General features: G+C 51.6%; 52 protein-coding genes and 1 pseudogene (2 of these 53 cut by a window edge). 26 read left to right on the top strand and 27 right to left on the bottom strand.

From position 1 onward, the window contains the following. From argH to argC, 3 genes are all read right to left on the bottom strand, one after another. Positions 1 to 428 carry the 5' portion of an argininosuccinate lyase gene (gene argH, locus OGX67_RS01085; RefSeq protein ID WP_257651917.1) on the bottom strand. Its footprint begins 946 nt before the window's first position, so only the first 428 of its 1,374 coding nucleotides appear in the window; its start codon is at positions 426 to 428; the stop codon falls past the left edge of the window. 108 nt (positions 429 to 536) lie between these two features. Further along, complete coding sequence (argB, locus tag OGX67_RS01080; protein WP_213758330.1) at positions 537 to 1,310, bottom strand: acetylglutamate kinase; 774 nt, start codon at positions 1,308 to 1,310, stop codon at positions 537 to 539. Between the two features lie 10 nt (positions 1,311 to 1,320). Continuing rightward, on the bottom strand, positions 1,321 to 2,325 hold the full coding sequence (gene argC / locus OGX67_RS01075; RefSeq protein WP_008323185.1) for an N-acetyl-gamma-glutamyl-phosphate reductase: 1,005 nt from the start codon (positions 2,323 to 2,325) through the stop codon (positions 1,321 to 1,323). A gap of 155 nt (positions 2,326 to 2,480) precedes the next feature. Here argC and argE point away from each other — a divergent pair, with 155 nt between their 5' ends. From argE to gldA, 6 genes are all read left to right on the top strand, one after another. Next, positions 2,481 to 3,632, top strand: coding sequence for an acetylornithine deacetylase (gene argE / locus OGX67_RS01070; protein WP_003028848.1), 1,152 nt, complete (start codon positions 2,481 to 2,483; stop codon positions 3,630 to 3,632). A gap of 269 nt (positions 3,633 to 3,901) precedes the next feature. Continuing rightward, entirely contained in the window at positions 3,902 to 6,553 is a 2,652-nt protein-coding gene (gene ppc / locus OGX67_RS01065) for a phosphoenolpyruvate carboxylase (protein ID WP_032938423.1), read from the top strand. A gap of 212 nt (positions 6,554 to 6,765) precedes the next feature. Further along, on the top strand, positions 6,766 to 8,499 hold the full coding sequence (locus OGX67_RS01060) for a phosphoethanolamine transferase CptA (protein WP_257651918.1): 1,734 nt from the start codon (positions 6,766 to 6,768) through the stop codon (positions 8,497 to 8,499). A 151-nt stretch (positions 8,500 to 8,650) separates the two neighbouring features. Beyond that, complete coding sequence (locus OGX67_RS01055; protein ID WP_257651919.1) at positions 8,651 to 9,499, top strand: AraC family transcriptional regulator; 849 nt, start codon at positions 8,651 to 8,653, stop codon at positions 9,497 to 9,499. 247 nt (positions 9,500 to 9,746) lie between these two features. Next, complete coding sequence (gene fsa / locus OGX67_RS01050) at positions 9,747 to 10,409, top strand: fructose-6-phosphate aldolase (RefSeq protein WP_016151282.1); 663 nt, start codon at positions 9,747 to 9,749, stop codon at positions 10,407 to 10,409. 12 nt (positions 10,410 to 10,421) lie between these two features. After that, positions 10,422 to 11,525 (top strand): bifunctional L-1,2-propanediol dehydrogenase/glycerol dehydrogenase, encoded by a 1,104-nt coding sequence (gene gldA, locus OGX67_RS01045; protein ID WP_016151281.1) that lies wholly within the window; start codon positions 10,422 to 10,424, stop codon positions 11,523 to 11,525. Positions 11,526 to 11,611: 86 nt separating this feature from the next. On the opposite strand, the gene katG is transcribed toward gldA, so the two are convergent. The 3 genes from katG to OGX67_RS01030 form a co-directional block, all read right to left on the bottom strand. Then, a complete protein-coding gene (gene katG, locus OGX67_RS01040) occupies positions 11,612 to 13,792 on the bottom strand; it encodes a catalase/peroxidase HPI (protein ID WP_003028832.1) in 2,181 nt (726 codons plus the stop codon). Between the two features lie 166 nt (positions 13,793 to 13,958). Next, complete coding sequence (metF, locus tag OGX67_RS01035) at positions 13,959 to 14,846, bottom strand: methylenetetrahydrofolate reductase (RefSeq protein ID WP_003028830.1); 888 nt, start codon at positions 14,844 to 14,846, stop codon at positions 13,959 to 13,961. A gap of 157 nt (positions 14,847 to 15,003) precedes the next feature. After that, on the bottom strand, positions 15,004 to 15,912 hold the full coding sequence (locus OGX67_RS01030) for a LysR family transcriptional regulator (protein ID WP_257651920.1): 909 nt from the start codon (positions 15,910 to 15,912) through the stop codon (positions 15,004 to 15,006). An 89-nt stretch (positions 15,913 to 16,001) separates the two neighbouring features. Here OGX67_RS01030 and OGX67_RS01025 point away from each other — a divergent pair, with 89 nt between their 5' ends. After that, positions 16,002 to 16,379 (top strand): carboxymuconolactone decarboxylase family protein, encoded by a 378-nt coding sequence (locus OGX67_RS01025; protein ID WP_003028825.1) that lies wholly within the window; start codon positions 16,002 to 16,004, stop codon positions 16,377 to 16,379. Between the two features lie 38 nt (positions 16,380 to 16,417). On the opposite strand, the gene OGX67_RS01020 is transcribed toward OGX67_RS01025, so the two are convergent. Next, complete coding sequence (locus OGX67_RS01020; protein WP_286525661.1) at positions 16,418 to 17,974, bottom strand: bifunctional metallophosphatase/5'-nucleotidase; 1,557 nt, start codon at positions 17,972 to 17,974, stop codon at positions 16,418 to 16,420. Positions 17,975 to 18,107: 133 nt separating this feature from the next. Here OGX67_RS01020 and OGX67_RS01015 point away from each other — a divergent pair, with 133 nt between their 5' ends. Then, a complete protein-coding gene (locus OGX67_RS01015; protein ID WP_257651921.1) occupies positions 18,108 to 19,271 on the top strand; it encodes a cytoplasmic protein in 1,164 nt (387 codons plus the stop codon). Between the two features lie 35 nt (positions 19,272 to 19,306). Here the strand turns inward: OGX67_RS01015 and metL are convergent, their stop codons facing one another. Together metL and metB are read right to left on the bottom strand one after the other, a co-directional pair. Then, positions 19,307 to 21,739 (bottom strand): bifunctional aspartate kinase/homoserine dehydrogenase II, encoded by a 2,433-nt coding sequence (gene metL / locus OGX67_RS01010; protein ID WP_257651922.1) that lies wholly within the window; start codon positions 21,737 to 21,739, stop codon positions 19,307 to 19,309. Positions 21,740 to 21,741: 2 nt separating this feature from the next. After that, positions 21,742 to 22,902, bottom strand: a complete 1,161-nt coding sequence (metB, locus tag OGX67_RS01005) for a cystathionine gamma-synthase (RefSeq protein WP_003028818.1) — start codon at positions 22,900 to 22,902, stop codon at positions 21,742 to 21,744. Between the two features lie 264 nt (positions 22,903 to 23,166). On the opposite strand from metB, the gene metJ reads away from it, so the two are divergent. Further along, positions 23,167 to 23,484 carry a met regulon transcriptional regulator MetJ gene (gene metJ, locus OGX67_RS01000; RefSeq protein WP_003825168.1) on the top strand — a complete coding sequence of 106 codons (318 nt, stop codon included), beginning with the start codon at positions 23,167 to 23,169 and terminating at the stop codon, positions 23,482 to 23,484. Between the two features lie 52 nt (positions 23,485 to 23,536). Here metJ and OGX67_RS00995 read toward each other — a convergent pair whose 3' ends face one another. The 3 genes from OGX67_RS00995 to rpmE form a co-directional block, all read right to left on the bottom strand. Further along, a complete protein-coding gene (locus tag OGX67_RS00995; protein WP_286525656.1) occupies positions 23,537 to 24,961 on the bottom strand; it encodes an MFS transporter in 1,425 nt (474 codons plus the stop codon). Between the two features lie 78 nt (positions 24,962 to 25,039). Further along, complete coding sequence (locus OGX67_RS00990; RefSeq protein ID WP_003028811.1) at positions 25,040 to 25,720, bottom strand: oligogalacturonate-specific porin KdgM family protein; 681 nt, start codon at positions 25,718 to 25,720, stop codon at positions 25,040 to 25,042. 337 nt (positions 25,721 to 26,057) lie between these two features. Further along, positions 26,058 to 26,270: a 50S ribosomal protein L31 gene (gene rpmE, locus OGX67_RS00985; protein WP_003028810.1), complete on the bottom strand. Its 213-nt coding sequence runs from the start codon at positions 26,268 to 26,270 to the stop codon at positions 26,058 to 26,060. A 204-nt stretch (positions 26,271 to 26,474) separates the two neighbouring features. Here rpmE and priA point away from each other — a divergent pair, with 204 nt between their 5' ends. The 7 genes from priA to rraA all read left to right on the top strand — a co-directional run bounded on the left by priA (position 26,475) and on the right by rraA (position 34,467). Further along, positions 26,475 to 28,673, top strand: coding sequence for a primosomal protein N' (gene priA, locus OGX67_RS00980; protein ID WP_003840515.1), 2,199 nt, complete (start codon positions 26,475 to 26,477; stop codon positions 28,671 to 28,673). A 156-nt stretch (positions 28,674 to 28,829) separates the two neighbouring features. Further along, entirely contained in the window at positions 28,830 to 29,855 is a 1,026-nt protein-coding gene (cytR, locus tag OGX67_RS00975) for a DNA-binding transcriptional regulator CytR (RefSeq protein ID WP_003028807.1), read from the top strand. Positions 29,856 to 29,948: 93 nt separating this feature from the next. Next, the gene (ftsN, locus tag OGX67_RS00970) at positions 29,949 to 30,929 is read left to right on the top strand and encodes a cell division protein FtsN (protein ID WP_003840513.1); all 981 of its coding nucleotides are present in this window, start codon (positions 29,949 to 29,951) and stop codon (positions 30,927 to 30,929) included. A gap of 91 nt (positions 30,930 to 31,020) precedes the next feature. After that, positions 31,021 to 31,551, top strand: coding sequence for an ATP-dependent protease subunit HslV (gene hslV, locus OGX67_RS00965; RefSeq protein WP_003028805.1), 531 nt, complete (start codon positions 31,021 to 31,023; stop codon positions 31,549 to 31,551). Between the two features lie 9 nt (positions 31,552 to 31,560). Continuing rightward, a complete protein-coding gene (hslU, locus tag OGX67_RS00960; RefSeq protein WP_003028803.1) occupies positions 31,561 to 32,892 on the top strand; it encodes an ATP-dependent protease ATPase subunit HslU in 1,332 nt (443 codons plus the stop codon). Between the two features lie 67 nt (positions 32,893 to 32,959). Beyond that, on the top strand, positions 32,960 to 33,889 hold the full coding sequence (gene menA, locus OGX67_RS00955) for a 1,4-dihydroxy-2-naphthoate polyprenyltransferase (protein WP_003028801.1): 930 nt from the start codon (positions 32,960 to 32,962) through the stop codon (positions 33,887 to 33,889). Positions 33,890 to 33,981: 92 nt separating this feature from the next. Further along, entirely contained in the window at positions 33,982 to 34,467 is a 486-nt protein-coding gene (rraA, locus tag OGX67_RS00950; protein WP_003028798.1) for a ribonuclease E activity regulator RraA, read from the top strand. A 36-nt stretch (positions 34,468 to 34,503) separates the two neighbouring features. Here rraA and OGX67_RS00945 read toward each other — a convergent pair whose 3' ends face one another. From OGX67_RS00945 to zapB, 3 genes are all read right to left on the bottom strand, one after another. Beyond that, complete coding sequence (locus OGX67_RS00945) at positions 34,504 to 34,893, bottom strand: hypothetical protein (RefSeq protein WP_048220112.1); 390 nt, start codon at positions 34,891 to 34,893, stop codon at positions 34,504 to 34,506. Next, positions 34,890 to 35,558: a hypothetical protein gene (locus OGX67_RS00940; RefSeq protein WP_257651923.1), complete on the bottom strand. Its 669-nt coding sequence runs from the start codon at positions 35,556 to 35,558 to the stop codon at positions 34,890 to 34,892. Before OGX67_RS00940 ends, OGX67_RS00945 begins: the two co-directional genes overlap by 4 nt. Before the next feature lie 92 nt (positions 35,559 to 35,650). Then, complete coding sequence (gene zapB, locus OGX67_RS00935) at positions 35,651 to 35,896, bottom strand: septal ring assembly protein ZapB (RefSeq protein WP_019077914.1); 246 nt, start codon at positions 35,894 to 35,896, stop codon at positions 35,651 to 35,653. 428 nt (positions 35,897 to 36,324) lie between these two features. On the opposite strand from zapB, the gene OGX67_RS00930 reads away from it, so the two are divergent. The 4 genes from OGX67_RS00930 to fpr all read left to right on the top strand — a co-directional run bounded on the left by OGX67_RS00930 (position 36,325) and on the right by fpr (position 40,688). Further along, the gene (locus tag OGX67_RS00930) at positions 36,325 to 37,170 is read left to right on the top strand and encodes an MIP/aquaporin family protein (protein WP_003028793.1); all 846 of its coding nucleotides are present in this window, start codon (positions 36,325 to 36,327) and stop codon (positions 37,168 to 37,170) included. Positions 37,171 to 37,191: 21 nt separating this feature from the next. Beyond that, positions 37,192 to 38,700 (top strand): glycerol kinase GlpK, encoded by a 1,509-nt coding sequence (gene glpK / locus OGX67_RS00925; RefSeq protein WP_003028792.1) that lies wholly within the window; start codon positions 37,192 to 37,194, stop codon positions 38,698 to 38,700. Between the two features lie 135 nt (positions 38,701 to 38,835). Continuing rightward, positions 38,836 to 39,846, top strand: coding sequence for a class II fructose-bisphosphatase (gene glpX, locus OGX67_RS00920; protein ID WP_003840506.1), 1,011 nt, complete (start codon positions 38,836 to 38,838; stop codon positions 39,844 to 39,846). Between the two features lie 95 nt (positions 39,847 to 39,941). Further along, entirely contained in the window at positions 39,942 to 40,688 is a 747-nt protein-coding gene (fpr, locus tag OGX67_RS00915; RefSeq protein ID WP_003840504.1) for a ferredoxin--NADP(+) reductase, read from the top strand. 63 nt (positions 40,689 to 40,751) lie between these two features. On the opposite strand, the gene OGX67_RS00910 is transcribed toward fpr, so the two are convergent. Next, positions 40,752 to 41,180, bottom strand: a complete 429-nt coding sequence (locus OGX67_RS00910) for a DUF805 domain-containing protein (protein ID WP_048220107.1) — start codon at positions 41,178 to 41,180, stop codon at positions 40,752 to 40,754. 100 nt (positions 41,181 to 41,280) lie between these two features. On the opposite strand from OGX67_RS00910, the gene OGX67_RS00905 reads away from it, so the two are divergent. Beyond that, the gene (locus tag OGX67_RS00905) at positions 41,281 to 41,877 is read left to right on the top strand and encodes a YiiQ family protein (protein WP_003028785.1); all 597 of its coding nucleotides are present in this window, start codon (positions 41,281 to 41,283) and stop codon (positions 41,875 to 41,877) included. 111 nt (positions 41,878 to 41,988) lie between these two features. Continuing rightward, positions 41,989 to 42,756, top strand: a complete 768-nt coding sequence (tpiA, locus tag OGX67_RS00900) for a triose-phosphate isomerase (protein WP_071696225.1) — start codon at positions 41,989 to 41,991, stop codon at positions 42,754 to 42,756. A gap of 39 nt (positions 42,757 to 42,795) precedes the next feature. Here tpiA and OGX67_RS00895 read toward each other — a convergent pair whose 3' ends face one another. The 6 genes from OGX67_RS00895 to fieF all read right to left on the bottom strand — a co-directional run bounded on the left by OGX67_RS00895 (position 42,796) and on the right by fieF (position 49,855). Beyond that, positions 42,796 to 44,268, bottom strand: a complete 1,473-nt coding sequence (locus OGX67_RS00895; protein WP_016151273.1) for a DASS family sodium-coupled anion symporter — start codon at positions 44,266 to 44,268, stop codon at positions 42,796 to 42,798. Between the two features lie 113 nt (positions 44,269 to 44,381). Beyond that, complete coding sequence (locus OGX67_RS00890) at positions 44,382 to 45,686, bottom strand: SLC13 family permease (protein WP_003847864.1); 1,305 nt, start codon at positions 45,684 to 45,686, stop codon at positions 44,382 to 44,384. A gap of 73 nt (positions 45,687 to 45,759) precedes the next feature. Then, positions 45,760 to 46,509 (bottom strand): CDP-diacylglycerol diphosphatase, encoded by a 750-nt coding sequence (locus OGX67_RS00885; RefSeq protein ID WP_003028780.1) that lies wholly within the window; start codon positions 46,507 to 46,509, stop codon positions 45,760 to 45,762. A 104-nt stretch (positions 46,510 to 46,613) separates the two neighbouring features. Further along, positions 46,614 to 47,603, bottom strand: coding sequence for a sulfate/thiosulfate ABC transporter substrate-binding protein Sbp (gene sbp / locus OGX67_RS00880; protein WP_003028779.1), 990 nt, complete (start codon positions 47,601 to 47,603; stop codon positions 46,614 to 46,616). A 203-nt stretch (positions 47,604 to 47,806) separates the two neighbouring features. Continuing rightward, positions 47,807 to 48,769 (bottom strand): 6-phosphofructokinase, encoded by a 963-nt coding sequence (gene pfkA / locus OGX67_RS00875; RefSeq protein WP_003028778.1) that lies wholly within the window; start codon positions 48,767 to 48,769, stop codon positions 47,807 to 47,809. Positions 48,770 to 48,952: 183 nt separating this feature from the next. Next, positions 48,953 to 49,855 (bottom strand): CDF family cation-efflux transporter FieF, encoded by a 903-nt coding sequence (gene fieF, locus OGX67_RS00870; protein ID WP_003028775.1) that lies wholly within the window; start codon positions 49,853 to 49,855, stop codon positions 48,953 to 48,955. 327 nt (positions 49,856 to 50,182) lie between these two features. Here fieF and OGX67_RS26920 point away from each other — a divergent pair. After that, positions 50,183 to 50,746, top strand: a pseudogene (locus tag OGX67_RS26920) (type IV secretion protein Rhs). Continuing rightward, positions 50,743 to 51,102 (top strand): putative T6SS immunity periplasmic lipoprotein, encoded by a 360-nt coding sequence (locus tag OGX67_RS00860; RefSeq protein WP_032950704.1) that lies wholly within the window; start codon positions 50,743 to 50,745, stop codon positions 51,100 to 51,102. The pseudogene OGX67_RS26920 and the gene OGX67_RS00860 overlap by 4 nt, the downstream one beginning before the upstream one ends. A gap of 206 nt (positions 51,103 to 51,308) precedes the next feature. Here the strand turns inward: OGX67_RS00860 and cpxP are convergent, their stop codons facing one another. After that, positions 51,309 to 51,809 (bottom strand): cell-envelope stress modulator CpxP, encoded by a 501-nt coding sequence (gene cpxP / locus OGX67_RS00855; protein ID WP_003028767.1) that lies wholly within the window; start codon positions 51,807 to 51,809, stop codon positions 51,309 to 51,311. A gap of 150 nt (positions 51,810 to 51,959) precedes the next feature. Here cpxP and cpxR point away from each other — a divergent pair, with 150 nt between their 5' ends. Continuing rightward, entirely contained in the window at positions 51,960 to 52,658 is a 699-nt protein-coding gene (cpxR, locus tag OGX67_RS00850) for an envelope stress response regulator transcription factor CpxR (protein ID WP_003028763.1), read from the top strand. Beyond that, positions 52,655 to 54,028, top strand: a complete 1,374-nt coding sequence (gene cpxA, locus OGX67_RS00845; RefSeq protein WP_003028758.1) for an envelope stress sensor histidine kinase CpxA — start codon at positions 52,655 to 52,657, stop codon at positions 54,026 to 54,028. The genes cpxR and cpxA overlap by 4 nt, the downstream gene beginning before the upstream one ends. Before the next feature lie 43 nt (positions 54,029 to 54,071). Here the strand turns inward: cpxA and OGX67_RS00840 are convergent, their stop codons facing one another. The 4 genes from OGX67_RS00840 to yiiM all read right to left on the bottom strand — a co-directional run. Further along, the gene (locus OGX67_RS00840) at positions 54,072 to 55,322 is read right to left on the bottom strand and encodes an MFS transporter (protein WP_103856765.1); all 1,251 of its coding nucleotides are present in this window, start codon (positions 55,320 to 55,322) and stop codon (positions 54,072 to 54,074) included. A gap of 117 nt (positions 55,323 to 55,439) precedes the next feature. Further along, a complete protein-coding gene (locus OGX67_RS00835) occupies positions 55,440 to 56,396 on the bottom strand; it encodes a sugar phosphate isomerase/epimerase family protein (RefSeq protein WP_048220098.1) in 957 nt (318 codons plus the stop codon). 8 nt (positions 56,397 to 56,404) lie between these two features. Then, positions 56,405 to 57,109: a GntR family transcriptional regulator gene (locus tag OGX67_RS00830; RefSeq protein ID WP_057063175.1), complete on the bottom strand. Its 705-nt coding sequence runs from the start codon at positions 57,107 to 57,109 to the stop codon at positions 56,405 to 56,407. A 228-nt stretch (positions 57,110 to 57,337) separates the two neighbouring features. Next, on the bottom strand, positions 57,338 to 57,671 hold the 3' portion of the coding sequence (gene yiiM, locus OGX67_RS00825; RefSeq protein ID WP_046671344.1) for a 6-hydroxyaminopurine reductase. Its footprint extends 341 nt past the window's final position; the window shows 334 of its 675 coding nt (coding positions 342–675); the start codon falls outside the window, past its right edge; the stop codon is at positions 57,338 to 57,340.

The following is a 57,671-nucleotide window of genomic DNA, read 5'->3' as shown; positions in this document are numbered from 1 at the left end:
GCCGTCACCACCAGCGCAGTTTGCAACTGACGATTGGCCGATAGTAATTCGATAACCGTGTCTTTGCACCACAGCTTGAGATCGGTCGCGACCTGGTCGTTACGGCTACGTCCGGTATGCAGTTTTTTACCAAGCTGGCCGACTTTATCAATCAGCTTACCTTCCACCCAACTGTGAATATCTTCGGCATCGCTTTGCAGAATCTGCTGAGGATTCGCGCGAACCTCTTCCAGCAGATTATTCAGCGCTTCTTCCAACCGCAGCTGTTCATCAGCAGTCAGTACACCGACCGTTACCAACGCTTTGGACCAGGCCACAGAGCCAACAATATCCTGTTCTGCCAGGCGGTAGTCAAAACGCAACGAGTCGTTGAACTGTTTGAACCGCTGATCTGCTGCCTGTGTAAAACGCCCACCCCAAAGTGCCATAACGAATTTCCTTAATATGATATTTTTGCCCGGTGGCGCTGCGCTTACCGGGCCTACAAAACCCACGTAGGCCGGATAAGGCGAAGCCGCCATCCGGCACATTAGTAGTTAAGCCAGAATACGCGTACCAATTGGCGTGCCGTTAAACAGCGCCGGGAGTTGCTCTGCATGACGCCAAGAGGCGATATCCACCGGACGACCCAGCGTACGCGCGGCATCCAGCGCCGCATTCACCTTCACGATCATGCCATCGGTAATAATGCCCTGTTCAATCAGCTGTTCCGCTTTCGCTGCTGTCATTTCGGCAATACGCTGGCCTTTGCCATCCAGAATACCGCTCACATCAGAGAGCAGGATCAGATCCGCACCCAGCGTTGCCGCCAGCGCCGTTGCCGCCTGATCGGCATTCACGTTCATCAGCAGCCCATCATCAGTGACGCCAATAGAGCTCACTACCGGCAGAAAGCCGCTTTCCAGCAGCGTGTTAATCAGCTTAGGCGAACCCGGCTGCGCCAGTCCAACATGACCCAGTTCTTTATCGAGCGGCGTCACTTTTACGCTGTCGCCATCGCCAAGATACAGACCCACAGACGCGATGTGATGCTTTTTCGCCCAGGCCAGCAAGGTTTTATTCGCCGTTCCTGCCAGAGCACCGGTAATAATGTCAATTTGATCGGCAGGCGTGACGCGCAGACCATTTTTCTTTTTCACCGGCAGATTCAGCTGCTTCATCAGCTCGTCAACCACACAGCCGCCACCGTGCACAATGACCAGCGAACGCTGGTGCGACTCACGATAATTCACCAGTGCGGTAAACAAGCGCTCCAGCGCCTCTTCACTATCCAGTAAAACGCCGCCCAGCTTGATAATTAATGGATTCATTGTTGCCCCCTTAAATAAGAGACTGCGTTTGGGCAAAGCCAAAACGAATATTTGCGCACTGCATCGCCTGTGCCGCCGCGCCTTTCAATAAGTTGTCTTCCGTCGCCACGACGATCAGGTGTTCACCCTGTACGGCAAACCCGATATCGCAGAACGGTAATCCAACCACATTCTTCAGCGCCGGAACCCCTTTGTCATACAGACGCACCAGCGGTTTATCGCCATACGCCTGTTGCAGCGTCTGAGCCACCTGTGCATGGGTTACGCCCGCCTTAAGGCGGCAAGTGATAGTTTCCAGAATTCCACGCGGGAAGTTACCCAGATGCGGGGTGAAAATCACTTCTGTCCCCAGATGAGTGGCGATTTCCGGCTGATGACGATGGGTAAACACGCCATACGGCTGCAGGCTCACCTCACAAAAGCTGTTGGAGATAGCCGCTTTACGCCCCGCACCGCTCACGCCGCTGGTCGCATTAATTACCGGCCACTGGCTGAGATCCAGCAGCCCGGCATCAATCAACGGTTTCAGCGAAAGCTGCGCCGCCGTCGGGTAACAACCTGGCACAGCAATCAGATTCGCTTCTTTCAGTTTATCCGCGTTCCACTCCGCCAGCCCATAAACGGCCTGCTCCAGCAGCTCAGGATGCTGATGCGTAAAGCCATAATATTTTTCATAGAACGCGCCGTCGTTTACGCGAAACGCGCCCGAAAGGTCAAACACCACGCAACCGGCCTGCAAAAACTGCGGAGCCAGGTCATGACTCACCTCATGAGCCGTTGCGAGGAACACAACATCCACCCCTGCGCTAAACTCGCTGATATCTGACATTGGCTGCAACGGTAAATCGACAATGCCTTTCAACTGCGGATGCAAATCGGAGATTAATTTTCCTGCATCATTGCTTTGCGCTGAGACGGTCAAAGCGGTTATGGTCATATCAGGATGGCGATTTACATAGGTCACAAGCTCTGCGCCGGCATAGCCACTGGCGCCCACAATCAGCGTATTCAACATCGGGGCAGCTCACCTTCTTAGATTCTGTTGCCAGGTATAAGCCTTTATCACCTCACCTTACACTTGGTGGGTTTTATTACGCTCAACGTTAATGTATTTTTATTCACAAATACTGCATGAATATTGATACTATCATGACCCGAGGTGTGTCAACAATGAAAAACAATTTACCGCCATTTATCGAGATTTACCGCGCTCTGATTGCCACGCCATCGATCAGTGCCACCGAAGAAGCGCTCGATCAAAGCAATGCAGGTTTAATCACTCTGCTGGCGGGCTGGTTTAAAGATTTAGGCTTCAATGTGGAGGTCCAACCGGTTCCCGATACGCGAAATAAATTCAATATGCTGGCGAGCATTGGACAGGGCGCTGGCGGCCTGTTGTTGGCGGGCCATACAGATACCGTACCCTTTGACGACGGACGCTGGACGCGCGATCCGTTCACTCTAACCGAGCATGACAATAAGCTGTATGGTTTGGGTACGGCGGATATGAAAGGCTTCTTCGCCTTTATCCTCGACGCGTTGCGTGATGTCGACGTCACGAAACTGAAAAAACCCCTGTACATTCTGGCCACTGCTGACGAAGAGACCAGCATGGCGGGAGCTCGCTACTTCTCTGAAACTACCGCTCTGCGCCCGGACTGCGCGATCATTGGCGAACCCACATCCCTGCAACCGGTGCGCGCGCACAAAGGCCATATCTCTAATGCGATACGCATTCTGGGACAGTCGGGTCATTCAAGCGATCCAGCGCGTGGCGTTAATGCGATTGAACTGATGCATGATGCCATCGGCCATATCATGCATCTGCGCGATGACCTGAAAGCGCGCTATCACCATGATGCCTTTACCGTCCCGTATCCAACGTTAAATTTGGGCCACATCCACGGCGGTGACGCCGCCAACCGAATCTGCGCCTGCTGCGAATTGCATATGGATATTCGCCCGCTACCGGGTATGACGCTAAACGATCTCAATGGGTTACTTAACGAAGCGCTGGCCCCTGTCAGCGAACGTTGGCCGGGTCGCCTGACCGTATCGGAACTGCATCCGCCAATTCCAGGCTATGAGTGCCCACCTGACCATCAACTGGTAGAGGTGGTTGAGAAACTGCTGGGCGCACAGACTGAAGTGGTGAACTATTGCACCGAAGCGCCGTTTATCCAGACGCTTTGCCCAACGCTGGTATTGGGTCCAGGCTCCATTAATCAGGCGCATCAGCCGGATGAGTATCTGGAAACGCGCTTTATTAAGCCAACCCGCGAATTAATCACCCAGGTTGTGCACCATTTCTGCTGGCATTAACTGCTTGTCACCCCGCTAATCCCTTAGTGGTAAGCGGGGCGATTTTTTAACATTTCCATAAGCAACGCTTATTTGATTGGATGTGAATTAAATAACGTAAATTCACGGCATTTATTCGTTTGCTGAACCGATTTCGCAGCAATTGACGTCACGTGTTTTACGTGGCTTTATAAAAGACGGCTAAAAAGTTAAGTCCGCAAGATTTTGCGTGATAGTCAGGCGCGAAAGATACAGGACATATTCAAAATAGATGGGGTGTCTGGGTTAATATGAACGAACAATATTCCGCGTTGCGTAGTAATGTCAGTATGCTCGGCAAAGTGCTGGGAGAGACCATCAAGGATGCGTTGGGAGAGAACATTCTTGATCGCGTAGAAACTATTCGAAAGCTGTCCAAATCATCTCGCGCTGGCAATGAAATTAATCGCCAGGAATTGCTCACCACACTGCAAAATCTGTCTAACGACGAGCTGCTGCCGGTTGCCCGCGCATTTAGCCAGTTCCTGAACCTGGCCAACACCGCCGAGCAGCACCACAGCATTTCGCCAAAAGGCGAAGCCGCCAGCAACCCGGAAGTGATTGCTCGCACTCTGCGTAAACTGAAAGAGCAGCCCAACCTCAATGACGCCACCATCAAGAAAGCCGTAGAATCACTCTCTCTGGAGCTGGTACTCACCGCCCACCCGACCGAGATCACTCGTCGTACGCTGATCCATAAAATGGGTGAAGTGAACGCCTGCCTCAAGCAGCTTGATAACAAAGACCTCGTCGATTATGAACGCAACCAACTGATGCGCCGTCTGCGTCAGCTCATTGCTCAGTCCTGGCATACGGATGAAATCCGCAAACTGCGCCCAAGCCCGGTTGATGAAGCCAAATGGGGATTCGCGGTTGTTGAAAACAGCCTGTGGGAAGGTGTGCCGAACTACCTGCGCGAGCTGAATGAACAACTGGAAGAGCATCTTGGATATAAGCTGCCGGTTGATTTTGTCCCGGTTCGATTTACCTCCTGGATGGGTGGCGACCGTGACGGCAACCCGAACGTAACGGCGGATATCACCCGTCACGTGCTATTGCTCAGCCGCTGGAAAGCGACAGACCTGTTCCTGAAAGACATCCAGTTTCTGATTTCTGAGCTGTCGATGGTGGATGCCACGCCGGAACTGATGGCGCTGGTAGGTGAAGAAGGCGCAGCTGAACCATACCGCTATCTGATGAAAACCCTGCGTTCTCGTCTGATGGCGACCCAGGCCTGGCTTGAAGCCCGTCTGAAAGGCGAGAAATTGCCGAAACCTGCGGGACTTCTCACCCAAAACGAACAGCTCTGGGACCCGCTTTACGCGTGCTACCAGTCTCTACAGGCCTGTGGTATGGGCATCATCGCCAATGGCGAATTGCTCGACACCCTGCGCCGCGTGAAGTGTTTCGGCGTGCCGCTGGTGCGTATTGATATTCGTCAGGAAAGCACACGCCATACTGAAGCCTTGGGCGAACTGACTCGTTATCTGGGCATTGGCGACTACGAAAACTGGTCGGAAGCGGATAAACAGGCTTTCCTGATCCGCGAACTGAATTCCAAGCGTCCGCTCCTGCCGCGTAACTGGGAGCCGAGCAATGACACCCGTGAAGTGCTCGACACCTGTCGGGTCATTGCCGAAGCCCCGTATGGCTCCATTGCCGCCTATGTTATCTCGATGGCGAAAACGCCGTCGGATGTGCTGGCCGTACATCTGCTGCTGAAAGAAGCCGGAATTGGTTTTGCTATGCCGGTCGCTCCGCTATTTGAAACGCTAGACGACCTCAACAATGCCGATGACGTCATGTCCCAGCTTCTGAATATCGACTGGTACCGCGGCTTTATCCAGGGCAAACAGATGGTCATGATTGGCTACTCTGATTCCGCAAAAGACGCGGGCGTGATGGCAGCGTCCTGGGCGCAATACCAGGCTCAGGACGCGCTGATCAAAACCTGCGAAAAAGCCGGTATCGAACTGACGCTGTTCCACGGTCGCGGTGGATCCATTGGTCGCGGCGGCGCGCCTGCGCATGCGGCGCTGCTCTCTCAACCGCCAGGCAGCCTGAAAGGCGGTCTGCGCGTGACAGAACAAGGGGAGATGATCCGCTTTAAGTACGGCCTGCCGGAAGTGACCATCAGCAGCCTGTCGCTGTATACCGGAGCAATTCTGGAGGCCAACCTGTTACCACCGCCAGAACCGAAGGATAACTGGCGTCATATCATGGATGAGCTTTCCGATATTTCCTGCGAGCTATACCGTGGATATGTGCGTGAAAACAAAGACTTCGTCCCTTATTTCCGCTCAGCTACACCGGAGCAGGAACTGGGTAAATTGCCGCTCGGTTCACGTCCGGCAAAACGCCGTCCGACCGGCGGCGTTGAGTCTCTGCGTGCTATACCGTGGATCTTTGCCTGGACGCAGAACCGTCTGATGCTCCCGGCCTGGCTTGGTGCTGGTACCGCGCTGCAAAAAGTGGTTGAAGATGGTAAGCAAAGCGAACTCGAAGCGATGTGCCGCGACTGGCCATTCTTCTCCACACGCCTTGGCATGCTGGAAATGGTTTTCGCGAAAGCAGACCTGTGGCTGGCAGAGTATTACGATCAGCGCCTGGTCAAAAAAGAGCTGTGGCCGCTGGGTGAAGAGCTACGCCAACGCCTGGCAGCAGATATCGATGTCGTACTGGCGATTGCCAACGACTCACATTTGATGGCCGACCTGCCGTGGATTGCCGAGTCCATTCAGTTAAGGAATGTTTATACTGACCCGCTGAACGTCTTACAGGCAGAGTTGTTACACCGCTCACGCCAGGCCGAAGAGCAAGGCCATGAACCGGATCCACGCGTTGAACAAGCGCTGATGGTGACTATCGCTGGTGTTGCAGCCGGTATGCGCAATACGGGCTAACCCCCCCTCCAGCTGTCGCCTTCGTGCTACTGTACGAAGGCGACAGTAAAAACCGCTGTTACAACCACTTCATTTTCAATATATTCCTGCCTGAACATATTCACTACGTGAATATTACAACAGCAAAACACGATCCTGAGATCGTGATGCTTCAGTTCCTCTTAATGTTTAGTCGCTACTCTTGGCGCTACGATTAAAGACAGGCTCACATTATGCAATCCTTACAACTCCAGTCTAAACCCGCCTTTAGCTGGAAAGCCCTGGGTTGGGCGCTCCTCTATTTTTGGTTTTTTTCCTCATTACTGCAGGCCGTTATCTATTTTAGCGGCTATAGCGGATCTACCGGCCTACGCGACTCCCTGCTGTTCAGCTCGCTGTGGTTGATCCCGGTATTTTTATTTCCAAACCGTATCCGCATTATTGCTGCCGTCATTGGCGTAATTCTATGGGCGGCCTCGCTGGCAGCTCTGAGCTATTACGTCATTTACGGGCAAGAGTTCTCGCAAAGCGTTCTGTACGTAATGTTTGAAACCAATGCGAACGAAGCCAGCGAGTACCTGAGTCAATACTTCAGCCTGAAGATCGTCTTAATTGCGCTGGCATATACAGCAATGGCAATTCTGCTATGGACACGTTTGCGTCCGGTACATATTCCATCACCCTGGCGCTATCTGGTGTCGTTTGCACTGTTATACGGATTGATTCTGCATCCGATGACAGTGAACACATTTATCAAACATAAGCCGTTTGAAAAAACGTTGGATGGCCTTGCTTCACGTATGGAGCCCGCCGCGCCGTGGCAATTCATCTCCGGGTATTATCAATATCGTCAGCAGTTGACCTCGCTCAATAGCCTGCTGAATGAGAACAATGCCCTGCCGCCGCTGGCCAACTTTAAAGACAGTTCAGGTGACGCACCGCGTACGCTGGTACTGGTGATTGGTGAGTCAACGCAACGTGGCCGCATGAGCCTGTATGGCTACCCGCGTGAAACGACGCCAGAACTGGATGCGCTGCATAAATTCGATCCCAACTTCACCGTATTCAATAATGTCGTGACTTCCCGTCCGTACACCATTGAAATCCTGCAGCAGGCGCTGACCTTCGCTAACGAGAAGAACCCGGATCTGTATCTGACTCAGCCGTCCCTGATGAACATGATGAAACAGGCGGGTTATAAAACCTTCTGGATCACTAATCAGCAGACGATGACCGCCCGCAACACCATGCTGACGGTGTTCTCTAAGCAGACGGATAAACAGTTCTATATGAACCAGCAGCGTACGCAAAGTGCGCGCGAATATGACAGCAACGTGCTGGCGCCATTTAAAGAAGTCCTGGCCGACCCGGCACCGAAAAAGTTCATCATCGTGCATCTGCTGGGTACGCATATTAAGTACAAATTCCGCTATCCGGATGGCCAGGGTAAGTTCGATAATAATATCGACCATGTTCCCGCAGGCCTGAGTAACGATGAGCTGGAAGCCTACAACGATTACGACAGCGCGAATGTTTATAACGATCATATTATTGCCAGCCTGATCAAAGACTATAAAGCGACCGATCCGAACGGCTTCCTGCTGTACTTCTCCGATCATGGCGAAGAGGTTTACGATACGCCACCGCACAAAACGCAGGGTCGTAATGAAGACAATCCAACGCGTCATATGTACACGGTGCCGTTCCTGTTGTGGACTTCGGAAAAATGGCAGGCCGCGCACCCGCGCGACTTCTCACAGGATGTGAATCGTAAATACAGCAGCTCAGAGCTTATCCATACATGGTCTGACTTAGCGGGCTTCACCTACGATGGCTTCGATCCAACTCGCGCCATTACCAGTCCGCAGTTCAAAGAGACAACCCGCTGGATTGGCAATCCGTACAAGAAAAATGCCCTGATAGATTACGATTCCCTGCCTTACGGCGATCAAATCGGTAATCAATAACCGTCTGCCGGATGCGCTACGCTTATCCGGCCTACAGCTCGCAAAGACTTGTAGGCCGGATATGGCATTAGCCGCCATCCGGCAATAATCACTTGAGGGCGATTGTTTTCAACGTTACTGTTTCCCTGTCTGCTGCCTGCAAGGGATTAACATGTATCACGACGTTAGCCATCTTCTCTCCCGCCTGATTAACAGCCCCACGCCGCTGCGACAGATTTATTTCGCCAGCACCAATAGCGCAACGCCGGAACGGGCGTATCAGGTCGATTTTCCCCGGCTGGAAATTGTGCTGGAAGGTGAATTTGCGGATTCTGGCATCGATAAGGTGCTTACCCCCGGCGATGTCTTGTTTGTTCCGGCTGGCGGCTGGAATATTCCGCAGTGGGTCACACCGGTCACGACACTCAGCATTCTGTTCGGCAAACAGCAACTGGGTTTCAGCGTTGTCCAATGGGACGGCAAGCAATATCAAAACCTTACCCACCAGCACGTCGCTCGGCGCGGACCGCGTATCGGCTCTTTTCTGCTGCAAACGCTCCATGAGATGCAAATGCAGCCGCAGGAGCAGCAAACGGCCAGGCTAATTGTTGCGAGCTTGCTGAGCCACTGTCGCGATCTGCTCGGCAGCCAGATCCAAACCGCATCACGTAGTCAGGCGCTTTTCGACGCCATTCGCGGCTATATTGACGAACGCTACGCTTCACCACTCACCCGTGAATCCGTCGCACAGGCGTTTTACATTTCACCTAATTACCTCTCCCACCTGTTTCAAAAAACGGGCGCTATCGGTTTTAACGAATACCTGAACCACACGCGACTGGAACACGCAAAAACGCTGTTAAAGGGTTACGAGCTGAAGATCAAAGACGTGGCGCACACCTGTGGGTTTATTGACAGCAACTACTTCTGCCGCCTGTTTCGCAAGAATACTGAACGTTCGCCGTCAGAGTATCGTCGGCAGTATCACAGCCAGTTGACGGAGAAAAAAACTGACCAGTAATAATCGCATACTGGGACAGAAAACGGAGACAAAGGTAACATTTACTGGATTTTTGTATTATCAAAAAACATATACCAGCACATATCACTTACATGTGAAGTATCTCTCACTTTTATAGACATATTACATTTATCCAGCTTTTGACAGATTTGTCAGATAGCACTGCGTGACGAAACACTCTTATCCTGTGCATAGCAAAGCAACCCGGCAACGGGCAGCTAACGGAAAACGTAGAGGGTGTTTTTGTATGGAACTTTATCTTGATACCGCCAACGTCGCGGAAGTCGAACGTCTGGCCCGCATCTTCCCTATCGCTGGCGTCACCACCAACCCAAGCATTGTGGCAGCAAGCAAAGAATCCATCTGGGATGTGCTGCCACGCCTGCAGAACGCCATTGGCAAAGAGGGCATTCTGTTTGCCCAGACCATGAGCCGGGATGCGCAGGGCATGGTGGAAGAAGCTAAACGCCTGAGCAATGCGGTGCCCGGTCTGGTAGTGAAAATCCCGGTGACATCCGAAGGTCTGGCCGCGATCAAGATGCTGAAAAAAGAGGGTATCACCACGCTGGGAACCGCCGTTTACAGTGCTTCTCAGGGGCTACTGGCTGCGCTGGCAGGAGCGAAATATATCGCGCCTTACGTTAACCGTATCGACGCGCAGGGCGGCGACGGGATTCGCACAGTACAGGAACTGCAAACATTGCTGGAACTGCATGCACCGAACAGCATGGTACTGGCGGCCAGCTTTAAAACTCCACGTCAGGCGCTGGATTGCTTGCTGGCAGGATGTGAAGCAATCACCCTACCATTAGACGTAGCGCAACAAATGCTCAATACCCCTGCGGTAGAGTCAGCAATAGAGAAGTTTGAGCAGGACTGGAACAACGCATTTGGTCACATCAACCTGTGAGGGAAATAAAGTATGGATCGCATTATTCAATCACCTGGTAAGTACATCCAGGGTGCTGATGTTATTACCCGTCTTGGCAGCTACCTCAAACCACTGGCAGAGCGCTGGCTGGTCGTTGGAGACAAGTTTGTCTTAGGCTTTGCCCAGGGTGCACTGGAAAAAAGCTTCCAGGATGCCGGACTGGCGCTGGAGATTGCACCGTTTGGCGGCGAATGTTCACAAAACGAAATCGACCGTCTGCGCGTCGTAGCGGAAAAAGCGCAGTGTGCGGCAGTACTTGGTATTGGTGGCGGTAAAACGCTGGATACCGCCAAAGCGCTGGCGCACTTTATGGGCGTGCCTGTCGCCATTGCGCCAACCATCGCCTCTACAGATGCGCCGTGCAGCGCGCTGTCCGTCATTTACACCGATGCCGGTGAATTCGATCGCTATCTGCTGCTGCCCAATAACCCGGACAGGGTCATTGTTGATACCAAAATTGTCGCGGGCGCACCGGCGCGTCTGTTAGCTGCGGGTATTGGCGATGCGCTGGCGACCTGGTTCGAAGCGCGTGCCTGTTCACGCAGCGGCGCAACCACCATGGCGGGCGGTCAGTGTACTCAGGCGGCGCTGGCGCTGGCAGAGCTGTGCTTTAATACGCTGATCGAAGAAGGTGAAAAAGCGATGCTGGCTGCAGAGCAGCACGTGGTTACACCAGCACTGGAGCGCATTATTGAAGCCAACACCTATCTGAGTGGCGTCGGTTTTGAAAGCGGTGGTCTGGCAGCGGCTCACGCCATTCATAACGGTCTGACCGCAATCCCGGATGCACATCATTATTACCACGGCGAGAAAGTGGCTTTCGGTACGCTGACGCAGTTGGTGCTGGAAAACGCGCCGGTCGATGAAATTGAAACCGTTGCCGCGCTGTGCCATTCCGTTGGCTTGCCGATTACCCTGGCACAACTGGATATCAAACAGGATATTCAGGCGAAAATGCGCATTGTGGCTGAGGCAGCCTGTGCCGAAGGCGAAACCATCCACAACATGCCTGGCGGCGCAACGCCGGACCAGGTGTATGCCGCCCTGCTTGTGGCTGACCAGTACGGTCAACGTTACCTGCAAGAGTGGGAATAACCTGCAAATAGAAAATCCCCGCAAATGCGGGGATTTTTTTATTCCTACCATGCCGGACCCGCGCAAGCGGCATCCGGCATTGTCTGTTACAGCAGATCGAAACGATCCAGGTTCATCACTTTCACCCATGCGGCCACGAAATCTCTCACGAACTTCTCGTGGGCATCGCTGCAGGCATAAACTTCAGCCACTGCGCGCAGTACAGAGTTAGAACCAAATACCAGATCGGCGCGGGTTGCGGTGTATTTTACTTCGCCGCTCAGACGGTCACGACCTTCAAACAGCTCTTGTGACTCATCAACCGCCTTCCACTCATGGCGCATATCCAGCAGATTGACGAAGAAGTCAGTGCTGAGTACGCCTGGACGATCGGTAAAGACACCGTGCTGGCTACCATCAAAGTTGGTGCCCAGTACGCGCATACCGCCCACCAGCACTGTCATTTCCGGTGCGGTTAGCGTCAGCTGCTGTGCTTTATCGATCAGCAGCGACTCGGTGGTCGATACGTCAGGACGGGCGCGGTAGTTACGGAAGCCATCGGCGATTGGCTCAAGCAGTTCAAACATCTCAATATCCGTTTGATCCTGGCGCGCATCCACGCGGCCCGGCGCAAAAGGTACCTTAATGCTGACACCCGCAGCACTTGCCGCCTGCTCGATACCGACAACACCTGCCAGCACGATAATATCGGCCAACGAGGCGGTATGAGCAGACTTATAAATCCCTTCCAGCACAGGCAGAACGCGTGCTGCGGTGGCATTCACATCCCAGCCGCGCTGTGGATCCAGCGCCAGACGCGCACCGTTAGCGCCGCCACGTTTATCCCCACCGCGGAAAGTCGATGCCGACGCCCATGCTACCGATACCAGTTCGCCCACGGACAGCCCGGAAGCGGCGATGGTCGCCTTCAGCTTCAGGATATCTTCTTCGCTTGGGTTGAAGAACGCATGCGGCAGCGGGTCTTGCCAAATCAAATCTTCTTTTGGCACTTCCGGTCCGATGTAACGCGCTTTTGGCCCCATATCACGGTGCGTCAGTTTAAACCACGCACGAGCAAACGCTTCGTTGAACGCCTGCGGATCGTTCAGGAAACGGCGGGAGATTTTCTCGAACTCAGGATCGAAACGCAGCGTCAGGTCGGTAACCAGCATCGTCGGCTTACGTTTTTTCGATGGATCAAACGGATCAGGAATAATTTCTGGCGCGTCAACCGCTTCAAACTGAATAGCGCCTGCCGGACTGCGGGTTTGTACCCACTCGTATTTGAACAGGTTCTCGAAGAAATAGTTGCTCCATTGGGTTGGCGTCTGCGTCCAGACCACTTCCAGACCGGATGTAATGGCATCCGCGCCCGCGCCGCTGCCGTAGCTGCTCGCCCAGCCCAGGCCTTGTGCTTCAATCGGTGCGGATTCAGGATCGGCGCCTACGTGCGAAGCCGGTGCAGCGCCGTGGGTTTTGCCCAACGTATGACCACCGCCAATCAGCGCCACGGTTTCTTCGTCGTTCATACCCATATTACCGAAGGTCGCGCGAATAGCCGCTGCCGCTGAAAGCGGTTCGCCGCTATGGTCCGGCCCTTCCGGGTTCACATAGATAAGGCCCATCTCGGTTGCGCCCAACGGCGCTTTGGCCAGTTCTTCCGGGTGACGGTGAGTCAGCCAGGCTTTTTCATCACCCCAGTTTACGTCGAGATCCGGTTCCCAAACATCTTCACGACCAGCACCAAAGCCGAAGGTGCGGAAGCCTGAGTTTTCCAGCGCCACGTTACCCGCGAGGATAAACAGGTCGGCCCAGGAAATTTTCTGGCCATATTTCTGCTTGATTGGCCACAGCAGACGACGCGCTTTATCCAGGCTGACGTTATCCGGCCAGGAGTTCAGTGGTGCAAAACGCTGCTGTCCGCGACCCGCGCCACCGCGTCCATCGATGGAGCGATAGGTCCCTGCACCGTGCCATGCCATGCGGATAAACAATCCAGCATAGGTTCCCCAGTCAGCGGGCCACCACGGTTGAGATTCGGACAGAAGGGCTCTGAGATCCCCTTTCAGGGCAGAGTAGTCGAGTTTGCTAAACTCTTTGCGGTAGTCGAAGTCCTCACCCAGCGGGTTAGAACGGTTGGAATGTTGGTTTAAAAGATCAACGCGCAGTTGATTTGGCCACCAGTCGCGGTTGTTCGTTCCTGCTCCCGCGCTCTGGTCGTGACCGCCCTGATGAAAAGGACACTTACCGGCAGTTGATGTGTTCTGGCTATCGTCGGACATGCTCATCTATATGCTCCCTTTACAGTGTTCTGACTACGATATACACCACCAGTGATAAGATATAGTCGAAATAACCCACAGATTCGATAGCTAATTCCTTTTATATTTTACGTTACAGAGATGTAGATCAAAATGATCAACAAAAAGCCCTCCGTAGAGGGCTGGGATCTGTTTAGTTCGGTCTTACACCCAGTGTGTGACAAATAGCGTAGCTCATCTCGGCACGATTAAGGGTATAGAAGTGAAAATCTTTCACCCCTTCGCGGCTGAGAATCTTCACCATGTCCATGGCGATATTAGCGCCCACCAGCTTGCGGGTTTCCGCGTCATCATCCAGACCATCAAACATGGTCGACATCCACGCCGGAATGCGGACGTTGGTCATGTCGGCAAATTTTTTCGCCTGCTTAAAGTTGGAGACTGGCAGGATACCCGGAATAATTTCCACATCGATACCCGCAGACACGCAGCGATCGCGAAAACGCAGATAGCTTTCTACATCGAAGAAGAACTGGGTAATCGCACGGTTCGCACCGGCATCAACCTTACGCTTCAGGTTCAGCAGATCGGCCTGAGCGCTCTTCGCTTCCGGGTGCACTTCCGGGTAAGCCGCAACGGAGATATCAAAGTCTGCAACGTCTTTCAGTAGCGTCACCAGGTCAGAAGCATACATATCCGGTTTACCGCTTCCCGGCGGCAGGTCACCGCGCAGGGCAACAATATGACGAATACCGTTGTTCCAGTAGTCCTGAGCAATAGTCCGCAGCTCATCGCGGGTTGCATCAATACAGGTCAGGTGCGGAGCCGCTTCAAGGCCAGTGCGATCCTTAATGCCTTTAATAATGCTGTGCGTACGGTCGCGCTCACCAGAGTTTGCACCGTAAGTGACTGAAACAAACTTCGGCTTCAGGCTGCTCAGGCGATCGATGGAGTTCCACAGGGTTTGCTCCATTTCACTGGTGCGCGGCGGGAAAAACTCAAATGAAACGTTAATCTGACCGGCAACTTCTGCCAGGCTCTGATTCAGGGCTTCCCGCTGGTTGGCGTGAAAAAAGCTCATACCTTACCTCATCAATCTTTTGTCGTTATATGTTGTGTTGTGAACTGCTATACGTTTAGACGTCTAGATGTAAAAATGACGGAAAAGCATGCTGGCGTCAACACAAAAATCATCGCTAAAGGTGAGGAATACTCAGCCAACGTGAAAAAAATTCACATCAGTCTGAATTGATGAGGGATTGCGCCATGACCGTCTGCAGCCATGCTAATTTTTTTACGTTTTCAGGCAGCATCAGCAACCCCGTGCTAATACGCAATTCGGTATCGGTAAGCGGCAGGAATATCACCCCCCGACGTTGGATAGCGGAAAAGGAGGCCGGAAGTAGGCTCAGACCTTCACTCTGCGCAATCCGCGCCAACAACACGTCATGTTCCAGCGGTTCTTCAATACAGGCAGGAGAGTAACCAGCATGACTAAAAATATGTCGGGTGTAATCAAAAAAGGCGGGGTTACGTTCACGTTTGAACCAGAACAGTGGTCGGTGGCTCAGCGACATTAACGAGAGCGAAGGCAGCGCCGCCTCTGGCCAGAGCGCGGGTAAGGCGACGATCAACGATTCTTGCCAGCCGAGCGGCGTGACGCTAAGCCCCGAAGTCTCAAGCGGTAACGCCACCAGCGCGGCATCCAGCTTTCCACGACGCACCAGACGCGCGAGTTCAGGCGAACCATGACGGACAATATGTCGCTTCTGCACATGCGTAGTCAGCTGTGACTCAAGCGCCGCAAAAACGCCCTGTTCAAACGCCGTGCTTAACCCTAAGCGCAGAGATGGCTCCCTGATTTGCGTTAATTGACTCAACGCAGCGTAGGTTTTGTCCTGGAGATCAAGCAGCGGGCGCACCATTTCAAGTACGTGCTGGCCGTCCTCCGTCAGCGTTAATCCACGGGTATGACGGACAAACAGCGTGACCCCCAGGCGCTCTTCAAGCTGGCGAATGTGGCGGCTCAACGGTGGCTGCGACATAAACAAGCGCTGCGCAGCCCGGCTCATATTGTTCTCTTCCGCTACTACGGAAAAGTAGCGCAGTAGACGAATATCCAGAGAGTGTAATGGCGATGTTGTCATACCGAAAAGGTATCACGGAAACGGTATTATCCAAATCATTCTACGCCCCCTATTCTCTCGCCATACGCCACACTTACGAGGGAAAAATCATGGAATCAGAACGTTTTATTACCGGCCAGAAAATGCTGCAACAGGTAGATGGTAAAGGGGGAGAGGCCGTCGTTGAGAGCCTGAAGGATATCGCGCCGGATTTTGCCCGCTACCTGCTGGAATTTCCGTTTGGCGACATCTATGCACGTCCAGGTCTGGACCTGCGCAGCCGAGAAATTGCCACTGTCGCCGCTTTAACGGCAATGGGCAATGCCGCCCCGCAGTTGAAAGTGCATATTGGCGCGGCATTACACGTTGGTTTAACGCAGGATGAGATCGTTGAAGTGATTATGCAGATGGCCGTATATGCCGGCTTCCCTGCCGCACTCAATGGTTTGTTCGCCGCGAAAGAGGTGTTTGCCTCTCACAGAGGCTAAAACAACAGGCCAGCGGATTGTCTGCTGGCCTGAGCTCACTATGGTTTCACATCTGCCACACGCATGCCTTTAAGCTGCTCATCCGTCAGCGTATTTCCCGCCTTGAAATAGTCAACGACAGCATTAGAGACATAGTAACCTCCGGAGGTATTTCGCGCTTTTCCTTCGGTAAATGCCGTAAAACCATCACCGCCGTCTGCCAGGAAGCTATTGGTGGCAATGTGATAAACCGTGGCATCCTCAATCGGTTTACCGTTTAACGTTAGTACGGTGACGCGCTGACCGACTGGTTTACTGCTGTCATACTTCATCTCCAGTCCTTTGGACACCTGCAATACACCGTTGCTTAAACCCGCGCCGTGCTCCATCAGGCTACGCAACTGTTTACCGGTGAGATCCATTGTTGCCAGCTCGTTGGGGAACGGGAAGGTGCTAATGACTGCACCCATCGTGATAGCACCTGCTGGGATTTCATTACGGATACCGCCCGAATTAGTGAGCGCTAATTGAGTATCTTTACCTGCCGCCACCAGCAACGCATCCGCCGCCAGATTGCCCAACGAAGAAGATTCACCGTAAGCACGCGTCAGCTCAACCGGAGAGTTTGCAACCGTCTGTTGTACCACCTTATCAAGCTTTTTATTCCAGCCATCAATGACCTGTTTCGTCTGCGGGTCTGGCTGCCACTCATCAGCATAAATGGTCTTCAGCTCGAAGTTCTTCACGGTAAATTGATGCGGTTTCTGCTGATAATCCAGCACCAGTTTACCCACATCAATACCGCCGCTGTCGGTAGAAAGAATCAGAGTGTTACCGACTTTAATCGGCTCCGGCGTGCCCACATGCGCATGGCCGGTAATCAGGATATCCAGCCCCTTTACCTGACCTGCGGTCTGGATGTCTTTATCCAATGCACGGCGCACATCTGTACTTCCCTGGCTAGACTGACGCGCTGGCGTACCTTCATGGATCAGCGCCACAGTGAGATCGGCTTTACCTTTAAGCTCATCGATATAGCGTTGCAACCACTTCACTTCATCCCGCGCTTCAATACCGACACGTGTCGCAGCAGAAACCGTATCATCAAAAGCAAACACGCCGTGCAGGCCAATCACACCAATCTTCACGCCATCTTTTTCAATAATGGTGTAAGGCTTATCCCAGAACATTTTGCTGCTGTTCTGATAAAAGATATTACCCTGCACGATGGGGAATTTCGCCTGACTCAGTTGTAGTAGCGTGTTATCCCAACCGTGATCGAATTCATGATTACCCATGGTTACAGCATCAAAATTCATGGTGTTCATGATATCGATAATCGCCTTACCCTTGGTCAGGCTGCTGATATACGGCCCGGTAAAATAATCACCGGCATCAAAAAACCAGGTGGCGCTATTTTTCGTTTTTTCCTGCTTCACCATCGTCGTGATATTAGCCCAACCACCAATATCACGCGTGCCATTAGCAATCCATGGGACTTTATAAGGTTCAACGTGGGCGTGAAGATCGTTGGTATAGATAATCGTGACATCTTTGGCACTCGCCCAAAGCGGCAACGATACCAGAACACCAACAGCAAGCATTTTTAACTTCATAATCAATCCCTTTCAGTCATATAAAGAATCGCTACGTTACGTTCTGAAAGGTTTTTTTATGTGAGAAAACTCACATCCACTGGTGATAGTCGCGAGTCAAAATCAACGACCATTAAAAATCGTTGGTAATACGATGACGTCACTGTTCACCATCAATTGCTGTAAGTCCTTCGGCTGTAAAAATCTGGGGCTGGCGAGCTCACCAGATTACAGCTGGCCCGAGTATCGGTTGGGTTATGCTGCGCTGCATTGCCGGGCATGCGGCAGCTATCCCCCGCTGTTTAATGAGGAACAGTTTGGTGGGTGGTTGTCAGCATATTTAACGGATTTTGCCGCCCAAAGCGGTCATTTTTGCCCACGATGTTATCAGCGGGAAACCATCCTCTATGGGCATAATCCTCAGGGCAGCCAACGCGTTCAGTGCCGGAGCTGCAAACATGTCTGGACACCAAAGCAGCAGCCGCTCACCACCATTGTTCCACCAGAACAAATAGCGACGGTTCCCTTAATCGTCCCTTTTCAGGGAGCCTGCACCGACCAGAAACTTTATGTATTACTCAGTTTTGACGCTATTCGCGGCAATATTTTGCATATTTCCAGTAATTTCACGCCCCATCTCGTAGGGGATACATTACGATACCGCTGGCGTAACAACGTTGAACCCGCGGTCATTCATGACAATATCGTTGAACGAGTAAGACAGAGGGAAACCCTGTTTTTACGCCGCAGCCAGTTTGATGAAATCCAGTACGGCAGTGCCATGCTCAAACGAAATGCCAATGGCGCAGTTTTACGCCCGGTCATTACCGCGCACGGACATTTCCGCATACTGAGCCATCTCTGGCCTGAGGTAAAAACGCACATTATTGCCCACGAATGTTTTCTGCGCGGCGCAGCGATTACCGCATGGGCGCAGCAATATCGCGATCATCACGCTTCGCTTTGGTTTATTGATGAAGAGATCAATAGCGATAAGTGCACACTGCCCTGGCGATTGCTGGGTAAAACCTGGCAGGGGTGGTGGCAAAACCAGTGGCAAATTTGGCAACAAGGCGACACACGCAAAATGGTGTGTCTGTTAACGGAGGGTCAGGTTGAAAAAGGGGCGTCAATCACACTGGCGGCAGGCCACCATTTTCTCGTCTGGTTACAGCAGCAGGCGGAGTTTCGGGATAGCGCCCGTTACTCGGCTCATTCGGTGTTTCAGACGATAAGGACGCTGGCAGATAAATACAACGCCTTGAATTTGCCCGGTGGCGCTACCGCTTACCGGGCCTACGGTTCATGCCATATGTAGGCCGGATAAGCGTAAGCGCCATCCGGCAACACAAACTACAGCAACTGCGCCAAACGGTTGATGTCAGACTGAATCGCCCCTGCGGTAACGTCACGGCCCGCGCCCGGTCCACGGATCACCAGCGGGTTATCGCGATACCAGCGGCTCTCTATGGCGAATACGTTATCGCACGGCAACAGCGCCGCCAGCGGGTGTTCAGGGCGAACCGCTTCAACACCAACGCGAGCTTTGCCGTTAGCATCAAAACGCGCCACATAGCGCAGCACCAGCCCCATTTCACGCGCCGCTTCCAGACGCTGCACCATCTGCTCGTTCAGTTCATCGCCATTCTCAAAGAAATGGTCAATAGAGCCTTCTTCACAATGCGCAGGCACCAGCGATTCCACGCGAACCTGGTCCGGTTCGATGTCGTAACCCGCTTCACGCGCCAGAATCACCAGCTTACGCATCACATCTTTGCCGGAAAGATCTACGCGCGGATCGGGTTCAGTCAGACCCTGTTGCCATGCCTGATCCACCAGATCGGTGAATGGGACCGTGCCATCAAATTGTAGGAACAACCACGACAACGTGCCGGAGAAGATCCCGCTGATCGACAAAATAGTATCCCCGCTATCAATCAGATCGCGCACGGTATGGTTGATCGGCAAGCCTGCGCCTACGGTGGCGTTATACAGCCAGTGGCGACCCGTTTTTTCGAAAGCGTCATGAATCTGGCGGTAATTATTACTGCTGCTCGCCCCGGCCAGTTTGTTGGCGCTGATGACGTGAAAACCATGGCTGGCAAAATCCAGATACTGATCCGCCAGTTGCTCGCTCGCGGTCACATCCAGCACCACTAAATCATCATACGGGTGAGCACGCATCCACAAGAATAGAGACTCTTCATCCTGCTCTACCGCCTCGTCATCAAAGAAAGCTAACGCGCGGCTGGCATCCAGCCCTTCGTAATTCAGCAGGCTACGACGGCTATCAACCACACCCGCCAGCACAAACTCTAATCCGGTACGCGCCGAGAGCGTGCTCTGCTCGCGAGCGAACAACTCCAGCCAGCGCGACCCAATGTTGCCTTTGCCGAACAACACCAGACCAATGCGTTTTTCAGCACGGAAGATTGACTGATGCAGACCCTGAATCAGGCTCTCCGTTGGCCCAGTACGCAGTACCGCGACCAGGCTGATACCCTCTTCCGACTGCCAGGTGAATTCAACCGGCTGACCTTTCAACTGTTGCCAGAAACGGTGGCAGTGCAGCGGATTACGGGTGACGCCCGCCCCGACCATCGCCACCAGCGCCAGCCCCTGGCGCAGACGCAGCTCGCCTGGCAGGCCAGCTTCATCCAGAATTTTCAGCGCGCTGTCAGCGACTTCGGAGGTGTAGCAAAATTGCAATAGCTGGCGGTCAGGATGCACGCCCACTGCCAGCGGACGCACCTGGCTACGTTTTAAAACCTGGTCAATCTCTTTATAAGCCAGCTTAAAATCCTGGCCAGTCGGAACCAGAAACTCAATCAGGAAGACGTCATCATGACTGGTCACAATACGCGCCCCGGTACCGGAGGCCAGTACTCGCTCAATACGCGTTGAACCCTGCTCTGGGGTATAGCTACAACGCAACTGGAGATCGATATCGCTACCGGAAACCGGCTGTAAGGTACGGGCATGGAGAACCGGTGCCGCCAGACGCGCCAGCTCGCTGGCTTCATCCAGACGCAGCAGCGGCAGCAAACAGGCGTCTTTTACTTTACGCGGATCCGCGCTGTAAACCCCAGCGACATCGCTCCAGATGGTTACTCGGGAAACGCCCGCCAGCGCACCAACCTGCGTCGCCGAGTAGTCAGAACCGTTACGCCCCAGTAGCACTGTTTCACCGGCATTGCTGCGGCTAATAAAGCCGGTAACCACCAGGCGTTTACCCGGATGCTGCGCCAACAGTTGCTGCAGTAATGGGTAAGAAAGACCTTCATCGACCTGCGGCTGGGCACCGCGTTCAGCACGTAAAAAATCGCGCGCATCCAGCCAGGCCGACTCCAGCCCCTGTTGATTAAGGACGGCAGACATCAAACGCGCGGACCATACCTCGCCATGCCCAACAACCTCAGCATAGACGGCATCGTTCACGCCGCTGTCGAGTAACCCAGCCAGGCGTTCCAGATCGTGAATAAACGCGCCAATCAGCCCATCCGCCACCTCGGGAGGTAACAAACCGCTGATAAGCTCACTTTGATAGCGACGTAACGCCTGTTGAACCTGATGCGCAGAAAGGCGATCGGTCTGGCTTAATTTCAGCCAGCTAATCAACTGGTTAGTGGTACTGCCTGCGGCTGAAACAACCATCATGTCATCAGGCTGCGAGTAATCCGCCATAATGCCTGCGACACGCAGATAACATTTCACGTCTGCCAGACTACTACCACCAAATTTGTGCAGTTGACGACCCTTCGCCCCTGCCTGCGCAATCACACTCATGTTTACCCCTTGTTTGCAGCCCGGAAGCCATTTTCCAGGTCGGCAATTAAATCTTCGCCATCTTCAATACCGGTGGAGATACGCAGCAGCGTTTCGGAAATTCCGGCAGCAGCACGCGCTTCTGGTGCCATGCCCGCGTGTGTCATGGTTGCGGCGTGGGAGATCAGACTTTCAACGCCCCCTAACGATTCCGCCAGCGTAAACAATGACAACCCGCCGAGGAAACGGCGCAGCGTTTGCTCATCGCCATCCAGTTCAAAACTTAACATCGCGCCAAAGCCTTTTTGCTGACGCGCAGCAATCTCATGGCCCTGATTATCCGGCAATGACGGGTGATACAATTTTTTCACCAGCGGCTGAGTTTGCAGATAATCGACTATCGCCTGAGCATTACGTTGCGCCACCTCCATACGAGGAGACAAAGTACGCAGGCCGCGCAACAGCAGATAACTATCAAACGCGCCGCCGGTCACACCAATATTATTCGCCCACCATGCCAGTTCAGTGACCGTCTCCGGATCTTTGGCTATAACCACACCAGCCACCACGTCTGAGTGACCGTTTAAATATTTCGTGCATGAATGCAACACCAGATCGGCGCCTAATGCCAGTGGATTTTGCAGTGCCGGGCTTAAAAAAGTGTTGTCCACCACGCTGACCGCGCCAGCCTCGCGCGCCAACTGGCAGATTTTCGCAATATCCACCACGCGCAGCAGCGGGTTGCTTGGACTTTCTACCAGCACCAGCTTCGGTTTTTCCGCCAATGCGGCCTGCAATGCCTGCTCATCTCCTTGATCGACAAACAGGACGCGATAACAGCCACGCTTTGCCAGACTGTCAAACAGTCGGTAGCTCCCGCCGTAGCAGTCGTGCGGTGCAACCAGCAGATCGCCAGGCTTAAGGAAGACAGTGGTCACCAAATGAATCGCCGACATGCCAGTATTGGTCAGTACAGCACCTGCACCACCTTCCAGTTCCGCCAGCGCACGTTGAACGACATCACGCGTTGGGTTGCCGCGACGCGAATAGTCATGAGCACGAGGTTCATTAAATCCGGTAAAGTTATAGGTGCTGGAGAGGTGAATCGGCGGGACAACGCAACCGTACTGTTCGTCGTCATTTAACCCGCTACGCACTGCGATGGTGGCCTGTTTACGCGTCATATTGAGAAGATCCTGGCTGAGTCGGTGAAAAGTCAGGCACCAGAGTAATCATTGTTACTATAGCCGTCAATACATCTGGACATCTAAACTTCTTTGCGTATAGATTGAGCAAACTGGAAATAGCCGTTAAAATTATATGCATTAGCGTACATCTGCGTCGGCTACTTCGTGTCAGGGCCGCGCCACTACGATAAACTACGCGCAATTATGGTCCGGGCTCAGGTTCTGGCCTCAATATTAATGACAAAGAGGATTAGGTATCTCATGGCTGAATGGAGCGGCGAATATATCAGCCCATACGCTGAGCACGGTAAGAAGAGTGAGCAAGTCAAAAAAATTACGGTTTCCATTCCTCTGAAGGTGTTAAAAATCCTTACCGATGAACGCACGCGTCGTCAGGTGAACAACCTGCGCCACGCCACCAACAGCGAACTGCTGTGTGAAGCGTTTCTGCATGCTTTTACCGGGCAACCATTACCCAACGATGACGACCTGCGTAAAGAACGCAGTGATGAAATCCCGGAAGAAGCAAAGGTAATCATGCGTGAACTGGGTATCAACCCGGAAACGTGGGAATACTGATTGTTAGAACAGATGAGAAAAGGCGGGATTGCTCCCGCCGCTTCTCGCTATGTTACTTACTGATACCATTAAGTTTATTCAATGTTTCTTCCATTTTGAGCGTCTCTTTACGGTTCAATGGATAGAAATAAATCAGAATAACCGCGGCCAAAAACAGGCATAACGCCGGTAAAAGATTCGCCATCGTATAGATGTTTTCCTGCACGATGCTGGTTTGCACAGCGCCACCTGTTGAAGATGATTGATAACCAATGATGGCCAACATAAAGCCGCCAATGGCCCCTGCACACGCCTGACCAACCTTGCGGGCAAAGAAGTTCACACCATAGACGGTACCATCCTCGCGATCGCCGGTGACATACTGGTGATAATCACACACATCGGTCATAAACGCCCAAATCATCAGGTTGAATAGTCCAGCCCCCAACGTCGCCAGGAACAGGAAAACCAAATAGACTTTCGCGTCGGTAATGTGGATGAAGTACATAATCAAATACATCGCTACTGCAAAGAGTAGCGCGCCGACGCTGGCCTCTTTTTTACCAAACCGCTTTGTGAGCCAGGATGCCGATGGTGCCAGCAAAACCAGGGAACCAAAGGTAAACAGCAACGCGACTGACATCGCCTCTTTATTGTGGAAATAGTCATTAAACAGGTAAGTCATATTAGTACCGGACAATCCCTGATTAATCACAATCAGCAAATCCACAACCACTAAAACAATCAGCGCCTTATTGCGTGCCAGTCCCTTCAGCAACACCGAAACGGGCATGCTCTCTTTTCTCTCCACACGCACGCGTTCGGTCGTTAACTGACAGGTCAAGGATAAAAAGATAAAGCCCAGCACTGCGCAACCAATGGAAATCCAGAAGAAGTGTTGCCCGGAAATCACTTGGCTTCCGTCCACCAGGGTGGTGTACATCAGGATCGGAATGAAAAAGCCAGTTGCCCCACCGCCGATAGCTGACCCAACGCTGCGCCAGGTTGACAGCGAGACACGATCATCCGGATTCGAGCTAATCGCCGCAGACATAGCACCGTACGGAATACTCACGGTCGATAACAGCGAACCGTAAATGAAATAGGAGCAACAGATGTAGATAATTTTCGCCGTATAAGAAAAATCATTCACAAACGGCAGGAACAGGACAACTGCAATGATGCAAAATGGATACTTCATGCGACGCATCCACGGGTTAAAACGTCCATGTACCGTCAATTTAGAGGTATCGCATAAGCGCCCTACACCAACATCAACGAACGCATCAAAGAGTTTGGTCACAAAATAGAGTGAGCCAACGATAACGCCGGAAATACCGAGGACGTTAGTGTAATAAATCATTAAAAAACTATTAACTAAGCCAAGAATAAAACAGGTTCCGAGGTCACCACATAAATAACCAATTTTATCTCGAATTCCGAAAGGTCTGACGGCAGTGGGTTCATTATTTCCGATAATAGTTCCATCATTAGACATGATGTCAACTCCTTAGACATATTATTCACACAAACTATGCTTATCGATGTAATCAGTCGATATGAAAACTATTACCGATTAGAAGTTATAACCAAGACCGACACGATAACGGGTTTGACGATCGTCAGTCGTTGTTGTGTTATAACCCGAGGAAACGTTACCAACCTCAACAAATGGAACCCAAGAGCCTAGTTTATACGCCACGCGGAAGTTATATTCATAATCATCTTTCCGGTTGTTATATAAATCTTCGCTATCGGCAATTTTATAAATACCATTTAGCTCAAACATCCAGTCATTGACGTTATAACCAAGCCAGGCTTCCGGACGATAGACCATGCGGTCATCTTTGCCGTCAGTGTTTCTGCGCATGTACTCCTGACGATAGCGGAACGCGGTCCACCAGCTGTCGTTAATGTTGTACTGCACGCGGATGTAAGGTTTATAAATCGTGATGTTATCGCCCGTTTCGATCGCAATACCTGGCTGCCAGATAAGATCCCGCCAGGTAAACTGGTAGCTTGCAGTATACTCGTTGCCATTACTTTCCATATTATTCCACGCATCATTAGATTGCGTATCTTCGGAACGTGAAATGGCTTCGACTGCGACACCAAAACCAGTCGCAAAACGGTGAGACATATAAACACGATCGTAATTACGCCCATCGTCATAATATTCATGCCGGTAATCAACATAACCCGCTTGTGCGGCCGCAGAGAATAATGGAATCAGTAATAACGCAGATTTAAATTTCATGACAATCCCTCTTCACACTCAACAACGGAAATTACCCAACTCGTCCCGTCCATTAATGGGAAACGATGAAGGATTAAGAATAATTTTATATTTCCATGAAAGTGTATTTTAGAAAGAAAGCAGAAACCTTTGGTATTTTGCCAACAATTGGCATGAGTGGCAGAAATCAGAAGATAAAAATGACGCAGATCACCAGTAGAAACATTTTACCTAAAAAATAAAAACACCGTTTCATTTGTTAAATAAAAAACACTATTCAACACATCAATATAAATTTTAGTCTTCAAGCGCAGATACAAAAAAAGCGCCATAAGGCGCTTTTTTCTGACAGCTGAACTTACTTGCTGCCTGGGATGCTGAAACGCTTGTTGAAGCGATCAACACGGCCACCGGTAGCAACATCACGCTGCTTGCCAGTATAGAACGGGTGGCACTTGCTGCACACGTCGAGGTTCAGATCGTGACCGACAGTAGAGCGGATTTTAATGACGTTACCGCAAGAGCAGTTTGCAGTAATTTCTTCGTATTTCGGGTGAATATCTTTTTTCATGGGAAAACCTCGGTTTAAGGCCGCGTCGCTCTTCCAGCCCTAACGCCAGACACCACGCGATGTTAATAGTATAGGTCAGTGATACAAATTTGTATCAAAGGCGGCGAATCATACAGAAATTAACCTGCTCATGCAAACTGATCCGCATTCTACCCTCCACTAATGTGTATACTAACCCGCCAGATTTCAAGTCAGGATGATTCAATGCCCGTTGCGCACGTTGCCTTACCTGTTCCGCTACCTCGCACCTTTGACTACCTCCTGCCGGAAGGCTTGAGCGCCAAAGCCGGGTGTCGTGTACGCGTGCCTTTTGGCAAGCAGCAGGAGCGTGTGGGTATCGTCCTGTCCGTCAGCGAGCACAGTGAACTACCGCGAAGCGAATTGAAAGCCGTTCTCGAAGTGCTGGACAGCGAACCGGTCTACTCGACCTCTGTCTGGCGTCTGCTGTTGTGGGCGGCGGATTATTATCATCATCCTATCGGTGACGTACTGTTTCACGCTCTGCCAATTTTACTGCGCCAGGGACGTCCGGCGACAAACGCGCCCATGTGGTACTGGTTTGCCACTGAAGAAGGCCAGGTTATTGACCTCAACAGCCTGAAGCGTTCTCCCAAGCAGCAACAGGCGCTGGCTGCGCTACGCCAGGGAAAAATCTGGCGCGACCAGGTGGCTGAACTGGAATTTAATGATGCCGCATTACAGGCACTGCGGAAAAAAGGGCTGTGCTCCCTGGCAAGCGAAACGCCAGGCTTTAGCGACTGGCGTACGCACTACGCTGTTTCCGGTGAGCGTCTGCGGCTGAATACCGAACAGGCCACCGCCGTCGGGGCGATCCACAGCGCTTCTGACAGTTTTAGCGCCTGGCTATTAGCGGGCGTGACGGGATCGGGTAAAACAGAGGTCTATTTAAGCGTACTGGAAAATGTGCTCGCCCAGGGCAAACAGGCGCTGGTAATGGTGCCGGAGATTGGCCTGACGCCGCAAACTATTGCCCGTTTTCGCGAACGCTTCAATGCGCCGGTCGAAGTCCTGCACTCGGGTTTAAATGACAGTGAACGTCTTTCGGCATGGCTGAAGGCGAAAAATGGTGAAGCGGCAATTGTTATCGGCACGCGCTCGTCGCTGTTCACGCCGTTTAAAAATCTGGGCGTGATTGTCATCGACGAAGAGCACGACAGCTCTTATAAACAGCAGGAAGGCTGGCGTTATCATGCGCGCGACCTCGCGGTTTATCGCGCCCATAGCGAACAAATTCCTATCATTCTCGGCTCAGCCACCCCAGCGTTGGAAACGCTGTGCAATGTGCGGCAGAAAAAATACCGCATGTTGCGCCTGACGCGCCGTGCCGGGAATGCACGCCCAGCCACTCAGCACGTGCTGGATCTCAAAGGTCAGCAGGTACAGGCCGGGCTCGCCCCTGCGCTTATCGCCCGTATGCGTCAGCATCTGCAAGCGGATAACCAGGTGATCCTGTTTTTAAACCGCCGGGGTTTTGCGCCTGCCCTGCTGTGCCACGACTGTGGCTGGATTGCTGAATGCCCGCGCTGCGACCACTACTACACGCTGCATCAGGCGCAACACCATCTGCGCTGCCATCACTGCGACAGTCAGCGTCCGATACCGCGTCAATGCCCTTCCTGCGGCTCAACGCACATGGTTCCGGTAGGACTCGGCACCGAACAGCTTGAGCAGGCTCTGGCGCCTTTTTTCCCCGGCGTGCCAATCTCACGCATCGATCGTGACACTACCAGCCGCAAAGGCTCGCTGGAGCAGCATCTGGCGGAAGTGCATCGCGGCGGCGCGCGAATCCTGATCGGCACGCAAATGCTGGCGAAAGGCCACCATTTCCCGGACGTCACTCTGGTGGCGTTGCTGGACGTTGACGGCGCGCTGTTCTCCGCAGATTTCCGGTCGGCAGAACGCTTCGCCCAGCTCTACACGCAGGTTTCCGGGCGTGCCGGTCGCGCCGGGAAGCAGGGCGAAGTGGTACTGCAAACGCACCACCCTGAACATCCGCTGCTGCAAACCTTGCTGTATAAAGGGTATGACGCCTTTGCCGAGCAGGCGCTGGCAGAGCGACAAACGCTCCAGCTTCCTCCATGGACCAGCCATGTGATCGTGCGGGCAGAAGATCACAACAACCAGCATGCGCCGATGTTCTTACAGCAGTTACGAAATCTGATTCAGGCCAGTCCGCTGGCCGATGAAAAACTGTGGGTGTTAGGTCCAGTTCCCGCCCTGGCGCCCAAACGTGGCGGTCGCTATCGCTGGCAAATTTTGTTGCAGCACCCGTCGCGAATTCGCCTGCAGCATATCGTCAGCGGAACGCTGGCGCTGATAAATACGTTACCCGATGCACGTAAGGTTAAATGGGTGCTGGATGTCGATCCCATCGAGGGATAATCCCTCACGATGCGAGGCGGATCGTAAAATTAAATATCCATCACACTTTTTATGAAAATTCTGTAACCGCTTCCATTCACTATCTGATAAAAATGTTTCAGATGAAGGCTATTCAAGGACGAGTCTGTGCCAGCAGCTCTCTGGCGAGGAGAAAGAGTGAAACCGAATAAGCAGGTTGCCGCCGCTACGATGAAAGATGTTGCTCTGAAGGCGAAAGTCTCAACGGCAACCGTATCCCGCGCATTAATGAACCCAGACAAAGTCTCGCAGTCAACCCGTAACAAGGTTGAGCAGGCAGCGCTTGAAGTGGGATATTTACCCCAATCAATGGGACGTAACGTTAAGCGTAATGAATCGCGTACCATTCTGGTGATTGTGCCGGATATCTGCGATCCGTTTTTTAGCGAAGTGATTCGTGGCATCGAAGTCACCGCCGCAGAACAGGGATATCTGGTGCTTATCGGCGATTGCGCGCACCAGAACCAGCAGGAAAAGACCTTCCTCAACCTCATAATTACCAAGCAGATCGATGGCATGGTGCTGCTCAGCTCGCGCCTGCCGTTTGATGCCAGCGTGGAAGAGCAACGCAACTTGCCACCGATGGTTATGTCCAACGAGTTCGCGCCAGAGCTGGAACTGCCCACCGTGCACATTGATAACCTCACCGCCGCCTTCAACGCGATGAACTATCTGCTGGAACTGGGGCATAAACGCATTGGCTGTATCGCCGGGCCCGAAGATATGCCGCTGTGCCATTACCGTCTGCAAGGTTACGTTCAGGCACTACGTCGCAGCGGAATTACGGTCGATCCGCATTTCATCGCGCGCGGTGACTTTACCTATGAAGCGGGAGCCAATGCGCTTAAACAGCTCCTGGCGCTACCACAGCCGCCTACCGCGGTCTTTTGTCACAGCGATGTCATGGCGCTTGGCGCCCTCTCTTACGCCAAACGTCAGGGTCTGAAGGTGCCCGACGATTTATCGATTATCGGCTTCGATAACATTTCGCTCGCGGAATTTTGTGATCCACCCCTGACAACCGTCGCACAGCCGCGTTTCGATATCGGACGTGAAGCTATGCTGTTACTGCTCGATCAATTACAAGGACAGAACGTCAGCAGTGGCTCACGTTTACTGGACTGCGAGCTTATTATTCGGGGTACTACCCGGGCACTGACGTAAAGTAAAGTGCTTTCGGACTCCCCTGTCTGGTCAAAGGCCCGCCGCTTAAGTAACATGGCGGGCTGACGAACGAATAAATACAGCGAAACGATAGTGGCACAACGAGATTATGTACGTCGCGGCCAACCGGCACCTTCGCGGCGCAAGAAGAGCACATCACGGAAAAAACAACGCAATACGCCTGCGGTATCGCCCGCAATGGTTGCTATTGCTGCAGCCGTACTCGTGACCTTTATCGGTGGTCTGTACTTCATTACGCATCACAAGAAAGAAGAGTCCGAAACGCTGCAAAACCAGAAAGTCACCGGTAATGGCATCCCGCCAAAACCGGAAGAGCGCTGGCGATACATTAAAGAGCTGGAAAGCCGTCAGCCTGGCGTACGTGCGCCTACCGAACCGTCTGCCGGCGGCGAGGTGCTGAACGCCGACCAATTAACCAATGAGCAGCGCCAGCTATTGGCGCAAATGCAGGCTGATATGCGTCAACAGCCAACTCAGCTCAACGAAGTGCCGTGGAACGAACAAACGCCTGAACAACGCCAGCAAACGCTGCAGCGCCAGCGTCAGGTACAGCAACAGCAATGGGCCAACACGCAGCAGCAGGCTCAACAGCCGCGCACGCAACCACGGGTAGCGGAACAGCCTTACCAGCAGCCGCAAACGCGTACGGCGCAAACCGCGCCGGTACAGCAGCCGAAAGCACAGCCAAAACCGGCGGCGCAACAGCCGTATCAGGATTTGCTGCAAACGCCTGCGCATACCACCGCCGCTCAGCCGAAAACGCAACCGGCCGCGCCAATAACGAATGAAACGCAGCCGCCAAAACAGACGGCGGAGAAAAAAGATGAACGCCGCTGGATGGTTCAGTGCGGGTCATTTAAAGGCGCTGAGCAGGCAGAAACCGTGCGCGCGCAGCTGGCCTTTGAAGGGTTCAACTCGCGTATTACCACCAATAACGGCTGGAATCGCGTGGTCATTGGTCCGGTCAAAGGCAAAGAGAATGCCGACAACACCATCAGCCGCCTGAAGGTTGCTGGTCACACAAACTGCATTCGACTCGCCACTGGGGGTTGAAACCCCCAAAATCCCCCCCATCTATACTTGCATTACGCCCCGCATACTGTGCGGGGCCTGTACATTGCATTTGTAACCAAGGGGTCTGCTCGTGACAACAATAGTAAGCGTACGCCGTAACGGCCATGTGGTAATCGCCGGTGATGGTCAGGCCACACTGGGTAACACCGTAATGAAAGGCAACGTGAAGAAAGTCCGCCGTCTTTACAACGACAAAGTCATCGCGGGCTTTGCGGGCGGTACTGCGGATGCATTCACGCTGTTTGAACTGTTTGAACGCAAGCTGGAAATGCACCAGGGTCACCTGGTGAAGGCTGCCGTTGAACTGGCAAAAGACTGGCGTACAGACCGTATGCTGCGCAAACTCGAAGCGCTGCTGGCCGTCGCAGATGAAACGGCATCGCTCATCATCACCGGTAACGGCGACGTCATCCAGCCAGAAAACGATCTGATTGCCATCGGCTCCGGCGGTCCCTACGCCCAGGCTGCTGCACGCGCTCTGCTGGAAAACACCGAGCTTGGCGCACGCGAGATTGCTGAGAAAGCGTTGGATATTGCAGGGGATATCTGCATTTATACCAACCACTTCCATACCATCGAAGAATTGAACTCCAAAGCGTAAGGATCCCCCATGTCTGAAATGACCCCACGCGAAATTGTCAGCGAACTGAACAAACACATCATCGGCCAGGATAACGCTAAGCGTTCCGTGGCGATTGCCCTGCGTAACCGCTGGCGTCGTATGCAGCTCAACGAAGAGTTGCGTCATGAAGTCACGCCGAAAAACATTCTGATGATTGGCCCGACCGGCGTCGGTAAAACCGAAATCGCCCGTCGCCTGGCAAAACTGGCCAACGCGCCGTTCATCAAAGTTGAAGCAACCAAATTCACCGAAGTTGGCTATGTTGGTAAAGAAGTTGACTCGATCATCCGCGATTTGACCGATGCTGCCATTAAGATGGTCCGCGTGCAGGCAATCGAGAAAAACCGCTTCCGCGCTGAAGAGATGGCGGAAGAGCGCATTCTCGACGTGCTGATCCCACCGGCTAAAAATAACTGGGGACAGTCAGAGCAGCCGCAGGAACCTTCTGCAGCGCGTCAGGCGTTCCGTAAAAAACTGCGTGAAGGCCAGCTGGATGATAAAGAGATCGAAATCGATCTCGCGGCCGCACCGATGGGCGTTGAAATTATGGCGCCTCCGGGAATGGAAGAGATGACCAGCCAGCTGCAGTCCATGTTCCAGAACCTGGGCGGTCAGAAGCAAAAACCGCGTAAGCTGAAAATCAAAGACGCGATGAAACTGCTGATTGAAGAAGAAGCGGCCAAACTGGTGAACCCGGAAGAGCTGAAACAAGAAGCTATCGACGCCGTTGAGCAGCACGGGATCGTGTTTATCGACGAAATCGACAAAATCTGTAAGCGCGGTGAATCCTCCGGCCCGGACGTGTCCCGCGAAGGCGTACAGCGCGACCTGCTGCCGCTGGTTGAAGGCTGCACGGTGTCCACCAAGCACGGCATGGTGAAAACCGATCACATCCTGTTTATCGCCTCTGGCGCATTCCAGGTGGCGAAACCGTCCGACCTGATCCCGGAACTGCAGGGTCGTCTGCCGATTCGTGTGGAACTTCAGGCGCTGACCACCAGCGATTTTGAGCGTATCCTTACCGAACCGAATGCCTCCATCACCGTCCAGTACAAAGCGCTGATGGCGACTGAAGGTGTGGACATCAACTTCACTGAATCCGGTATTAAACGCATTGCGGAAGCGGCCTGGCAGGTCAACGAAACCACCGAAAACATCGGTGCACGTCGTCTGCATACCGTTCTGGAACGTCTGATGGAAGATATTTCCTATGATGCGAGCGATTTGAACGGCCAAAGCATCACAATTGATGCCGAATATGTGAGCAAACATCTGGATGCGCTGGTCGCAGATGAAGATCTGAGCCGTTTTATCCTATAATCGCGTTCAATGCATTTTCATCACTGTTGATGGGGCTGATAAAGCCCCATTTTTATTGGCGCTAAATATGACTGAACAACAACAAATTAGCCGCTCACAAGCCTGGCTGGAAAGTTTACGACCTAAGACCTTACCGCTCGCCTTCGCGGCGATCATCGTCGGTACGGCATTAGCATGGTGGCAAGGATACTTCAATCCGCTGGTTGCTCTGCTGGCATTGATTACGGCGGGATTGCTGCAAATTCTGTCCAATCTCGCTAACGACTATGGCGATGCCGTCAAAGGCAGCGACAAGCCCGACCGCATAGGACCGCTGCGCGGTATGCAAAAAGGGGTCATAACCCAACAGCAGATGAAGCGGGCGCTGATCGTCACCGTGGTGCTGATCTGCCTGTCCGGTCTGGCCCTGGTTGCTGTGGCCTGCCACACGCTGGCAGATTTTGTCGGCTTCCTGGTGCTCGGCGGCCTGTCGATCATCGCCGCAATCACCTATACCGTAGGTAATCGCCCTTACGGATATATCGGTCTGGGCGATATTTCCGTACTGGTGTTCTTCGGCTGGCTGAGCGTTATGGGAAGCTGGTATCTGCAGGCGCATACGTTGATTCCGGCGCTCATTCTGCCTGCTACCGCCTGCGGCCTGCTGGCAACTGCCGTGCTCAACGTCAACAATCTGCGCGATATCAACAGCGACAGAGAGAACGGCAAGAACACGCTGGTCGTGCGTTTAGGCGCCGTCAATGCCCGCCGTTACCATGCCTGCCTGCTGATGGGGACACTAGTCTGCCTGGCGCTGTTTAACCTGTTTTCGCTGCAAAGCCTGTGGGGATGGCTGTTTATCCTCGCCGCTCCGCTGCTGATTAAACAGGCGCGGTACGTGATGCGTGAGATGGATCCTGCGGCAATGCGCCCGATGCTGGAACGCACCGTAAAAGCGGCATTGTTAACTAACCTGCTGTTTGTCGTTGGAATTTTCTTAAGTCAGTGGTCTCTTTAACTGACAAATATCAATTAACAATTGATGATTTTGCCAACAGTACACATAGCGCGATATACTAAAAATTCTCGCAGCAACTGAACGTTGAGCCTATGAAATACGATACATCCGAGCTTTGTGACATCTATCAGGAAGATGTCAACGTCGTGGAACCACTGTTCTCTAACTTTGGAGGACGGTCGTCGTTTGGCGGACAAATCATCACGGTAAAATGTTTCGAGGACAACGGGTTGCTGTACGATCTGCTCGAACAAAACGGCCGTGGTCGCATTCTGCTGGTCGATGGCGGTGGTTCTGTCCGTCGTGCGCTGGTCGATGCCGAACTGGCTCGACTGGCCGTACAGAATGAATGGGAAGGTCTGGTCATCTACGGCTCAGTCCGTCAGGTAGACGATCTGGAAGAACTGGATATCGGTATTCAGGCGATTGCCGCCATTCCGGTCGGTGCCGCAGGGGAAGGTATTGGAGAAAGCGATGTACGCGTCAACTTTGGCGGTGTAACGTTCTTCTCTGGCGACCACCTGTACGCCGACAACACCGGGATAATCCTCTCCGAAGACCCGCTTGATATCGAGTAAGTAAAAAGGCCATCAGCAAATTTGATGGCCTTTTTTTCATTCATTTGATTCGTAATGAATGACTTTAATATCATACTTTTCATTTTTTTCTTCGGCAACGACGCTCATCATCTCACGACTGGCAGGATAAGTTTCGATATAAGCATTTAATTTATCCACAGCTATCTGAACGTCACTCTTTTGTATTCCGATAAAAATTATTTCACTGAGTTGAAGATGGCTACCTTCATCTGAATAGCTTACAAAAAACCAGTCGCTGGATACCCTTGGGACCTGTTTAAGAGGTTTCGGTGTTAGCAGATGATAGAATAATAAATTCTGCTGTGTATAGATTTTTTCTGTAAAGATGCTCAACATGAAACAGCAATAAAGTAGCGAAATTAAAATCATAAATACAATAATAAAACCTGATTTCCTGAACTTCATATGCGGAGTTCCCGAACATAATTTGGATTCGCAACAGGTTTTATTATATCCATAAATAAAGGTAATTCCCCTGAGTAGGGTTCATGTTTCTTATCCTTATCTATTGGGTCAGGAAATAGTAACGGAATAACGCTTTTGTTTTTAAACTCACCAACAGGACCATAGAAGTCCCAGATACGATAAGCCTTTTCTTTCGAACAGATCTGAAGACGAGAGGTGTAATCTGCATAATTTACAGCTTGGTAAAAACCAAATAAGTTCGATACCAAATCTTCAGCACTATAGCCACTATCCGTTAAATATACGTAAGGCCAAAAATCCTGCAAGGATTCGAAGCGATGTGACGTACCTAAGAATATCGATAAAGCAATACCTTGTAAGGTTCGTTCCGGTAATCCTCGTCGCACCATAAATCTACGATATATACCAGTATTAATATTTAGGCCATGAATGTTTTTGGACATACTTTGATGATAATTTACTTCATAAAATTCGCTATCACCACCACGAGCTCTTATCATTTCAAACCATAATCTTTCAGCCCCTGCTGGATTAGCATGGCCTAAATCAATCCATCCTAGATTCTCTGTATAGATAAGGCCATATTTAATATCACTGGTGATAAATCGATCCGAATTATCAATAATATCGTTTCTATTTGTCATATCGTATTCTTTGAAATTTAAAAGTTACGATATCCTAATCTCTACATAGTAAAAAGGCATCCATTATGGATGCCTTTTTAAAGAAATCAGAATTAGACTTCTTCCATACGACCCAGCAGGGCATGCAGACGATCCTGCCAGCCATTCTGCTGTTCTTTCAGGTTGTTGTTCTCACGCTCCAGCTCTTCACGCTGCTGCTGTGCAGACTGAACTTCCTGCGACAGTGAGTTGTTCTTTTCTTTCAGCTCTTCGATTTCCATCTGTAACAGCGTGATGGTATCAATCGCCTGCTGTACTTTTGCTTCCAGTTTCTCAAACACTTCTAATGACATCGTCATACCTCTCCTGAATTGCAAGGCGTTGATGGATAAAAATCCTCGTCCCGATAACCGGCGACGCCTTAATAAAAACGAGCGCACTCTACTTAACACCGATTGTATGAAGCCGCGTCATCCCTGTCCAGCGGCATCCCGCGCAGATTGCGGTTTGCAACACTTTTAGTCTTTCTCCTGGTGACATGACTGTCATAACTCTTAAGTGTTAACAGATTGATCAGTGAAATGATTCAGCTCACACTATTTTTGTATAACAAATACCGCACAATGGCGCGAAAACGCTCATTTTGTTGATGCAGTACACACATTTTAATTTCGATATTTCTCGTTTTTGAGCGTTAACGATAAATTAACAGTGTGCCTACCGGCTCCGGGGATGTCAGTGACCTTCTCGCACACAATAAACATTAAACTCTCTTCAGGATCCGATTATGAGTCAAACCTCAACCTTAAAAGGCCAGTGCATTGCTGAATTCCTCGGTACCGGGTTGTTGATTTTCTTCGGTGTGGGCTGTGTCGCTGCACTCAAAGTAGCAGGTGCTACTTTTGGTCAGTGGGAAATCAGTATCATCTGGGGTCTGGGGGTAGCGATGGCTATCTATCTGACCGCAGGTGTTTCTGGTGCACACCTGAATCCCGCGGTAACCATCGCACTCTGGCTGTTCGCCTGTTTTGATAAACGCAAAGTTGTCCCTTTTATTATTTCGCAAATTGCCGGCGCCTTTTGCGCAGCGGCATTGGTTTACGGGCTTTATTACAATCTTTTCATCGATTTTGAACAAACCAACCATATCGTGCGTGGCACTACCGAAAGCCTGGGTCTGGCGGGTACTTTCTCCACCTATCCGAATCCGCATATCAATTTTGTGCAGGCCTTCGCGGTTGAAATGGTCATTACCGCTATTCTAATGGGGCTGATTCTGGCTCTGACCGACGATGGTAACGGTGTACCTCGTGGTCCGCTGGCACCACTGCTGATTGGCTTATTAATTGCCGTTATTGGTGCTTCCATGGGTCCGCTGACAGGTTTTGCGATGAACCCGGCACGTGACTTCGGACCGAAACTCTTCGCCTGGATGGCCGGATGGGGTGAGATTGCCTTCACAGGTGGTCGCGATATCCCTTACTTCCTGGTTCCGGTGTTTGGCCCAATTACCGGCGCGATTTTGGGCGCATGGGCATATCGCAAACTGATTGGTCGCCATTTACCGTGCGATGTCTGCGTGATTGAAGAAAAAGACGCGGCGGCCAACACTCAACAAAAAGCTTCGCTGTAATGTGACTACGGGACAAAAATTATGACTGAAAAAAAATATATCGTTGCGCTCGACCAGGGCACCACCAGCTCCCGCGCGGTCGTAATGGACCACGATGCGAATATCGTTGCCGTTTCACAGCGCGAATTCGAGCAAATCTACCCGAAAGCAGGTTGGGTAGAACACGACCCAATGGAAATTTGGGCAACCCAAAGCTCTACGCTGGTTGAAGTTCTGGCGAAAGCCGATATCAGTTCCGATGAAATTGCAGCGATCGGTATTACCAACCAGCGTGAAACCACCATCGTCTGGGAGCGTGAGACCGGTAAACCAATCTACAACGCCATTGTGTGGCAGTGTCGTCGTACCGCAGATATCTGCGAAAAGCTCAAGCGCGATGGCATGGAAGAATACATCCGTAACAACACCGGCCTGGTCATTGACCCGTACTTCTCTGGCACCAAGGTGAAATGGATCCTCGACCACGTTGAAGGCTCGCGTGAACGCGCTCGTCGCGGCGAACTGCTGTTTGGTACCGTGGACACCTGGCTTATCTGGAAAATGACGCAGGGACGCGTACACGTCACGGATTACACCAACGCTTCACGTACCATGCTGTTCAACATCCACTCCCTGGACTGGGATGACACGATGCTGGATGCGCTGGATATTCCGCGCGCCATGCTGCCAGAAGTGCGTCGCTCTTCTGAAGTGTACGGTCAGACCAACATTGGTGGTAAAGGCGGCATTCGTATTCCTATCTCCGGTATCGCCGGTGACCAGCAGGCAGCTCTGTTTGGCCAGCTGTGCGTAAAGGAAGGGATGGCGAAAAACACTTACGGTACCGGCTGCTTCATGCTGATGAATACCGGTGAGAAAGCCGTTAAGTCCGAAAACGGACTGCTGACCACCATCGCCTGCGGACCGACCGGGGAAGTGAACTACGCGCTGGAAGGTGCGGTATTTATGGCTGGCGCATCCATTCAGTGGCTGCGCGATGAAATGAAACTCATCAGCGATGCATTCGACTCTGAGTATTTCGCCACCAAAGTGAAAGACACCAACGGCGTGTACGTCGTTCCGGCATTTACTGGCCTGGGTGCACCGTACTGGGACCCGTATGCACGTGGCGCCATCTTCGGCCTGACCCGTGGCGTAAACTCCAACCACATCATCCGCGCAACGCTTGAGTCTATCGCTTATCAGACGCGTGATGTTCTGGAAGCGATGCAGGCTGACTCCGGTATTCGTCTGCACGCCCTGCGCGTTGACGGCGGTGCGGTCGCCAACAACTTCCTGATGCAGTTCCAGTCTGACATTCTGGGCACCCGCGTAGAGCGTCCGGAAGTTCGCGAAGTCACCGCATTAGGTGCAGCGTACCTGGCTGGCCTGGCAGTAGGATTCTGGCAGAATCTGGATGAGTTGCAGGAGAAAGCGGTCATCGAGCGTGAATTCCGTCCAGGCATCGAAACCACCGAGCGTAACTTCCGTTACAGCGGCTGGAAAAAAGCGGTCAAACGCGCCATGGCATGGGAAGATCACGACGAGTAATACGTCATTGCCGGATGTCTACTTTGGCTTATCCGGCAAAATCTTCGTGCGGGGGCAACCCCGCACACACATCAATAATCTCGCCCCCTCCCCTGTGCTACACTTCGCGCCATTCCTTTCAGCTACGAGTTTGCAATGAGACGAGAACTTGCCATTGAATTTTCACGCGTGACCGAAGCGGCCGCGCTGGCTGGCTATAAATGGCTGGGCCGCGGCGATAAAAATACCGCTGACGGCGCGGCGGTGAACGCCATGCGTATTATGCTCAACCAGGTCAACATCGACGGCACCATCGTGATTGGCGAGGGTGAGATTGATGAAGCGCCGATGCTGTTTATCGGTGAAAAAGTCGGGACCGGTCTTGGTGATGCGGTCGACATCGCCGTCGATCCTATCGAAGGAACACGCATGACGGCAATGGGTCAGGCAAACGCGCTGGCCGTACTGGCTGTGGGCGATAAAGGCTGCTTCCTGAATGCGCCAGATATGTACATGGAAAAGCTGATTGTCGGCCCAGGCGCAAAAGGGTCTATCGACCTGAACCTGTCGCTGGAAGCCAACCTGCATAACGTTGCCGCTGCACTCAATAAACCGCTGAGTGAGCTGACCGTAACCATTCTGGCCAAACCACGCCATGATGAAACGATCGCCGAAATGCAAAAACTGGGCGTGCGCGTCTTCGCTATCCCAGACGGCGACGTTGCGGCCTCCATTCTGACCTGCATGCCAGACAGTGAAGTTGACGTGCTGTACGGCATTGGCGGCGCACCTGAAGGTGTGGTTTCCGCAGCTGTGATCCGCGCACTGGACGGCGACATGCAGGGCCGTTTGCTGGCGCGTCATGACGTCAAAGGCGACAGCGAAGAGAACCGTCGCATTGGCGAACAAGAACTGGCTCGTTGCGCCGCCATGGGCATTGAAGCGGGCAAAGCGCTGCGCCTCGATGAAATGGCGCGTAGCGACAACGTCATTTTCTCCGCCACCGGCATCACCAAAGGCGATTTGCTGGAAGGGATTAGCCGTAAAGGTAATATCGCGACCACCGAAACGCTGCTGATCCGCGGCAAATCACGTACGATCCGTCGCATTCAGTCGATTCACTACCTCGATCGTAAAGATCCCGATGTGCAGGCGCACATCCTGTAATTGATTTGATCAATAGAGCCTTCCAGCCCATATGGGCTGGAAATCTTTCGTCCAACGAACGAAGATAAGGCAATCAAAGCAGACAGGAGAAAACCATGGCAGATTGGGTAACAGGCAAAGTCACAAAGGTGCAAAACTGGACCGATGCCCTGTTTAGTTTGACCGTGCGAGCTCCGGTTCTTCCTTTCACTGCAGGTCAGTTCACTAAGCTTGGCCTTGAGATCGACGGCGAACGCGTCCAGCGCGCCTATTCTTACGTAAATGCCCCTGATAACCCCGATTTAGAGTTTTATCTGGTGACAGTTCCCGACGGCAAACTCAGCCCTCGTCTGGCAGCACTGAAGCCTGGTGATGAAGTCCAGGTGGTGAGTGAAGCTGCTGGTTTCTTCGTGCTGGATGAAGTCCCCGATTGCGAAACGCTATGGATGCTGGCGACCGGCACGGCTATCGGCCCATATTTGTCTATTCTGCAGTTAGGCAAGGACCTGGATCGCTTTAAAAATCTGGTGCTGGTCCACGCCGCGCGCTATGCCGCCGATTTGAGCTATCTACCGTTGATGCAGGCGTTGGAAAAACGCTACGAAGGTAAATTACGCATCCAGACGGTTGTCAGCCGTGAAACAGCCGCAGATTCGCTGACCGGACGTGTACCGGCGTTGATTGAAAGCGGTGAGCTAGAAAAAGCAGTCGGGTTGCCAATGGATAAAGAAACCAGCCATGTGATGCTGTGCGGAAACCCGCAAATGGTACGCGACACGCAGCAGTTGCTGAAAGAGACCCGGCAAATGACCAAACATCTGCGCCGTCGACCGGGCCATATGACCGCAGAGCACTACTGGTAAGAACGTTTCAATGCCCGGTAAACACCCGGGCATTTTGCCGGATGGCGCTTACGCTTATCCGGCCTACGAGTCAGCTCTGTACTTTACGTCCTGCGTATCCTTACCATATTTATTCGCGTCCTGGGTGCCAATGAACGCCCCCAGATCGATAAGCATACCAACCAGAATCAACGTTGGAACAAAGCGGCCTATCGCCCATTGCCAGACGCCGGGTAAAATTGCCCAATTTCCGGCCAGCAGCATCCACGCCAGGATCATCAACAGCGCCCACGCTCCGGAGCGCCCCCGGTCATGCAGACGTTTTACCGTCACTGCCGCCGTTGGCCATAGCAGACACACCAGACAAAAAGCCGCGGTCTGAATATCGAGTAATTGTTTGCTCGCCAGCGAAAACAGAACCAGCATGCTGACGATCCAGAGGCCAATCCAAATCCAGAAATCACGGCGCCCGATGCGCCCTTTAAATGAGAATAACCACTGCTGTATGGTCATGTAAGTTCCTTTATTATTACCTTCCAGAACAGTTTACCCTTTTGACAAGCTCGACGGTTACCGTTTTAATCGTGAGCAATGAGAATGAAAGGTACGATTGATGAAGCAAGGATTTACACTGTTTTTATTATTGTTTTCAGCCTTAACCGCGAGCACTGCGGTACTGGCGGAAGAGCCGTCGACGGCAACCACGGCCCCCTATTTACTGGCGGGCGCGCCGACCTTTGACCTGTCGATTAGCCAGTTTCGTGAAAACTTTAATACGCAGAATCCGAAGCTTATTCTGAATGAGTTCCGTGCCATCGACAGCAGTCGCGATCGAGCAAATCTCACCCGCGCAGCCAGTAAAATCAATGAAAACCTGTATGCGTCTTCCGCTCTTGAACGCGGCACCCTTAAAATCAAAAGCATGCAGATAACCTGGTTACCCATTCAGGGGCCAGAACAAAAGGCAGCCAAAGCGAAAGCGCTGGAATACATGACCGCCGTCATCCGCACCGTCGCACCGCTACTGACGAAGGAACAGAGCCAGAAAAAGCTGCAAAAACTGCTCGCCGCAGGCAAAGGTAAACGCTATTACGCTGAAACAGAAGGCGCAATTCGCTATGTTGTTGCTGACAACGGTGAAAAAGGACTGACCTTCGCTGTTGAACCGATTAAGCTGGTACTATCAGAAAGTCTTGAGAAGGCGAATTGATGACAAAAAGCAAAGCCTTTCAGGGGATGAATCTCTATACTGTTTCACAGACCATGCTGCCCTCACGGGCGGCCATATTCCTTAATTCGCTGACAAGCGTGGAGAAATGAAATGCGACATCCTTTAGTGATGGGTAACTGGAAACTGAACGGCAGCCGCCACATGGTAAACGAACTGGTTGCTAATCTGCGTAAAGAACTGGCTGGCGTTGCTGGCTGTGCAGTAGCGATTGCTCCACCGGAAATGTATATCGACCTGGCGAAACACGCCGCTGCCGGTAGCCACATCATTCTGGGCGCGCAGAACGTTGACCTGAACCTGTCTGGCGCATTCACTGGTGAAACAAGTGCTGAAATGCTGAAAGACATCGGCGCGCAGTACATCATTATCGGTCACTCTGAGCGTCGTACTTACCACAAAGAATCTGACGAGCTGATCGCTAAAAAATTCGCCGTGCTGAAAGAGCAGGGTCTGACTCCAGTTCTGTGCATCGGTGAAACCGAAGCAGAAAACGAAGCGGGCAAAACTGAAGAAGTTTGTGCACGTCAGATCGACGCGGTTCTGAAAACTCAGGGCGCGGCAGCATTCGAAGGCGTCGTTATCGCTTACGAACCAGTATGGGCTATCGGTACCGGCAAATCTGCAACTCCTGCTCAGGCTCAGGCTGTTCACAAATTTATTCGTGACCACATTGCTAAAGCTGACGCGAAAATCGCTGAGCAAGTTATCATCCAGTACGGCGGTTCTGTAAACGCAACTAACGCGGCAGAACTGTTCGCTCAGCCGGACATCGACGGTGCGCTGGTTGGTGGTGCTTCTCTGAAAGCAGACGCCTTCGCAGTCATCGTTAAAGCAGCAGAAGCCGCTAAACAGGCTTAAGTTGTTAAGGCGGGAGGAACCCTCCTCCCGCTGTATTAACTACCAGTATCCCAACCAGTGCCACCAGAAGGCGCCGGTCACACCCCAAATGGTCAGGTTGACCACACTCATCACCAGCCCCGTTTTCCACCACTCCGCCAACGTGACATAGCCCGAACCAAAGATAATAGGCGCAGTACCCGTGCCATAGTGCGTGAGCGACATCATCAAGGAGGAGGAGAAACCGAGCATTAAACCAAGCAGCGCTGGCGGCGCGCCGAGGCCTAAGCCTGCGGCAAAGAACGCAGCGAACATAGCCGTAATATGCGCAGTTGTGCTGGCGAAAAAGTAGTGCGAGTAGACGTAAAGCAGGATCAACAACAGCGTCGCAACACTCCAGTGCACGCCAAGATGGTCGATTGCGCTACCCACGCTGGTTGCCAGCCATCCTACCAATCCCAGTTTGCTGAGAAAATCCGCCATCATCACCAGCGCGGCAAACCAGACTATCGTATCCCATGCCCCGCGGCATTTAAGAATGTCATCCCAGCTCAATACACCCGCCATCAATAGGATCGACAATCCAATTAACGCGGCGCTAGTGGGGTTTACGCTCCAGGCACTGCCCATCAGCATTGCTGGAACACCCGCCCATAGACAGAGCAGCAAAATGAACACCCCCAGGGTGATTTTCTCTGCCAAAGAAAGTGGACCCAGCGCATCCAGTTTTTGCCGCGCAAACTGCGGTGCATTTGGCGTGCGCGTGATAGCTGGCGGATAGAGCCACCAGATTACAATCGGCATGACAACCAGTGATACCAGTGCGGGAAGAAGCGCCGCAATAGCCCACATTCCCCAGGTCATGTTCAGCACGCCATCCGTCCCCTTTGTCAAAAAACTGACGATTAACGGATTAGGTGCAGTCGCGGTGATGAACATAGCCGAGCTGATCGGGTTAATGTTGTAGTTCACCAGCGCGAGATAACGGCCCGTGGAGCCATTCTCGGCATGGCCTGGCTGCGAGCCGAGGCTCTCCGCAATCGCCCGCATTACCGGGTGGATAATGCCACCACCACGCGCGGTATTGCTTGGCGTTACGGGTGCAATTAGCGTTTCCGCAAGGGTTAATGCCCACGCAATACCCAGCGTTCTTTTACCAAATAGCGCAATAAACCCGTAGCCAATACGCGCGCCCAGGCCGGTCTTTAACAGACTTTGCGACAGCATAATGGATAAACCAATCAGCCAGATTAGCTGGTTAGAAAAACCACTCAATGCATCGTTCAATGCCGCCGAGGGTTTGCCTGGGTTAGTAACGCCTGTCATCGCCACCAGCATAATCGCCACAATCGCAATTGCACCAATGGGCATAGCTTTACCGATAATCGCGGCGATCGTACCAATAAACAGTGCCAGCAGGTGCCATGCTTGCGGGGTTACGTCAGGAGGACACGGGATAACAAACCAGATGGTCAGCGTAATCACAAGCGAGATGATGGCAGGCCAGCGGCGGATGGGGGTCAAACTGTCCATGAATCAATCCTTGAGTTTCCAGTGCGCAAATCTGCGCTCAGGCATTAACCGATATTGCCGCGCATAATACAATTCACTCACTCACAAAACATAAAATTAACATTTTGATACAGCTACAGTTTTCCCAACACCGTAAACCAGGCGTAATCCAGCGGCAGAAGAATCAAATACGTTGCCGCCGCCAGTGCGATACACAGCAGCATCCCTGCCCTTGCAGGTACTTTCCCGAGCGCCATCGCCACCACGATCGGTGAAGCCTGATACGGCAACAGTGGTGTGGAATAACCCAGCACCTGGATCATAATCACCGACAGCAGCGGGAATCCCGTCGCATCGGCAAAGCTTTGCGCCAACGTGGTATACAGCGCCGGAACACCGTTCGCCGTCATAATAAAATTAAGCGCCGTGGTAATACCGGTCAGCGCGAGGAAACTGGTAAACGGCTTTTCCGCATCCAGCGGCATCACCTGTAACAGCGCTTCACCAACGGCGCTACCAATACCTGTTTGCGTGACGGTGATCGCCAGCCCCAGAATACCCGCCACATAAATACAGGTACGAATGTTGACCCCAGTGGAAAACTCGTCGCCATTGATAAAGCCAACCCGTGGGAGCAATGTGATAACTGCCGCCGCCAGCCCAGTCCACGCGGGGCCAATGCCGTGCCAGCTTTCGCTTACCCAAAGAAGCAACACCACCGCTAACATCCAGGCCAGACGTTTTTCATCTCCGCTCATCGGTTCCGACGGCGTGAGATCGCGCGGCGCATGGGGCTTGCCAGGGAACAGCCAGCAGATAAGCACGATGAGAACCGCGCCTTTAAGCCAACCCAGAACCGGCGTATGAAGCAGCAAATAGGGAAGATAATTGAGGTGGATGCCGTAAGAGCCTTCCGCAGCGCCGCTCATCACCAGATTCGGTACATTTGCGGGTAAAATCGTCGCAGAAAGCTGGAATGTCCCAAACCCAACGGCCAGTGCCAGACCATACCAGGCGCGCGTACCATCGTTAATTCCAGCCCGTTTCGCCATCGCTGCGACAATCGGCATCAGCAGCGCAATGCGGCCCATGTTGGATGGCATTACAAACGCCAGCGCGTAACTCAACAGCACCACGCTCGCCACCATTAACGGCCAGGAGTCGGTCAACCGTGATGACAGCGCCCTCGCCGCCCTGTCCGCCAGCCCCGTTTTACGAATCGCGATACCCAGCACAAAGCCGCTAAACACCAACCAGAATGCGGAGGACGCAAAGCCGCCAAAGATCACATCCGGTGGCGCGATTTTGGCGACCATTGCCACGGCAAAGAACAGCAGCGCCGTTATAAACTCCGGCAGCAGCGACGTAGCCCAGAGCAGAATGGTGATGCCAACCACCATAGAGGGGATAAACAGAGGGTGTGTAAGCCAGAGCGACATGCCTGTCTCCTGTTGTTTTTTTCAACAAGAATACGGGGACAGGCATGCGGAGTAAACGCCAGATTAGGTGGGGTTAACGCAGAATATCACATTGATGATCCTGAATTTCCTCAGCAGAGGCGAGATTCAGCGCCAGCAGATTGCGCTGAGTAGCCAGCAGAACAAAGGATTCATCGCTCTGACGCACCATCGCCAACGCATAGCTGCCCATATGCTCACGTGCATCCGGCACCTCTTCTGCCAGCATCATAAACGGGCTGCGTTGTGCCAGTTCATTTTCCGTGACGCGACGCGCCAGATATTCATGACCGCGCAGCCCACCTGGTAGAGGTAGCCAGCGGGTGCTGATTTTCGCCAGGTTGTCATCCAGCTGTTTTCTGACATCGGTTCGCAGGCAGGAGATATGAATATGCAGGTGATTTTGAGTACGCCCGCTACGTGAGTTAATGCTCAGAGAGACTGCTTTGTCAGGGATTTCCTGGCCGTATTTTTGGCTCATAAAGCTACGCGCCTGCCAGGCCAGCCAGAAAAAGTTCGGCGTGCCTGATTTTAACAGCAGTGGGCTTTCCGTACCGTTAATGCGATAAGTGGGCATCAACAAATATTGCAAAGGGCCGTTACGGTCTTTGAACACCACATATCCGGCATCTGGCTTCACTTCTGCGCATGGTGCAGGATCCTGCTGCTGCAACTGGTGCGGCAAGCATTGTTGAAGGACGATCTGGCGTAATGCGTCCGGGTTGCCGGTGAATTTCCAGTACCCGATGCCTGCAGCGGCGGCAACCACAATCACCGCCAGTAAAAGATAGCCTGCTTTTTTCATTACGCGTTTCCTGCATCACATTGAAGGGCAAGAGTAACGCAAAACCATGACAAATAAAAAACCCGGTCGCGTTAGGCCACCGGGTCGGTAAATCACAGACTTATTTAGCGTTTGCTGATCTGGTCGAACGTACCGCCATTAGAGAAGTGCTCTTTCTGCGCTTTCGTCCAGCCGCCAAACTCTTCATCGATGGTGAACAGCTTCAGCTTCGGAAATGCATTTTCGTATTTCTTCGCAACGTCTGTATCACGTGGACGATAGTAGTTTTTCGCTGCAATTTCCTGGCCTTCCGGAGAGTAGAGATACTTCAGGTAAGCTTCCGCCACCGCTTTGGTGTCTTTCTTTTCCACCACTTTATCGACCACGGAAACGGTCGGCTCCGCGAGAATAGATTCACTCGGCGTCACTATCTCGAATTTGTCTTTACCCAGCTCGTTCGTTGCCAGCAGCGCTTCGTTTTCCCAGGCGATCAGCACATCACCGATACCACGTTCAACGAAGGTATTGGTTGAACCACGCGCACCGGAATCCAGCACTTCAACGTTTTTAAACAGAGCCTTGACGAAGTCCTGCGCTTTGGCCTGATCGTTGTTGTTGTGGTGCAGGGCATAGCCCCATGCCGCCAGATAGTTCCAGCGTGCACCGCCTGAGCTTTTCGGGTTTGGTGTAATCACTGACACGCCCGGTTTGATCAAATCGTTCCAGTCATGAATTTGTTTGGGGTTGCCTTTGCGGACCAGGAACACGATGGTGGAGGTGTAAGGCGCAGAGTTATCCGGCAAGCGCTTAATCCAGTTTTTATCAATTCGACCACGTTCAGCGATGGCATCCACGTCGTATGCCAGTGCCAACGTCACGACATCGGCTTCAATACCGTTGATGACAGAGGTCGCCTGTTTACCAGAGCCGCCGTGTGACTGACGGATCACGACGTTATCGCCCGTCTCCTGCTTCCAGTGCGCGCTGAAGGCTTTATTGTACTGCTCGTACAGTTCACGTGTTGGATCGTACGATACGTTAAGTAACTGAATATCCTTTGCCAGAACGCTGGTCGATGCCAGCAATAATGTTAACCCTACGCCCCATTTGTTCATCGCCCAGCTCTCTTATGTGATGTTGTGATGAGCAAAGCGTGCCAGAAAGGCATCCAAACATTAAAGAATAAAAAAAGATTTGCTATAACTTCGGGGAATAAATGAGGAAGGTTGTGCCGGATGACGACTTACGCCTTATCCGGCCTACAAGAGTACACTCTGTAGGCCCGGTAAGCGAAGCGCCACCGGGCAACAAAAAACAATCAGTACAGTTTTTTCGCGCAGTCCAGCCAGTCACCTTTGAACGGACGCTTCATGTTCTCGATAGCATCGATGATATCGTGGTGAACCAGTTGCTCGTTCTGAATACCGACACAGCGACCGCCATGACCTGCCAGCAGCAGTTCAATAGCATATGCGCCCATACGGGATGCCAGGATACGATCGTAAGGAACCGGGGAACCACCACGCTGAATGTGACCCAGCACGGTCGAACGCGTTTCGCGGCCCGTTTCCTTCTCGATGTAATGCGCCAGTTCGTCAACGTCACACATGTGTTCAGTGATCGCTACAATTGCGTGTTTTTTACCTTTCGCGATGCCCGCTTTGATTTCAGCAACCAAATCGTCGCGACTGAATTCCACTTCAGGAACCACTACGAACTCACAACCACCGGCAATTGCAGCCGCCAGGGTCAGATCGCCACAGTAGCGGCCCATCACTTCAACGATGGAAATACGCTGGTGAGAAGAAGAGGTATCACGCAGACGGTCAATCGCTTCTACTACAGTACCCAGAGCGGTGAAGTAACCGATGGTGTAGTCGGTGCCCTTGATATCGTTGTCGATAGTGCCCGGCAGACCGATGCACGGGAAGCCCATTTCAGTCAGGCGTTTAGCCCCCATGTAAGAACCGTCACCGCCGATAACAACCAGCGCATCAATGCCACGCTTTTTCAGGTTTTCGATAGCCACCGCACGCACGTTTTCGTCGCGGAATTCCGGGAAGCGAGCTGAACCGAGGAAAGTACCGCCACGGTTGATCATGTCGGATACGCTGTAGCGGTCAAGCTGGACCATACGGTCTTCATACAAACCCAGGTAGCCATCATGGATCCCCATGACTTCCAGCCCTTCCGTCAACGCTGCACGTACAACACCACGGATTGCTGCGTTCATGCCCGGCGCATCACCGCCGCTTGTCAACACACCGATTTTCTTAATCATGACTACCTCTGAACTTTGGAATGCAAAATGAAATCTGCTGCCGGAAGTCGATTCCGCATATCGAAACGATCCAACGAATATGCAGATAGTATAACAATCACTTCCTGCTGAATTGATTCAGGTCAGGCCAAATGGTGGTAATTTATACACAAAATGCTGGCCCGGTTCACTTTTTACAACGAATTATGAAAGCTCAAACACCTTGCCTTCCTTGGGTACGACTGAACAGGGATCCTGATGAATGATGACATCCGATCCCGGGAAACGCCGTAAAATTGCCTGCTCAACCTGTTCAGCCACTAAATGCGCCTGAACGAGCGGCAGATTATCTTCCATTTCCAAATGAATCTGAATAAAGCGGGTCGGCCCTGACTGCCGCGTGCGAAGATCGTGAGCGCCGCTGACCCCAGGCCATGACGTCACGATATCAATAATTTCCTGACGTTCCTCATCGGGTAAAGCGCGATCCAGCAAAGATTGCACTGCCTCATACCCCATGCGTAATGCGCTATATAAAATATAGATGCCAATCCCGAGCGCAAACAAGGCATCCGCACGATGCCAGCCGTACCATGCCAGCCCGAGCGCAATGAGAATCGCACCGTTCATCATAACATCAGACTGATAATGAAGCATATCTGCCCGAACGGCCTGACTTTGCGTACGCTTCACTACCCAGCGCTGAAACGAGACCAGAATGATTGTACACACTAACGCAATGATGGTGACAACCACCCCAACGCCGGGATCTTTCATCGGCGTCGGTTGGATGAGATGCTGAATCCCGGTCAGGAATAAAAACAGCGCCGAACCGGAAATAAACATGCTTTGCGCCAGCGCCGCCAGTGATTCCGCTTTTCCGTGTCCGAACGTATGTTCATCATCGGCCGGTTGCAGCGAATAGCGCACCACCAACAGGTTGGTTAACGACGCCGCGATGTCCACCAGAGAATCCACCAGTGCAGCCAGAATACTGACCGATCCGGTGTACCACCACGCGAAAATTTTGATCAAAAGTAACAGCGATGCCATCACGGTCGCCGCGATTGCCGCCCGGCTCACCAGCCGCCCATAGGTATGATTCATAAACACTCCAGCCAGAATATGCCGCTAGTATAACGGATGAAGTAAAACAGTCAGGCAATAACCGAGTGACAAATTTTGGCCCCCCCTCACATCATGTGAGGGAAGACAGGGATGGAATGTTGTAGCAATACATAGCAACACTTAAATTAAAAATTTATTCTAATAAAAAATCTACATTACGGCCTATCTTACAGCCGGATCAGCATGACCATACGTCAGCTGAATACGTTTTATTCTGAGTTTTTAAGACCTCTCTATAACTCTTCCAATGCTGATTTACTTTAGGTGTACGATAAACACTCAATCAACATATCTTGAGGGATTAAGATGACGTATTACCCTAATTCTATTGACTGGAAACCGATCCAAGAAGGAGGGCTGCGTAGGTTAAGGCTTGGCGAGATAAATCTTGCAAACTCGCTCTTTGGCTTCAGCATTCTTTACCATCAAGTTTGGGTTCATCTGGAAAGTTATCTTCCTTTTGATAGTCAAAACCCCGGCCAGGCGATGACGCCCAACGGCGAAATGTGGTTTAGAAAAATAAAATACGAAGATGATTTCTCGATGCCAACAAAACAGCAAACTCCAAATGCTCAGCATCTTTTTTTACATGAAATGATGCATGTTTGGCAGCACCAATATGAAATGTGGGTACGAACACGCGGAGCGTTCTCATAGGCAGCTGATTATACATACAGCCTAAATGAAAAAAACTTACTTGATTACGGGCTGGAGCAGCAAGCATCATTAGTCAGCGATTACTGGTTGTTAAAGCATTATGGGTTTGATGGACATAGCGATCTGTATGTTTACCGTGATTATGACCCAGAAGAACCTGAGCTGGAGTTAATACAGAAATATGAAAAGGTATTAGGGGATTTTCCGATATGAAGAAGTCGATCTTTTTTCTTCCTATACTTTTATTTCTGGCCGGATGCCCAGGGAAAGGTAGAGAGGGTGCAGAGTCCGGCGAACGACGGGCGATCTACGTAGATGGCAGTCGCGTTTGCTTTACCATAGATAAAAATGATGTATTAACCCGCTATATTCTATCAACTAATGGTAGAGAATATAAAAAATTATTAGTCGGCGATTTTAAGTATCTCACCTACCCAAGTACCTGCTTTACGGTAAATTTAGAAAAAGGGTTAGTGTATGGCGCAAGCTATACCTTAAATGGAAAAAACCACTACTACACCTTTATCATTACCAATGATGGTACTGTGTTGGATTTAGGAAAAAGCTAAGCATTATTATCAGATTACACGGCTCTACATAAAGGCAGTCAGTTACATTGAGGTCAATCACGCATAACAAAAGCGTTTATAAGCTCCAAATATCTTCTGTAAGTAGCTGCTTATCTTTGGTAATCCGATTTTATTTGGGCAAAAAAAACCCCCACATCATGTGGGGGAAGACAGGGATGGTGTCTATGGCAAGGAAAACAGGGTTACTACTGGGAACGTGAGTTGCTACTACTCAATAAATTCAACGATGAGCTTTTTTTCCAGTGCGCTACGTCGCGCAGTTGCTCCATTCGTTGTTCATGTTTCTCATTTAAAACCGCTTGCTGCTCGGGCGTTAACAGGCGATACATCTGGTTGCGGATCCTGGCTATTTCAACCTGGCGGGCAACCTGTTCTTGCGCCATTCTTTCTGCCTGAGCGCGCACTGCGCTTTCATCAAATTTCTCTGCGGTGACAAGGCGATGCATTGTCTCCATTTCGCTAACATTAACAGGAGGCTGTTCGTGTCTTGCCTGCTGCATTAAATCTCGCATCTGTTGACGTTGATGTTCGGTTAAACTGATACCGTCAAACATGTGGCTCTGAACGCTGCGTTGCGATGAGCCTTCACCCAGGTGCCAGTGATCGCCTGTGACGACTTCAGCTGCATGGCTAAATGTACTGAGTGCCAGCGTTGAGGCCATGACGGCAGCGCTAACTTTGCCCATCACTTGCTCCCAAAATCTTTTCTGTCGCGATTCAACGAGAGACAGTTTACGATTCGGGCTGCAAACATGCGTCAGGGGGTGTAAAACAACGTAAAGTCATAGATTAGCGACGCCTGATGACGTAATTTCTGCCTCGGAGGTACGTAAACAATGAATAAAATCCTGTTAGTTGATGATGACCGAGAGCTGACTTCCCTGTTAAAGGAGTTGCTCGAAATGGAAGGTTTCGATGTGCTGGTTGCCTATGATGGGGAACAGGCGCTTGAGCTTCTGGATGACAGCATCGATTTACTTTTGCTCGACGTCATGATGCCGAAGAAAAACGGCATTGATACGCTGAAAGCACTTCGTCAGACACACCAGACACCCGTAATCATGCTGACCGCTCGCGGCAGCGAATTGGATCGCGTACTTGGCCTTGAGCTGGGCGCGGACGACTATTTACCCAAACCGTTTAACGACCGTGAACTGGTCGCGCGCATCCGCGCTATTCTGCGTCGCTCACACTGGAGCGAACAGCAGCAGAACAGCGATAACGGCTCGCCGACTCTGGAAGTAGATGCGTTAAGCCTTAATCCGGGTCGCCAGGAAGCCAGCTTTGACGGGCAAATCCTGGAGTTAACCGGCACCGAATTCACCCTGCTTTATTTGCTGGCACAGCATCTCGGTCAGGTGGTTTCGCGTGAGCACCTGAGCCAGGAAGTGCTGGGTAAACGCCTGACACCTTTCGATCGCGCTATCGATATGCATATCTCGAACCTGCGTCGTAAGCTGCCAGAGCGTAAAGACGGACACCCGTGGTTTAAAACCCTGCGTGGTCGCGGCTACCTGATGGTTTCCGCTTCATGATAGGGAGCTTAACCGCGCGCATCTTTGCCATCTTCTGGTTGACGCTGGCACTGGTGTTGATGTTGGTACTGATGTTACCCAAGCTCGACTCACGCCAGATGACCGAGCTACTGGACAGCGAGCAGCGCCAGGGGTTAATGATTGAGCAACACGTTGAAGCTGAACTGGCGAACGATCCACCCAACGATTTGATGTGGTGGCGTCGCTTGTTTCGGGCGATAGACAAGTGGGCGCCGCCAGGACAGCGGTTATTACTTGTTACGACGGAAGGACGCGTGATCGGCGCAGAACGCAATGAAATGCAGATCATTCGTAACTTTATTGGTCAGGCCGATAACGCCGACCATCCGCAAAAGAAAAAATACGGTCGCGTTGAGATGGTCGGGCCTTTCTCCGTCAGAGACGGTGAAGATAACTACCAGCTGTATCTCATTCGACCAGCCAGCAGCTCACAATCTGACTTTATCAACCTGCTGTTTGACCGACCGCTGTTGTTGCTGATCGTCACCATGTTAGTCAGCTCTCCGCTATTGCTCTGGCTTGCCTGGAGTCTGGCGAAACCAGCGCGTAAGTTGAAAAACGCGGCGGATGAAGTGGCCCAGGGCAACCTGCGTCAACATCCGGAGCTGGAAGCCGGTCCGCAGGAGTTTCTGGCGGCAGGTGCCAGCTTTAACCAGATGGTGACGGCGCTGGAACGGATGATGACCACGCAGCAACGTCTGCTGTCGGACATCTCTCACGAGCTGAGAACACCGCTAACGCGTCTGCAACTAGGCACCGCTCTGCTGCGCCGTCGTAGCGGTGAGAGCAAAGAGCTGGAGCGCATTGAAACAGAAGCACACCGACTAGACAGCATGATCAACGACCTGCTGGTGATGTCACGTAATCAGCAGAAAAACGCGCTGGTTAGTGAAACGGTGAAAGCTAATCAGCTGTGGGGCGAAGTGCTGGATAACGCCGCCTTTGAAGCTGAGCAGATGGGTAAATCGCTCACGGTGAATTTCCCGCCGGGCCCGTGGCCGCTGTACGGTAACCCAAATGCGTTGGAAAGTGCGCTGGAAAACATTGTGCGCAATGCCCTGCGCTATTCACATACGAAGATTGAAGTTGGCTTCGCTGTGGATATCGACGGGATTACCATCACCGTGGACGACGATGGCCCAGGTGTAAGCCCTGAAGACAGAGAACAGATTTTCCGTCCGTTCTATCGTACCGATGAGGCGCGCGATCGCGAGTCTGGCGGAACAGGTCTGGGTCTGGCGATTGTTGAAACTGCAATCCAGCAGCATCGTGGCTGGGTGAAGGCCGAAGACAGCCCGCTGGGTGGTTTACGGCTGGTAATTTGGTTACCGCTGTATAAACGCGCTTAACAGGCTTCCCCGGTACGACATGATTACCGGGGAAGCATTCACGTTATGCCGCCGCAGCTGCAGCCGCTAGCTTTTGCTTTTTAATTCGCTTCACCAGAATGGTCGAGCAGATAAAGCCCATTAAGCTGAACGCAATCATCACGCTAAAGACATAGTTGTAGCCAGTGATGCCGCTATTGGTATCCAGCAAATAGCCGTACAAGGTGTACGCAAACATCGCTGGCATATAACCGATGATGCAACCAAATGCCATTGCCGAGCCCGCATACTCACGTGGGGTACCGATCTCATCCATCGGCGCGAAGAAAATGGCGCGCTGTGAGAAGATAATAGCTCCGAACCCTAATGTCGCCGCCATGCCGATATACACGTTCATTGTTTGATGCGGTAACTGCATGAACACAAGCATCGCAACAGCAGAGATCAGGAACGTCCACTTCAGATACACTGTCGGTGATTTAGCAACTTTATCTGCCAACATTCCACCAATCGGCCCACCTACCATTTTTAACGCATACTGGTTGATGATGCCGTACGCACCAACGAGTGCTACCGGCAGCATATAGATATCTTTTAAGAACGGAATAAAGTAAGTCAGTCCACAGTACGCGGCGTAAACGAAGAAAATACCCAAAGAAGCCAGCCAAACGTTAGGGCAGGATAAAACATGTTTGATACCCTTTAGCACTTCCATGTTGGCACTGGTTTTCTCGCCGCCTTTAACTTCGTCATTATCGACAATAAAGTAGGTCACAATACCTGCCGCAATGGTGATGAGCGTATAAAACAGCAGCCCCGCCTGCATACCCGCTTTCCCCTCACCAAAATGGACGAAGACAAACAGGGCACCAGAAGCGACAATGACGTCTACCACACCGCGTCCAGCCTCCAAAAAGCCAAACATGCGCCCTTGTTCTTCTTTCGTTCCCAGCAAACGAACGGCTTTCAGCAATACCGGCCAATAAACCACATCGGCAAAGAAAGCCATCGCGGCAAAGCAAATGAGATAGCCGGTAAATGACGGTAGCGTTGCCAGATATAAGCCACATAACCCAACACCAATCAGACCTAACGGTAATAATATTTTCTTGGAGTAACGATCTGCGATATAGAGAGAAAGAAAAAGCCCGGTTGTCTGAACAATCGTATAAACCGTAAAACTCAAGCCAATTTGCGTATTGGTTAAACCCCAGTCATTCTGCATTGGCACATAGAAAACATCTTTCATACTTGAAAGCTTGAATATCGTGCCGCCGCCTAAAATTAAAAAGCAGAGCCTTGCCCATTTATTCATGAACATAATTAAACCCTCATTGCTTGTTGAGAGAAATATTTAATTAAAATATTTAATCAATAAAACAGATAGACTATTTGCATAGTCATGCTTACATTCAATAATATTTAAAGAAATTTATTGATTAGTTATAAATTTATCGCATAAATCGCGAATATATTTGATTTGCGCAAGAGCATGCTCTTTTTCCTGCGCCAGTCGCGCATCAATCATATTACTGTCAGGCAGCGGCGTATAACTTGCGTCGCGCCATGGGATCCATGGATTATCACCCTCATCATCGAAGCGAAATGCAGGGGCATAATATTCAACTTCTTCTTCCAGACCAAAAGCATGTACTTGCGGTTTATCTTCACCTAAAAGTAATAATACCTTGAGCATCTCTTCCATGGGTAAATCGCCGTGTCCTGAACGACAAGCCTCATGCCCCCAGCCTTTACCTTCTTTAATAATTTTGGCGTCTTTGATATGTACCTGAGTGATTAATGGAGACATAACCTCTAACGCAGAAAGCGGCTGTTCATTAGCATTAATCATGTTGCCAAAATCAAACAGAATAGAGAGATTTTTCATCCCGCTATTGTTAACCAGCGTCACCAGCTCATGGCCTTGCAGATCTTCATGCTGTTCGATAGTAAAGCTTAGTCCGCAATCGTCATACTGAGACAGCCACGCAATATCATTGGCAATCTTCGCCATAACATCGTTCAGATGTCCTTCATAACGCGGGTAGAAACGCACTGAAGTTGCACCAGTAGCAACAGCAATACGGATTGCATCCGTCAATGTCGCCTTATCCGATGCGCTCGTTTCGATATGCACATCCAGATTATATTTTTTGGCCTTCTCTTTAAAATCGTGTAGCTGCTGATCGTTTAGTTTCTGCAGTGATTGGGACTCACCATCCTCAACATGTATTTTTACACCCTTCAATTTTTGCTGATACGCAATATCCAGAAGATCCCCCGGCAGGACTCTCTCGTAGCGCATATTCAGATGAAAAGCATAAGCATGTAGGTACAGCGGTATATTTCTCGCGCGTTCGGCAAGAAGTTCTTTGTTATATTTTCCCATTATTTTTCTCATTCATCACGAATAACAAGTTCCACTGATTCAAGTCGCCAGTATTCGAAATCAACCTGAACCACTTTTTTATCTTGGGTAGCCCGATGTTTTTCTACTAAAATTCCATACGTATTAGGCGCAACTCCCAGCTCTTTGCAGGCCACTTCTGGCATATTGACCGGTTTAAAAATCATTTCTTTGATATTTAAAACATGGCCAAATGCATCTTCCCAGACGCTGGCAAAAGACTGATTGCCCAATTTATTAATGAATCCTGGCGCAACATCGGCATCAATATAGGATTCATGGTAAAACACTTTATGTGAATCAAGACCGCACCAGCCAGTAACTAAATAGCGATCGCCGGAGGAGAGAAAAACATCATCAACATGATGCGGGGCTGTTTCAATGGTTTCTTTGGTTAAATAATCCCAAAAAGGTTCACGTCCCTGAGCACAGGCTTCAGCATTGAAGCTGGAAAGTGATTTAGGGTTATAAATAAATCGCTTCGACGAAATAAACCAACCACTGCGGTTCTTGCGAAAAATACGCGCATCGATCTCGAGCTCAATCAAAACCTGACGTAAGGTCATACGCTTTGCATCCAGAAGCTCACATAACTCCCTCTCCGAAGGCAATTTGGACCCCGCTGGTAAATTCTTCTCGTTTAACCAGCTTTCAAAGCGCTCTCTGAGCACATCAACATTGTTTTTCTTTTTCATTTCGCTTATCTGGTTTAAACCAATTTGAAGCTAAGATATTTGAGTGCAGGAAATACTCAAGTTTTTTTTCAACGCAGAGTTTCTTTTTGTGGACCAGGTATCAAGAATGGCTTTGAAGCAAACCGTGACCGGCAGGTTTTTGCCCGGTTTTGTATGCAGGGAGATGAACCGCGGGGGAGAGGTAAATCAGGTGTCGCCACCTGATTTAATTGCAGAGACTGAGGTGGGCTATTTCCCCCACAAACGGCGGGAATTGTCTTCGATCTTGCCGCTTAAACGACGCTTTTGCATCGTTCTGGTCCAACTTTTTGATAACCCGGCAGCCGACAGTAAACGGTGATATTGCGAATCATCAAACGGCATATGCCAGGCGATAGCAATTGCCTCCCGCACGCTGACGTCGCTCACGCGTGACGCCAGGATCAACGGCGCATCTGCAGATACCAGCCCTGCCGCGATGACGCTGCACAGCCAGCCCGTCTTACCTGCATCCTGCATCTGGCAGGCCATATCACTGATGCCAAAATGGAAATTCAACTTAAAGCACGGCGAGCGCGGCTGT

This window comes from Citrobacter sp. Cf118, from assembly GCF_030334095.1.
Taxonomy (GTDB): Bacteria; Pseudomonadota; Gammaproteobacteria; order Enterobacterales; family Enterobacteriaceae; genus Citrobacter; species Citrobacter freundii.
The sequence above is the reverse complement of the archived record's forward strand: the minus strand, read 5'-3'. Positions and strand labels throughout refer to the sequence as shown.

Bases quoted from the DNA above. Each gene is read 5' to 3' on its own strand.
- argB (WP_213758330.1), bottom strand. From the start codon at position 1,310: ATGAATCCATTAATTATCAAGCTGGGCGGCGTTTTACTGGATAGTGAA.
- argC (WP_008323185.1), bottom strand. From the start codon at position 2,325: ATGTTGAATACGCTGATTGTGGGCGCCAGTGGCTATGCCGGCGCAGAG.
- argE (WP_003028848.1), top strand. From the start codon at position 2,481: ATGAAAAACAATTTACCGCCATTTATCGAGATTTACCGCGCTCTGATT.
- ppc (WP_032938423.1), top strand. From the start codon at position 3,902: ATGAACGAACAATATTCCGCGTTGCGTAGTAATGTCAGTATGCTCGGC.
- OGX67_RS01060 (WP_257651918.1), top strand. From the start codon at position 6,766: ATGCAATCCTTACAACTCCAGTCTAAACCCGCCTTTAGCTGGAAAGCC.
- OGX67_RS01055 (WP_257651919.1), top strand. From the start codon at position 8,651: ATGTATCACGACGTTAGCCATCTTCTCTCCCGCCTGATTAACAGCCCC.
- fsa (WP_016151282.1), top strand. From the start codon at position 9,747: ATGGAACTTTATCTTGATACCGCCAACGTCGCGGAAGTCGAACGTCTG.
- gldA (WP_016151281.1), top strand. From the start codon at position 10,422: ATGGATCGCATTATTCAATCACCTGGTAAGTACATCCAGGGTGCTGAT.
- katG (WP_003028832.1), bottom strand. From the start codon at position 13,792: ATGAGCATGTCCGACGATAGCCAGAACACATCAACTGCCGGTAAGTGT.
- metF (WP_003028830.1), bottom strand. From the start codon at position 14,846: ATGAGCTTTTTTCACGCCAACCAGCGGGAAGCCCTGAATCAGAGCCTG.
- OGX67_RS01030 (WP_257651920.1), bottom strand. From the start codon at position 15,912: ATGACAACATCGCCATTACACTCTCTGGATATTCGTCTACTGCGCTAC.
- OGX67_RS01025 (WP_003028825.1), top strand. From the start codon at position 16,002: ATGGAATCAGAACGTTTTATTACCGGCCAGAAAATGCTGCAACAGGTA.
- OGX67_RS01020 (WP_286525661.1), bottom strand. From the start codon at position 17,974: ATGAAGTTAAAAATGCTTGCTGTTGGTGTTCTGGTATCGTTGCCGCTT.
- OGX67_RS01015 (WP_257651921.1), top strand. From the start codon at position 18,108: ATGACGTCACTGTTCACCATCAATTGCTGTAAGTCCTTCGGCTGTAAA.
- metL (WP_257651922.1), bottom strand. From the start codon at position 21,739: ATGAGTGTGATTGCGCAGGCAGGGGCGAAGGGTCGTCAACTGCACAAA.
- metB (WP_003028818.1), bottom strand. From the start codon at position 22,902: ATGACGCGTAAACAGGCCACCATCGCAGTGCGTAGCGGGTTAAATGAC.
- metJ (WP_003825168.1), top strand. From the start codon at position 23,167: ATGGCTGAATGGAGCGGCGAATATATCAGCCCATACGCTGAGCACGGT.
- OGX67_RS00995 (WP_286525656.1), bottom strand. From the start codon at position 24,961: ATGTCTAATGATGGAACTATTATCGGAAATAATGAACCCACTGCCGTC.
- OGX67_RS00990 (WP_003028811.1), bottom strand. From the start codon at position 25,720: ATGAAATTTAAATCTGCGTTATTACTGATTCCATTATTCTCTGCGGCC.
- rpmE (WP_003028810.1), bottom strand. From the start codon at position 26,270: ATGAAAAAAGATATTCACCCGAAATACGAAGAAATTACTGCAAACTGC.
- priA (WP_003840515.1), top strand. From the start codon at position 26,475: ATGCCCGTTGCGCACGTTGCCTTACCTGTTCCGCTACCTCGCACCTTT.
- hslU (WP_003028803.1), top strand. From the start codon at position 31,561: ATGTCTGAAATGACCCCACGCGAAATTGTCAGCGAACTGAACAAACAC.
- menA (WP_003028801.1), top strand. From the start codon at position 32,960: ATGACTGAACAACAACAAATTAGCCGCTCACAAGCCTGGCTGGAAAGT.
- rraA (WP_003028798.1), top strand. From the start codon at position 33,982: ATGAAATACGATACATCCGAGCTTTGTGACATCTATCAGGAAGATGTC.
- OGX67_RS00945 (WP_048220112.1), bottom strand. From the start codon at position 34,893: ATGAAGTTCAGGAAATCAGGTTTTATTATTGTATTTATGATTTTAATT.
- OGX67_RS00940 (WP_257651923.1), bottom strand. From the start codon at position 35,558: ATGACAAATAGAAACGATATTATTGATAATTCGGATCGATTTATCACC.
- zapB (WP_019077914.1), bottom strand. From the start codon at position 35,896: ATGACGATGTCATTAGAAGTGTTTGAGAAACTGGAAGCAAAAGTACAG.
- OGX67_RS00930 (WP_003028793.1), top strand. From the start codon at position 36,325: ATGAGTCAAACCTCAACCTTAAAAGGCCAGTGCATTGCTGAATTCCTC.
- glpK (WP_003028792.1), top strand. From the start codon at position 37,192: ATGACTGAAAAAAAATATATCGTTGCGCTCGACCAGGGCACCACCAGC.
- glpX (WP_003840506.1), top strand. From the start codon at position 38,836: ATGAGACGAGAACTTGCCATTGAATTTTCACGCGTGACCGAAGCGGCC.
- fpr (WP_003840504.1), top strand. From the start codon at position 39,942: ATGGCAGATTGGGTAACAGGCAAAGTCACAAAGGTGCAAAACTGGACC.
- OGX67_RS00910 (WP_048220107.1), bottom strand. From the start codon at position 41,180: ATGACCATACAGCAGTGGTTATTCTCATTTAAAGGGCGCATCGGGCGC.
- OGX67_RS00905 (WP_003028785.1), top strand. From the start codon at position 41,281: ATGAAGCAAGGATTTACACTGTTTTTATTATTGTTTTCAGCCTTAACC.
- tpiA (WP_071696225.1), top strand. From the start codon at position 41,989: ATGCGACATCCTTTAGTGATGGGTAACTGGAAACTGAACGGCAGCCGC.
- OGX67_RS00895 (WP_016151273.1), bottom strand. From the start codon at position 44,268: ATGGACAGTTTGACCCCCATCCGCCGCTGGCCTGCCATCATCTCGCTT.
- OGX67_RS00890 (WP_003847864.1), bottom strand. From the start codon at position 45,686: ATGTCGCTCTGGCTTACACACCCTCTGTTTATCCCCTCTATGGTGGTT.
- OGX67_RS00885 (WP_003028780.1), bottom strand. From the start codon at position 46,509: ATGAAAAAAGCAGGCTATCTTTTACTGGCGGTGATTGTGGTTGCCGCC.
- sbp (WP_003028779.1), bottom strand. From the start codon at position 47,603: ATGAACAAATGGGGCGTAGGGTTAACATTATTGCTGGCATCGACCAGC.
- pfkA (WP_003028778.1), bottom strand. From the start codon at position 48,769: ATGATTAAGAAAATCGGTGTGTTGACAAGCGGCGGTGATGCGCCGGGC.
- fieF (WP_003028775.1), bottom strand. From the start codon at position 49,855: ATGAATCATACCTATGGGCGGCTGGTGAGCCGGGCGGCAATCGCGGCG.
- OGX67_RS00860 (WP_032950704.1), top strand. From the start codon at position 50,743: ATGAAGAAGTCGATCTTTTTTCTTCCTATACTTTTATTTCTGGCCGGA.
- cpxP (WP_003028767.1), bottom strand. From the start codon at position 51,809: ATGGGCAAAGTTAGCGCTGCCGTCATGGCCTCAACGCTGGCACTCAGT.
- cpxR (WP_003028763.1), top strand. From the start codon at position 51,960: ATGAATAAAATCCTGTTAGTTGATGATGACCGAGAGCTGACTTCCCTG.
- cpxA (WP_003028758.1), top strand. From the start codon at position 52,655: ATGATAGGGAGCTTAACCGCGCGCATCTTTGCCATCTTCTGGTTGACG.
- OGX67_RS00840 (WP_103856765.1), bottom strand. From the start codon at position 55,322: ATGAATAAATGGGCAAGGCTCTGCTTTTTAATTTTAGGCGGCGGCACG.
- OGX67_RS00835 (WP_048220098.1), bottom strand. From the start codon at position 56,396: ATGGGAAAATATAACAAAGAACTTCTTGCCGAACGCGCGAGAAATATA.
- OGX67_RS00830 (WP_057063175.1), bottom strand. From the start codon at position 57,109: ATGAAAAAGAAAAACAATGTTGATGTGCTCAGAGAGCGCTTTGAAAGC.